This window comes from Pseudomonas sp. SF2 (genome assembly GCF_036858055.1).
GTDB lineage: Bacteria > Pseudomonadota > Gammaproteobacteria > Pseudomonadales > Pseudomonadaceae > Aquipseudomonas.
The window spans coordinates 12,651-69,212 of the sequence record NZ_JAMBDI010000003.1; the positions used below are offsets into that span (position 1 = coordinate 12,651).

52 protein-coding genes and 1 tRNA gene (1 of these 53 cut by a window edge) are annotated in these 56,562 nt (G+C 64.3%); 28 read left to right on the forward strand and 25 right to left on the reverse strand.

Going from position 1 to position 56,562, the window contains the following annotated elements; all coding sequences use genetic code 11:
• Positions 1-29 precede the first annotated feature (29 nt).
• Positions 30-1,106 (reverse strand): 3-deoxy-7-phosphoheptulonate synthase, encoded by a 1,077-nt coding sequence (locus tag M2S36_RS00990; protein ID WP_063914021.1) that lies wholly within the window; start codon positions 1,104-1,106, stop codon positions 30-32.
• Positions 1,107-1,337: 231 nt separating this feature from the next.
• Here M2S36_RS00990 and M2S36_RS00995 point away from each other — a divergent pair, with 231 nt between their 5' ends.
• The 3 genes from M2S36_RS00995 to cysB all read left to right on the forward strand — a co-directional run bounded on the left by M2S36_RS00995 (position 1,338) and on the right by cysB (position 4,010).
• Positions 1,338-2,285 (forward strand): putative 2-dehydropantoate 2-reductase, encoded by a 948-nt coding sequence (locus M2S36_RS00995; protein WP_207835265.1) that lies wholly within the window; start codon positions 1,338-1,340, stop codon positions 2,283-2,285.
• Positions 2,286-2,409: 124 nt separating this feature from the next.
• Positions 2,410-2,907: a universal stress protein gene (locus M2S36_RS01000; RefSeq protein WP_063914023.1), complete on the forward strand. Its 498-nt coding sequence runs from the start codon at positions 2,410-2,412 to the stop codon at positions 2,905-2,907.
• A 128-nt stretch (positions 2,908-3,035) separates the two neighbouring features.
• Entirely contained in the window at positions 3,036-4,010 is a 975-nt protein-coding gene (gene cysB / locus M2S36_RS01005) for an HTH-type transcriptional regulator CysB (protein WP_010953293.1), read from the forward strand.
• 71 nt (positions 4,011-4,081) lie between these two features.
• Here the strand turns inward: cysB and M2S36_RS01010 are convergent, their stop codons facing one another.
• From M2S36_RS01010 to rloA, 5 genes are all read right to left on the reverse strand, one after another.
• A complete protein-coding gene (locus M2S36_RS01010; RefSeq protein WP_233687859.1) occupies positions 4,082-4,816 on the reverse strand; it encodes a phosphoadenylyl-sulfate reductase in 735 nt (244 codons plus the stop codon).
• A 197-nt stretch (positions 4,817-5,013) separates the two neighbouring features.
• Complete coding sequence (pabB, locus tag M2S36_RS01015; RefSeq protein ID WP_207835269.1) at positions 5,014-6,357, reverse strand: aminodeoxychorismate synthase component I; 1,344 nt, start codon at positions 6,355-6,357, stop codon at positions 5,014-5,016.
• A gap of 199 nt (positions 6,358-6,556) precedes the next feature.
• Positions 6,557-7,537, reverse strand: a complete 981-nt coding sequence (locus tag M2S36_RS01020) for an alpha-L-glutamate ligase-like protein (RefSeq protein ID WP_063914025.1) — start codon at positions 7,535-7,537, stop codon at positions 6,557-6,559.
• The gene (gene rloB, locus M2S36_RS01025; RefSeq protein ID WP_207835271.1) at positions 7,537-9,072 is read right to left on the reverse strand and encodes an osmotic stress tolerance membrane protein RloB; all 1,536 of its coding nucleotides are present in this window, start codon (positions 9,070-9,072) and stop codon (positions 7,537-7,539) included. The genes M2S36_RS01020 and rloB overlap by 1 nt, the downstream gene beginning before the upstream one ends.
• Before the next feature lie 5 nt (positions 9,073-9,077).
• Positions 9,078-9,614, reverse strand: coding sequence for a retropepsin-like aspartic peptidase RloA (rloA, locus tag M2S36_RS01030; protein WP_207835273.1), 537 nt, complete (start codon positions 9,612-9,614; stop codon positions 9,078-9,080).
• Positions 9,615-9,943: 329 nt separating this feature from the next.
• On the opposite strand from rloA, the gene M2S36_RS01035 reads away from it, so the two are divergent.
• From M2S36_RS01035 to prpD, 6 genes are all read left to right on the forward strand, one after another.
• Positions 9,944-10,660 carry a GntR family transcriptional regulator gene (locus M2S36_RS01035; RefSeq protein WP_025338439.1) on the forward strand — a complete coding sequence of 239 codons (717 nt, stop codon included), beginning with the start codon at positions 9,944-9,946 and terminating at the stop codon, positions 10,658-10,660.
• Entirely contained in the window at positions 10,657-11,547 is an 891-nt protein-coding gene (gene prpB / locus M2S36_RS01040) for a methylisocitrate lyase (RefSeq protein ID WP_003259689.1), read from the forward strand. Before M2S36_RS01035 ends, prpB begins: the two co-directional genes overlap by 4 nt.
• A 179-nt stretch (positions 11,548-11,726) precedes the next feature.
• A complete protein-coding gene (gene prpC / locus M2S36_RS01045; RefSeq protein WP_333956556.1) occupies positions 11,727-12,854 on the forward strand; it encodes a bifunctional 2-methylcitrate synthase/citrate synthase in 1,128 nt (375 codons plus the stop codon).
• A 169-nt stretch (positions 12,855-13,023) separates the two neighbouring features.
• A complete protein-coding gene (gene acnD, locus M2S36_RS01050) occupies positions 13,024-15,612 on the forward strand; it encodes a Fe/S-dependent 2-methylisocitrate dehydratase AcnD (protein WP_207835280.1) in 2,589 nt (862 codons plus the stop codon).
• 134 nt (positions 15,613-15,746) lie between these two features.
• Entirely contained in the window at positions 15,747-16,937 is a 1,191-nt protein-coding gene (gene prpF / locus M2S36_RS01055; RefSeq protein ID WP_063914029.1) for a 2-methylaconitate cis-trans isomerase PrpF, read from the forward strand.
• Positions 16,938-17,001: 64 nt separating this feature from the next.
• Positions 17,002-18,486, forward strand: coding sequence for a 2-methylcitrate dehydratase (gene prpD / locus M2S36_RS01060; RefSeq protein WP_207835298.1), 1,485 nt, complete (start codon positions 17,002-17,004; stop codon positions 18,484-18,486).
• A 112-nt stretch (positions 18,487-18,598) separates the two neighbouring features.
• Here the strand turns inward: prpD and acnB are convergent, their stop codons facing one another.
• Positions 18,599-21,208: a bifunctional aconitate hydratase 2/2-methylisocitrate dehydratase gene (gene acnB, locus M2S36_RS01065; RefSeq protein WP_207835421.1), complete on the reverse strand. Its 2,610-nt coding sequence runs from the start codon at positions 21,206-21,208 to the stop codon at positions 18,599-18,601.
• A gap of 404 nt (positions 21,209-21,612) precedes the next feature.
• On the opposite strand from acnB, the gene M2S36_RS01070 reads away from it, so the two are divergent.
• On the forward strand, positions 21,613-22,092 hold the full coding sequence (locus tag M2S36_RS01070) for a DUF1289 domain-containing protein (RefSeq protein ID WP_333956557.1): 480 nt from the start codon (positions 21,613-21,615) through the stop codon (positions 22,090-22,092).
• A gap of 47 nt (positions 22,093-22,139) precedes the next feature.
• Here M2S36_RS01070 and queD read toward each other — a convergent pair whose 3' ends face one another.
• Together queD and M2S36_RS01080 are read right to left on the reverse strand one after the other, a co-directional pair.
• A complete protein-coding gene (gene queD, locus M2S36_RS01075; protein WP_003256551.1) occupies positions 22,140-22,496 on the reverse strand; it encodes a 6-carboxytetrahydropterin synthase QueD in 357 nt (118 codons plus the stop codon).
• 53 nt (positions 22,497-22,549) lie between these two features.
• A complete protein-coding gene (locus M2S36_RS01080) occupies positions 22,550-23,629 on the reverse strand; it encodes a patatin-like phospholipase family protein (protein ID WP_207835300.1) in 1,080 nt (359 codons plus the stop codon).
• Between the two features lie 266 nt (positions 23,630-23,895).
• Here M2S36_RS01080 and M2S36_RS01085 point away from each other — a divergent pair, with 266 nt between their 5' ends.
• The 5 genes from M2S36_RS01085 (at position 23,896) to M2S36_RS01105 (ending at position 28,002) form a co-directional block, all read left to right on the forward strand.
• Positions 23,896-24,207 carry a PepSY domain-containing protein gene (locus M2S36_RS01085; protein ID WP_207835302.1) on the forward strand — a complete coding sequence of 104 codons (312 nt, stop codon included), beginning with the start codon at positions 23,896-23,898 and terminating at the stop codon, positions 24,205-24,207.
• A complete protein-coding gene (locus M2S36_RS01090) occupies positions 24,207-24,521 on the forward strand; it encodes a PepSY domain-containing protein (RefSeq protein ID WP_207835304.1) in 315 nt (104 codons plus the stop codon). The genes M2S36_RS01085 and M2S36_RS01090 overlap by 1 nt, the downstream gene beginning before the upstream one ends.
• Positions 24,522-25,190, forward strand: a complete 669-nt coding sequence (locus M2S36_RS01095; protein WP_207835306.1) for a response regulator transcription factor — start codon at positions 24,522-24,524, stop codon at positions 25,188-25,190.
• Entirely contained in the window at positions 25,187-26,506 is a 1,320-nt protein-coding gene (locus M2S36_RS01100; protein WP_333956559.1) for an ATP-binding protein, read from the forward strand. The genes M2S36_RS01095 and M2S36_RS01100 overlap by 4 nt, the downstream gene beginning before the upstream one ends.
• A gap of 341 nt (positions 26,507-26,847) precedes the next feature.
• Positions 26,848-28,002: an HPP family protein gene (locus M2S36_RS01105; RefSeq protein WP_233687862.1), complete on the forward strand. Its 1,155-nt coding sequence runs from the start codon at positions 26,848-26,850 to the stop codon at positions 28,000-28,002.
• Here M2S36_RS01105 and M2S36_RS01110 read toward each other — a convergent pair.
• Positions 27,976-28,842 (reverse strand): LysR family transcriptional regulator, encoded by an 867-nt coding sequence (locus tag M2S36_RS01110; protein ID WP_207835312.1) that lies wholly within the window; start codon positions 28,840-28,842, stop codon positions 27,976-27,978. The genes M2S36_RS01105 and M2S36_RS01110 overlap by 27 nt on opposite strands.
• Before the next feature lie 172 nt (positions 28,843-29,014).
• On the opposite strand from M2S36_RS01110, the gene M2S36_RS01115 reads away from it, so the two are divergent.
• Complete coding sequence (locus tag M2S36_RS01115) at positions 29,015-30,904, forward strand: propionyl-CoA synthetase (protein ID WP_333956560.1); 1,890 nt, start codon at positions 29,015-29,017, stop codon at positions 30,902-30,904.
• Positions 30,905-31,030: 126 nt separating this feature from the next.
• Here the strand turns inward: M2S36_RS01115 and zapE are convergent, their stop codons facing one another.
• The gene (zapE, locus tag M2S36_RS01120; RefSeq protein WP_333956561.1) at positions 31,031-32,101 is read right to left on the reverse strand and encodes a cell division protein ZapE; all 1,071 of its coding nucleotides are present in this window, start codon (positions 32,099-32,101) and stop codon (positions 31,031-31,033) included.
• A 158-nt stretch (positions 32,102-32,259) separates the two neighbouring features.
• On the opposite strand from zapE, the gene M2S36_RS01125 reads away from it, so the two are divergent.
• Complete coding sequence (locus M2S36_RS01125; protein ID WP_207835325.1) at positions 32,260-32,685, forward strand: DUF1810 domain-containing protein; 426 nt, start codon at positions 32,260-32,262, stop codon at positions 32,683-32,685.
• A 1-nt stretch (position 32,686) separates the two neighbouring features.
• On the opposite strand, the gene M2S36_RS01130 is transcribed toward M2S36_RS01125, so the two are convergent.
• Positions 32,687-32,929, reverse strand: a complete 243-nt coding sequence (locus M2S36_RS01130; protein WP_207835327.1) for a DUF465 domain-containing protein — start codon at positions 32,927-32,929, stop codon at positions 32,687-32,689.
• Positions 32,930-33,189: 260 nt separating this feature from the next.
• Here M2S36_RS01130 and M2S36_RS01135 point away from each other — a divergent pair.
• The 8 genes from M2S36_RS01135 to M2S36_RS01170 all read left to right on the forward strand — a co-directional run bounded on the left by M2S36_RS01135 (position 33,190) and on the right by M2S36_RS01170 (position 39,800).
• Positions 33,190-33,264, forward strand: a tRNA-Gln gene (locus M2S36_RS01135).
• A gap of 195 nt (positions 33,265-33,459) precedes the next feature.
• Entirely contained in the window at positions 33,460-33,987 is a 528-nt protein-coding gene (locus M2S36_RS01140; RefSeq protein ID WP_233687891.1) for a Csu type fimbrial protein, read from the forward strand.
• A gap of 30 nt (positions 33,988-34,017) precedes the next feature.
• Positions 34,018-34,554 carry a Csu type fimbrial protein gene (locus tag M2S36_RS01145; protein ID WP_063914045.1) on the forward strand — a complete coding sequence of 179 codons (537 nt, stop codon included), beginning with the start codon at positions 34,018-34,020 and terminating at the stop codon, positions 34,552-34,554.
• A gap of 18 nt (positions 34,555-34,572) precedes the next feature.
• On the forward strand, positions 34,573-35,103 hold the full coding sequence (locus M2S36_RS01150; RefSeq protein WP_207835375.1) for a Csu type fimbrial protein: 531 nt from the start codon (positions 34,573-34,575) through the stop codon (positions 35,101-35,103).
• Between the two features lie 3 nt (positions 35,104-35,106).
• Positions 35,107-35,610, forward strand: a complete 504-nt coding sequence (locus M2S36_RS01155) for a Csu type fimbrial protein (protein ID WP_333956562.1) — start codon at positions 35,107-35,109, stop codon at positions 35,608-35,610.
• Positions 35,611-35,649: 39 nt separating this feature from the next.
• Positions 35,650-36,426, forward strand: coding sequence for a fimbrial biogenesis chaperone (locus tag M2S36_RS01160; RefSeq protein ID WP_207835379.1), 777 nt, complete (start codon positions 35,650-35,652; stop codon positions 36,424-36,426).
• An 81-nt stretch (positions 36,427-36,507) separates the two neighbouring features.
• Positions 36,508-38,832 (forward strand): fimbria/pilus outer membrane usher protein, encoded by a 2,325-nt coding sequence (locus M2S36_RS01165; protein WP_241106795.1) that lies wholly within the window; start codon positions 36,508-36,510, stop codon positions 38,830-38,832.
• Positions 38,829-39,800: a Csu type fimbrial protein gene (locus M2S36_RS01170; protein ID WP_333956563.1), complete on the forward strand. Its 972-nt coding sequence runs from the start codon at positions 38,829-38,831 to the stop codon at positions 39,798-39,800. Before M2S36_RS01165 ends, M2S36_RS01170 begins: the two co-directional genes overlap by 4 nt.
• A gap of 193 nt (positions 39,801-39,993) precedes the next feature.
• Here the strand turns inward: M2S36_RS01170 and M2S36_RS01175 are convergent, their stop codons facing one another.
• The 5 genes from M2S36_RS01175 to M2S36_RS01195 form a co-directional block, all read right to left on the reverse strand.
• Positions 39,994-41,142 carry a M14 family metallopeptidase gene (locus M2S36_RS01175; RefSeq protein WP_063914050.1) on the reverse strand — a complete coding sequence of 383 codons (1,149 nt, stop codon included), beginning with the start codon at positions 41,140-41,142 and terminating at the stop codon, positions 39,994-39,996.
• A gap of 108 nt (positions 41,143-41,250) precedes the next feature.
• Complete coding sequence (locus tag M2S36_RS01180; RefSeq protein ID WP_207835381.1) at positions 41,251-42,024, reverse strand: AraC family transcriptional regulator; 774 nt, start codon at positions 42,022-42,024, stop codon at positions 41,251-41,253.
• A gap of 36 nt (positions 42,025-42,060) precedes the next feature.
• Positions 42,061-43,293, reverse strand: a complete 1,233-nt coding sequence (locus tag M2S36_RS01185; protein WP_333956564.1) for an MFS transporter — start codon at positions 43,291-43,293, stop codon at positions 42,061-42,063.
• 268 nt (positions 43,294-43,561) lie between these two features.
• The gene (locus tag M2S36_RS01190; protein WP_243434273.1) at positions 43,562-43,771 is read right to left on the reverse strand and encodes a hypothetical protein; all 210 of its coding nucleotides are present in this window, start codon (positions 43,769-43,771) and stop codon (positions 43,562-43,564) included.
• A gap of 13 nt (positions 43,772-43,784) precedes the next feature.
• Positions 43,785-44,567, reverse strand: coding sequence for an MlaA family lipoprotein (locus M2S36_RS01195; RefSeq protein ID WP_207835388.1), 783 nt, complete (start codon positions 44,565-44,567; stop codon positions 43,785-43,787).
• 168 nt (positions 44,568-44,735) lie between these two features.
• On the opposite strand from M2S36_RS01195, the gene M2S36_RS01200 reads away from it, so the two are divergent.
• Positions 44,736-45,446 (forward strand): response regulator, encoded by a 711-nt coding sequence (locus tag M2S36_RS01200; RefSeq protein WP_333956565.1) that lies wholly within the window; start codon positions 44,736-44,738, stop codon positions 45,444-45,446.
• A complete protein-coding gene (locus tag M2S36_RS01205) occupies positions 45,443-46,798 on the forward strand; it encodes an ATP-binding protein (RefSeq protein WP_333956566.1) in 1,356 nt (451 codons plus the stop codon). Before M2S36_RS01200 ends, M2S36_RS01205 begins: the two co-directional genes overlap by 4 nt.
• Here M2S36_RS01205 and M2S36_RS01210 read toward each other — a convergent pair whose 3' ends face one another.
• The 6 genes from M2S36_RS01210 to M2S36_RS01235 all read right to left on the reverse strand — a co-directional run bounded on the left by M2S36_RS01210 (position 46,799) and on the right by M2S36_RS01235 (position 52,902).
• On the reverse strand, positions 46,799-47,263 hold the full coding sequence (locus M2S36_RS01210) for a nuclear transport factor 2 family protein (RefSeq protein ID WP_063914057.1): 465 nt from the start codon (positions 47,261-47,263) through the stop codon (positions 46,799-46,801).
• 184 nt (positions 47,264-47,447) lie between these two features.
• The gene (locus tag M2S36_RS01215) at positions 47,448-48,620 is read right to left on the reverse strand and encodes an MFS transporter (protein WP_233687905.1); all 1,173 of its coding nucleotides are present in this window, start codon (positions 48,618-48,620) and stop codon (positions 47,448-47,450) included.
• Positions 48,617-49,609: a TIGR03571 family LLM class oxidoreductase gene (locus tag M2S36_RS01220; protein ID WP_207837434.1), complete on the reverse strand. Its 993-nt coding sequence runs from the start codon at positions 49,607-49,609 to the stop codon at positions 48,617-48,619. Before M2S36_RS01220 ends, M2S36_RS01215 begins: the two co-directional genes overlap by 4 nt.
• A 4-nt stretch (positions 49,610-49,613) precedes the next feature.
• Positions 49,614-50,417 carry a 2,5-didehydrogluconate reductase DkgB gene (gene dkgB / locus M2S36_RS01225; RefSeq protein ID WP_333956567.1) on the reverse strand — a complete coding sequence of 268 codons (804 nt, stop codon included), beginning with the start codon at positions 50,415-50,417 and terminating at the stop codon, positions 49,614-49,616.
• Between the two features lie 354 nt (positions 50,418-50,771).
• A complete protein-coding gene (locus tag M2S36_RS01230; protein WP_063914061.1) occupies positions 50,772-51,266 on the reverse strand; it encodes a DUF934 domain-containing protein in 495 nt (164 codons plus the stop codon).
• Positions 51,250-52,902, reverse strand: coding sequence for a nitrite/sulfite reductase (locus M2S36_RS01235; RefSeq protein WP_207837432.1), 1,653 nt, complete (start codon positions 52,900-52,902; stop codon positions 51,250-51,252). The genes M2S36_RS01230 and M2S36_RS01235 overlap by 17 nt, the downstream gene beginning before the upstream one ends.
• Positions 52,903-53,115: 213 nt before the next feature.
• Here M2S36_RS01235 and M2S36_RS01240 point away from each other — a divergent pair, with 213 nt between their 5' ends.
• Entirely contained in the window at positions 53,116-54,192 is a 1,077-nt protein-coding gene (locus M2S36_RS01240) for an ABC transporter substrate-binding protein (protein WP_207837429.1), read from the forward strand.
• A 290-nt stretch (positions 54,193-54,482) separates the two neighbouring features.
• On the opposite strand, the gene M2S36_RS01245 is transcribed toward M2S36_RS01240, so the two are convergent.
• Together M2S36_RS01245 and metH are read right to left on the reverse strand one after the other, a co-directional pair.
• Positions 54,483-54,698, reverse strand: a complete 216-nt coding sequence (locus M2S36_RS01245; protein ID WP_003256398.1) for a DUF2970 domain-containing protein — start codon at positions 54,696-54,698, stop codon at positions 54,483-54,485.
• Positions 54,699-54,869: 171 nt separating this feature from the next.
• Positions 54,870-56,562 carry the final stretch of a methionine synthase gene (gene metH, locus M2S36_RS01250; protein WP_207837427.1) on the reverse strand. 2,015 nt of this gene lie beyond the right edge of the window, so the window shows 1,693 of its 3,708 coding nt (coding positions 2,016-3,708); the start codon falls outside the window, past its right edge; the stop codon is at positions 54,870-54,872.

Here is a 56,562-nt window from a genome sequence, read left to right on the forward strand (position 1 = left end):
GGGGCGCGAAGCGGCCCCGCTTTCTTGTATCAGCCGCGCTTGCGCTGCGGCAGCACATCCTTCAGCTTGGCGCGCATGCTGCGCAGGGTCTTCTCGGTAGCCGACCAGTCGATGCAGGCATCGGTGATCGACACGCCATACTGCAGCTCGTCCAGATTCTTCGGAATCGACTGGCAGCCCCAGTTCAGGTGGCTTTCGACCATCAGGCCGATGATCGACTGGTTGCCTTCGAGGATCTGGTTGGCGACGTTCTCCATTACCAGCGGTTGCAGGGCCGGGTCCTTGTTGGAGTTGGCGTGGCTGCAGTCGACCATGATGTTGGCCTTGATCCTGGCCTTGGCCAGGTCCTGTTCACAGAGGGCGACGCTGACCGAGTCGTAGTTCGGCTTGCCGTTGCCGCCGCGCAGTACCACGTGGCCGTACGGGTTGCCCTTGGTGGTGACGATCGACACGCCGCCTTCCTGGTTGATGCCGAGGAAGCGGTGCGGCTTGGACACCGACTGCAGGGCGTTGATGGCAACGGTCAGGCCGCCGTCGGTGCCGTTCTTGAAGCCGACTGCCGAGGACAGGCCCGAAGCCATCTCGCGGTGGGTCTGCGATTCGGTGGTGCGGGCGCCGATGGCCGACCAGCTGATCAGGTCTTGCAGGTACTGCGGGGAAATCGGGTCGAGCGCTTCGGTGGCGGTCGGCAGGCCCATTTCGGCCAGGTCCAGCAGCAACTTGCGGCCGATGTGCAGGCCATCCTGGATCTTGAACGAGTCATCCAGGTACGGGTCGTTGATCAGGCCCTTCCAGCCGACGGTGGTGCGCGGTTTTTCGAAATACACGCGCATGACCAGGTACAGCGTGTCGGACACTTCCTCGGCCAGCACTTTCAGGCGCTCGGCGTACTCGTGGGCGGCCTTGATGTCGTGGATCGAGCAAGGGCCGACCACGACGAACAGGCGATGGTCCTTGCCGTCGAGAATATTGCGCACCACTTCACGGCCGGCAGTCACGGTCTGCAGGGCCTTGGCGCTGAGGGGGATTTCCTTCTTGAGCTGATCGGGGGTGATCAGGGTCTCGTTGGAGGCAACGTTCAAGTCATCGATCGGTAAATCAGCCATCGTGTTACTCGTCAGGTCACGGGTGCCGGCCGCCAACTATCCCCGTGCGGCCCAGCAGCAAGAATAATCGCAGCGGGGAGCCGAACCTTAGCGCGTTACAGGTGGCGCGACAATGGGCCAGGCCCAGTCCGTGTGGGGTTTTTCCGAGATGGCAGGTGTTTGCCGCGCATGGGCTGCCCAGCGCTGCACAACCTGTGTAAAAAGAGGGCTGACTTTTACCTGGAGATCGGCATGCATCCGCACACACCACGTATCGGCATCATTGGCAGTGGCGCCATCGGCGGCTTCTATGGGTTGATGCTGGCCCGGGCCGGCTTCGATGTGCATTTCCTGTTGCGCAGCGAGTACGAGGTTGTCCGCGAGCAAGGGTTGGCGCTGGACAGTGCCGTTCACGGCACCTTGCAAATGAAGGTGCAGGCCTATGCCAGTGCCGCCGACATGCCGCCCTGCGACTGGCTGCTGGTAGGGGCCAAGGCTACCAGCAATGACCAGTTGGCGCCGCTGATCGTGCAGGTGGCCGCGCCGGGCGCCAAGGTGGTACTGCTGCAGAACGGCCTGGGCGTGGAGGAGCAGTTGCGCCCCGCCTTGCGCAGTGACATGCACCTGCTTGGCGGCCTGTGTTTCATCTGCGTCAACCGCCAGGCGCCCGGCGTGATCCGCCACCAGGCCCTGGGTGCGGTCAACCTCGGTTACCACAGCGGGCCGGCCAGCGATGGCGGTGTCGCGCTGGTCAATGAAGGCGCGGGGTTGTTCCAGGCCGCGGGCATCGACTCCCAGGCCATGCCCGACCTGGCCCAGGCACGCTGGCAGAAGCTTGTGTGGAACGTGCCCTACAACGGCCTGTCGGTGCTGCTCGGCGCCAGTACCACGCCGCTGATGGCCGACAGCCATAGTCGCGCCCTTGTCCAGGCCTTGATGGCCGAGGTGGTGCAGGGCGCGGCGGCGTGTGGCCATGTGTTGGCCGAGGGGTATGCCGAGCACCTGTTCCAGGTGACCGAGCGCATGCCCGACTACTGGCCCAGCATGTACCACGACCATGTCCACAAGCGCCCGCTGGAGCTGCAGGCCATCTATGCCGAGCCGTTGGCGCAGGCGCGTGCGGCAGGCTGCCACTTGCCGCGAATGGAAATGCTGTACCAGGCGCTGGCCTTTATCGACCGCGGCAAGCAGCCCCGCTAAGGGGGGCGTTGGCCTCGCCGGGGCTCTGCAGCCCGCGGCAGCAGCACGCCGGACGGCAAAGCGCGTGTCCGGCGCGCTGCTAAGCTGAAGCTTGCTCTGCCGCAGTGGCAGTCGAGGAGGTCGAATGATCCACTCCATGCTGTACGCCACCGACCTCGGTGTCTACGCCCCTTTTGTCATGCAACACGCGCTGGCGCTGGCGCGCACATTCGGCGCCGAGTTGTATGTGATCCACGCGGTAGAACCCATGGGTCAGTTCGCTGAATCCCTCCTGCAAAGCTACCTTGATGAACAGACGCTCGACCAGCTGCACAGCCAAGGGGTGAACACGGTGATGGCCAATATCGAGCAGCGCGTGCTGGAAAACTTTCGAGACGAGCTGGGCGAGGAGGCCGACCTGGCGGTGATCAGGGCCGTGCGGGTGCGTCAGGGCGACCCGGCGCAGGTGATCCTCGAGCAGGCGCAGCGGCTGAGTGTCGACTTGCTGATTTTCGGTAGCCACAGTGCCGGCGCCGGCGTGGATGTGCCATTGGGGCGCACGGCGGTGCGGCTGCTGCAGCTGTCGCCGGTGCCGGTGTACATGGTGCCGCTGGCGCAGCATTTGGGGCGTAGGAAAGCATGAAGATAGCCGTAGGCTATTTCCGGGGGTATGTAACAAAATAGTTCTAGATTTATTTCCAGAACCACTAATATAGTTATATATCGTCGCTGCCTGCTGCCGCGGACTCATCGCTGAACCGAGGGGAACCTATGAAGCTTCAACAACTGCGCTACATCTGGGAAGTGGCGCACCATGACCTCAACGTCTCCGCGACGGCGCAGAGCCTGTATACCTCCCAGCCAGGTATCAGCAAGCAGATCCGCCTGCTCGAGGATGAACTGGGTGTTGAAGTCTTTGCCCGCAGCGGCAAGCACCTGACCCGCGTCACCCCGGCAGGTGAGCGCATCATCAATACCGCCGGCGAAATCCTGCGCAAGGTCGAAAGCATCAAGCAGATTGCCCAGGAGTTCTCCAACGAGAAGAAGGGCACGCTGTCCATCGCCACCACTCACACCCAGGCGCGTTATGCCTTGCCGCCGGTGATCAGCAGCTTCATCAAGCAGTACCCGGAAGTGTCCTTGCACATGCACCAGGGTTCGCCCATGCAGATTGCCGAGATGGCCGCGGATGGTACCGTCGACTTCGCCATCGCCACCGAGGCGCTGGAACTGTTCGGCGACCTGATCATGATGCCGTGCTACAAGTGGAACCGCTGCGTGGTGGTGCCGCAAGGTCACCCGCTGGCCAAGCTGCCGAAGCTGACCCTGGAAGCCGTCGCCGAATACCCGATTGTCACCTATGTATTCGGGTTCACCGGGCGCTCCAAGCTGGACGAGGCCTTCAACCACCGTGGTCTCACGCCGAAGGTGGTGTTCACTGCGGCAGACGCCGACGTGATCAAGACTTATGTGCGCCTGGGGTTGGGCGTGGGTATCGTCGCTGGCATGGCCGTGGACGCCAAGCTGGACAGCGACCTGGTGGCCCTGGATGCCAGCGAGCTGTTCGAAGCCAGTATCACCAAGATCGGCTTCCGCCGTGGCACCTTCCTGCGTGGCTTCATGTGCGACTTCATCGAGAAGTTCGCCCCGCACCTGACCCGTGAAGTGATGGCCAAGGCCATTCAGTGCCATAACAAGCAAGAGCTGGAAGAGCTGTTCGAAGGCGTCGAACTGCCGGTGCACTGATCAAGAAATATTGGGGGCCTCACGGCCCCTGTGGGAGCGGGTGAACCCGCTCCTACAACGGCCCCAGTCGTTTATGCCTTGCTGATCAGGTTGCCAGCGTGCAACCCGCATTCCTTCTGCGTCGACTCTTCCCACCACCAGCGCCCTTCACGCTCATGCTGGTTTGGCAGCACCGGGCGGGTGCAGGGCTCGCAGCCAATGCTGATGAAGCCGCGCTCATGCAGGCTGTTGTACGGCAGCTCCAGCATGCGGATATAACCCCACACTTCCTCGCTGGTCATCTGCGCCAGCGGGTTGAACTTGTACAGGGTGCGCTCGGGGGTGGAGAAGGCGCTGTCGATTTCCAGGGCCGCCACCTGGCTGCGGGTACCCGGGCTCTGGTCGCGGCGCTGGCCGGTGGCCCAGGCGCTTACGGTGGCCAGCTTGCGGCGCAGCGGCTCGATCTTGCGGATGCCGCAGCATTCGCCGTGGCCGTCCTTGTAGAAGCTGAACAAGCCCTTTTCCTTGACGAACGGGTCGAGCTTGGCGCGGTCGGGGCTGAGGATTTCGATCGGCAGGTTGTACTGCTCGCGCACCTGGTCGATGAACCGGTAGGTCTCCGGGTGCAGGCGGCCGGTGTCGAGGCTGAACACCTTGACCTGCCTGTTCAGCTTCCAGGCCATGTCCACCAGCACCACGTCCTCGGCGCCGCTGAAGGAGATCCACAGGTCATCACCAAAGTGCTCGAAGGCAAGCTTGAGGATGTCCTGCGGGGACTTGTTGGCATAGGTCGCGGCCAGGGCGGCGACGTCGAAGGGTTGGCTCATCAGGCGGTTTCCATCGTGGCTGTGGCGCTGTGCGCTCGTAGTAAGGTGATGGTAACAAAAAATGGCGGGGTAGACGGACTTGGAGTCGGTGGTGGCTGCTTCGCGGGCTCGCCCGCTCCCACAGGATACGTGCAAGCATGACAGATGTGCGCTGTACCCTGTGGGAGCGGGTGTGCCCGCGAAGAATTCACCACCGATCACAAGCCTTGCAGGGTCTCCATCAACACCCGCACCTTGGCAATCGACTCTTCATACTCGGCCTGCCATTCGGAGTCGGCCACCACCGCGCCGCCGCCCCAGCAGCTGACCTGTCCGCCCTTGACCAGCAGGCTGCGAATGGCAATCGAGCTGTCCATCTCGCCGCGCACGTCCACGTAAAGCAGTGAGCCGCAATACAGCGCCCGGCGCGCCGGCTCCAGTTCGTCGATGATCTGCATGGCGCGGATTTTCGGGGCGCCGGTGATCGAGCCACCGGGGAAACTGTCGCCGATCAGGTCCAGGGCGTCCTTGTCGCTGGCCAGTTGGCCGGTAATGCTGCTGACCAGGTGGTGCACGTTGGGGTAGCTCTCCAGGCTGAACAGCTCCGGCACCTTCACCGAACCGATCTCGCAGGTGCGTCCCAGGTCGTTGCGCAGCAGGTCGACGATCATCAGGTTTTCCGAGCGATCCTTGGGGCTATGCAGCAGCTCCTCGGCATTGCGCGCGTCCTCGGCCGGGTTGCTGGCGCGTGGGCGGGTGCCCTTGATCGGCCGGGTTTCCACCTGGCGCTGACTGACGCGGATGAAGCGCTCGGGCGAAAAACTCAGCAGGGCGCTGCCGTCGGCCAGTTGCTGGTAGCCGGAGAAGGGTGTGGGGCAGGCTTTGCGCAGGGCCTGGTAAGCGTGCCACGGGTCGCCCTGGCAGGGCGCGCGGAAGCGCTGGGTAAGGTTGATCTGATAGCAGTCGCCGGCCTGGATATAACGCTGCACCTGGTCAAAGGCAGCCTTGTACTGCTCGGGCTGCAGGTCGCCGGCCATCGGCGCAAGTAGCTGGAAGCTGCCGCTTTCAGCGTTGTCGACAGCTTCGAACAGGGCAATCAGGCGTTCGCATTCGCTGCCCGACAGGCTCGGGTGGAATACCAGCTGGCTGGTCGCGCACTGGTGGTCGGTGACCAGCGCCCAGGCATACAGGCCCAGTTGCGCGTCTGGCAGGCCGAGGTCGTCCACGGCCAGGCTGGGCAGGTGTTCCAGGCGGCGGCCGAAGTCATAGCTCAGGTAGCCGATCAGGCCGCCGGCGAATGGCAGCTCACTGCCTGCGGGCAGCTGTGCGTGGCCCAGTTGCGCCAGGCCGTCGCGCAGGCGCTGGAGGAAGGCGCGGCCATCTTCGTCGGGCTGCGCCTGCAAGTGTTGCAGCGGCCAGGCGCTGAGCAGGTCGAAGCGGCCGCGCTCGGCGCCGGGGCGGGCGCTGTCCAGCAGGATCGCACCGGGGGCCTGGCGCAGGCGGGCGAAATAGGCGGCAGGGTCGGGCTGGTAGGGCAGGGGGTGGAGCGTACAGGTCGGCATCAGTGTGGACGGCGATGTAAAAGCGAGGAGGGCGATTGTAGACCTGTGCAGGAAATGCGCCTAGCTTTGTGGCGACATTCAAACACTGTGTTTCGCCCTTGCGGCCCTATCGCGACACAAGGCCGCTCCTACAGGAGATTGCGTGATCCTGTAGGAGCGGCCTTGTGTCGCGATGGGCTGCGCAGCAGCCCCGGCGATTTCAGCGCGGGTGCACGTGCCCGAACAAGCCTTGTGATACCCGCACGCGCTGTTCGGCATCTTCGCTGATGCCATCCTTGGCCAGTGCTTCGATGTGCGCCTCGATGGCATGGGTACGCTGGGTCAGGCCGCAGTCGTTGGCGATCTGGATGTTCAGGCCCGGGCGGGCGTTGAGCTCGAGAATCAGCGGCCCCTTGTCCTGGTCCAGCACCATGTCGACACCGATGTAGCCCAGGCCGCACAGCTCGTAGCAGCCGGCGGCCAGCTTCATGAAGCCGTCCCAGTTCGGCAGTTGCACGCCATCCACCGCGTTGGTGGTGTCCGGGTGCTTGCTGATGATGTTGTTCAGCCAGGTGCCGCGCAGGGTCACGCCGGTGGCCAGGTCGACACCGACGCCGATGGCGCCCTGGTGCAGGTTGGCCTTGCCGCCGGACTGGCGGGTCGGCAGGCGCAGCATGGCCATCACCGGGTAGCCCATCAACACGATGATACGGATGTCCGGCACGCCTTCGTAGCTGATGCTCTTGAAGATCTGGTCGGGGGTTACCCGGTACTCGATCAGCGCGCGGTCGCGGTGGCCGCCCAGCGAGTACAGGCCGGTGAGGATGCTCGAGATCTGGTGCTCGATTTCCTCGTGGCTGATGATCTTGCCCGACACCGTGCGGTAGCGGTCCTCGAAGCGGTCGGCGATCACCAGAATGCCGTCACCGCCGGCGCCCTGCGCCGGCTTGATGACGAAATCGCTGCGCCCACCGATGATCTGGTGGAGTTTCTCGATCTCTTTTTCGGTCTCGATGATGCCGTACATTTCCGGCACATGGATACCGGCCGCCAGGGCACGCTCCTTGGTGATGATCTTGTCGTCGACGATCGGGTACAGGTGGCGCTTGTTGTACTTCAACACGTAGTCCGCGTTGCGCCGGTTGATACCCATGATGCCCCGGGCCTCCAGGGCTTTCCATGTCTTGATCAGACCAAACATCAGGCGTCAGCCTTCTTCAGGAATGCCTTGAAGCGCACGAGCTCGGTCAGGCGGTAGCCGCGGTAGCGACCCATCGCCAGCATGAAGCCCACCAGGATCAACAGCACGGCAGGGAAGGTGAACACGAAGTACACCAGCTCCGGCACCATCATCAACAGGTGCGCCAGGGAAGCGGCGAACAGGGTGCCGATGGCCACTTTCATGGCATGGCCGCCGCCACGCTCTTCCCAGGTAATGGACAGGCGCTCGATGGTCATGGTCAGGATCACCATCGGGAACAGTGCTACCGACAGCCCGCGCTCCAGGCCCAGCTTGTGGCTGAACAGGCTGATGGCTGCGATCAGCACCACGACGAAGGTCAGTACCACCGACAGGCGTGGCAGCATTTGCAGCTTCAGGTGTTCCAGGTACGAGCGCAGCGACAGGCCCAGCGCGGTAATTACCGTGAACAGCATGATACCGAAGCCCAACTGCGTCTCGCGGAAGGCCAGGGCGATCAGCACCGGGGTGAAGGTACCCAGGGTCTGCAGGCCGATCAGGTTGCGCAGTACCAGGATCACCAGCACGCCGATCGGGATCATCACCATGATCATGAAGGTTTGCTGGGTTTGCAGCGGCAGGCCGTACAGCGAATATTCGAGGAAGTCGGCGTCGGTATTCTCGTCGGTCAGCTTGGCCAGGCGGATGGCGTTCATCTCGCTGTTGTTCATGCTGAAGGTAACGTTGGCCTTTTTGCCGCCATCGACGGTGATCAGGTTGTCGTCACCGGTCCACCACAGCAGGCGATCGCTGGGCAGGCCCTGCTCGCCGGTGTCCGGGTTGAAGTACAGCCAGTCGGTACCGTTGAAGCTGCGCAGCCACAGTTCCGGGGTTTGCGGGGTGTCGGCCACCAGGCGGATGGTGTGCACCTTCTCCATCGGTACGTGGGCGATCGACAGCAGCAGGTCGATGACCTGGGCCTTCTTCATGGTCGTGGTGTCGCCGGCCAGCAGCAGCTTGACGTTGTCGTCGTTGAGGTTGTTGACCCGCTTGATGGTCTCGCTGACGAAGGTCTCGACGTCGGCCGAGTGCTGGCGGATCGGCGCCATCAGGGCCTCGGCGGCGATCTTCTCGGGGCCTTCCACTGCCAGGCTGTCACGGAAGGTCGGGCCTTTGACCGTGGTCTTCTCGTTGCTGTAGCGCTTGGTCAGCACCAGGCGGTAGTAGAGGGTCTGGTTGCCGCTGGCGCGGCGGGCCGACCAGGTGACCTTGCGGTTGCCGTCGGCACGGTTGACGCTCACCCCGTAGTTGTTGGAGATGAAGCTCTCGTTGAGGCTGACGTAGTCGCGGTTCAGCGGTGGCACGAACATCTGCACCTTGACCGGGTCCTTGGTGCTGGCCACGAACTCGACCTTGGCGTCGATGTTCCACAGGTCGTCGGTTTCATCCTCGGTTACCGGGATGCCGAGTACGAAGATCTGATAAGCCGTGACCGCCACGCCCAACAGCACCAGCACGGTGATCAGGACTTTCAGATGGAGGGTAAGAGAGCGCATCGGGATTACTCTGCTTTGGGAGCTTCGGTGGCACAGGCAGGTTTGCCGGCCGCGTATTTAAGGCTTGGGTCGACCAGCGCGTCGAAGTGCTTGAGCGCCTCGGAGCCGATCAGCAGCGGGAACTGGAAGGCGCTGCGGTCGGTGAGGTTGACTTCGATGGTGCGCACGGCCTGGCCCATGCAGATTTCAAGTTCGATGACCGGGCGTGCGGTGTAGGCCTTGCCCGATTCAGCATCATAGTCGCCGGCCCGGCGCTTGATCTTGCTTACACGTGCCAGCGGGCGTTCGATGGGGTGCGAATGGGCGGCGTCGATGGCCAGGTAGAAGCGCACCCAGCTTTCGCCATTGCGCTTGAAACGCTTGATGTCGCGGGCGCTGAGCGACGCGGTCTTGGCGCCGGTGTCGAGCTTGGCGGCCACTTCCAGGTCCAGGTCGCCCAGGCGTGCATATTCGTTGAGACCGTACACGGTCTTGCCTGCAGCCTGGCCAAGGGCCGGCAGCAGGGTGAGGCAGAGCAGCAATAATGCGGGTGTAAGTCTCATATTCCTGGCGCGGTGCAGTGCAAGGTTCGGGGCTGTTTTCAAAGCCATGTTCAGAGCCGTGTTCAGGGCAAGGCGACTGGCAGCGACTGCGCAAGCTTCCTCGTTCATCTGTCAACAGCATGAATGTATGACAGACAGGCTATCCATACTCCATCGGAGGCGCGGCATTCTATCACGCCGGCGCCTTGACGCCAGCGGTGCGCGATCAGACAGCACCGGGGCGGCGTTAGTTCGTTCTTAGACGATTGTCGACAATGTTCATTTTGTCTTTGACTGCTTCGGTCGAATTAGCTAATTTCTGGCAAAGAGATTTGCAAGGTGTCGACAATATGCAGGACCTCTCCACCCCCAGCCCGGTGCTGGCTGACGAAACGGAAACCTTGTCCGAAAACGTCTTCCGGCGCATCCAGGCGGCCATCGTCAAGGGCGATATCGCCCCCGGCAGCAAGATTTCCGAGCCGGAGCTGGCGCGTACCTACGGCATCAGCCGCGGGCCGCTGCGCGAGGCCATCCACCGCCTCGAAGGCCAGCGCCTGCTGGTGCGCGTGCCGCATGTGGGCGCGCGGGTGGTGTCGCTCAACCACGCCGAACTGATCGAGCTGTACGAAATTCGCGAATCGCTGGAAGGCATGGCCTGCCGCCTGGCCGCCGAACGCATGAGCCAGGCCGACATCGACGAACTGCGCCGTGTGCTCGACACCCACGAGCGCGATGCCGCGTTCCAGGCCGGCCTGGGCTATTACCAGCAGGAAGGCGACTACGACTTCCATTACCGGATCATCCAGGGCAGCGGTAACCAGACCCTGGTCAAGATGCTCTGCGGCGAGCTGTACCAGCTGGTGCGCATGTACCGCATCCAGTTTTCCGCCACGCCCAATCGGCCACGCCAGGCCTTTGCCGAACACCACCGCATTCTCGATGCCATCGCCGACCGTGACGGCGAGCTGGCCGAACTCCTGATGCGCCGCCACATCGGCGCGTCCAAGCGCAATATCGAGCGTCACTACCTGGACGCCCACAACAACAGCCCACGAGGTGAGAAATGACTGTGAAGAGCACCCCCGGTCAGCGTTTCCGCGACGCCGTTGCCGCTGAACATCCGCTGCAGGTGGTTGGCGCCATCAACGCCAACCATGCCCTGCTGGCCAAGCGCGCCGGCTTCAAGGCCATCTACCTGTCCGGTGGCGGCGTCGCCGCCGGTTCGCTGGGCCTGCCGGACCTGGGCATCAGTGGCCTGGACGACGTACTCACCGACGTGCGCCGCATCACCGACGTGTGCGACCTGCCGCTGCTGGTGGATGTCGACACCGGTTTCGGTGCCTCGGCCTTCAACGTCGCCCGTACCGTGCGCTCGATGAGCAAGTTCGGCGCTGCCGCCATCCATATCGAGGATCAGGTTGGCGCCAAGCGCTGCGGCCACCGCCCGAACAAGGAAATCGTCAGCCAGCAGGAAATGGTCGACCGCATCAAGGCCGCAGTCGATGCCCGTACCGATGACAGTTTCGTGATCATGGCGCGTACCGACGCCCTGGCCGTCGAGGGCTTGAACGCCGCCCTGGACCGCGCCGCCGCCTGCGTCGAGGCTGGCGCCGACATGATCTTCCCGGAAGCCATCACCGAACTGCAGATGTACAAGACCTTTGCCGACCGGGTGAAGGCACCGATCCTGGCCAACATCACCGAGTTTGGCGCGACGCCGTTGTATACCACCGAAGAGCTGGCCTCGGTCGACGTGTCGCTGGTGCTGTACCCGCTGTCGGCGTTCCGCGCCATGAACAAGGCGGCCGAGAACGTGTACACCGCGCTGCGCCGTGACGGTACGCAGAAGAACGTGATCGACACCATGCAGACCCGCATGGAACTCTACGATGCCATTGGTTATCACGCCTTCGAGCAGAGCCTCGATGCGTTGTTTGCCCAGAAGAAGGGCTGAAGGTCGAAGATTTGCATTGGAGCGGCTGGCCTCTTCGCGGGTGAACCCGCTCCCACAAGTACGGCGTGATGCTCGATGCCTGTGGAACCCTGTGGGAGCGGGTTTACCCGCGAAGGGGCCGGCACAGGTTTCAACGATTAGCCAGACTTCCATAACAAGTTCAAGAAAGGAGAAACACCATGGCCGAAGCAAAAGTACTCAGTGGCGCAGGCCTGCGCGGCCAGGTGGCCGGCCAGACCGCGCTGTCGACCGTGGGCCAGGCCGGTGCCGGGCTGACCTACCGTGGTTACGACGTGCGTGACCTGGCCGCCGGTGCCGAGTTCGAGGAGGTCGCCTACCTGCTGCTGTACGGTGAGCTGCCGAGCAAGGCCGAGCTGGCCGACTACAAGCGCAAGCTCAAGGGCCTGCGTGACCTGCCTCAAGCCCTGAAGGAAGTGCTCGAGCGCATCCCGCGTGACGCCCACCCGATGGACGTGATGCGCACGGGTTGCTCGGTGCTGGGCACCCTGGATCCCGAACTGACCTTCGAGGCCCAGCGCGACAAGACCGACCGCCTGCTGGCGCTGTTCCCGGCGGTGATGTGCTATTGGTACCGCTTCACCCACGACGGCGTGCGCATCGACTGCACCAGTGACGAAGACACCCTCGGTGGCCACTTCCTGCACTTGCTGCACGGCAAGAAGCCGAGCGAGTTGCACGTCAAGGTGATGAACGTGTCGCTGATTCTCTACGCCGAGCACGAGTTCAACGCCTCGACCTTCACCGCCCGCGTCTGCGCCTCGACCCTGTCCGACCTGTACTCCTGCGTCACCGCGGCCATCGGTTCGCTGCGCGGCCCGCTGCACGGTGGTGCCAACGAGGCAGCGATGGAGCTGATCGAGCGCTTCCAGAGCCCGCAGGAAGCCACTGCCGAGCTGCTGCGCATGCTCGAGCGCAAGGACAAGATCATGGGCTTTGGCCATGCCATCTATAAAGAGTCCGACCCGCGCAACGAGGTGATCAAGGGCTGGTCGAAGCAACTGGCTGACGAAGTGGGCGACAAGGTGCTGTACCCGGTTTCCGAAGCCATCGACAAGACCATGTGGGAGCAGAAGCGCCTGTTCCCCAACGCCGACTTCTACCATGCCTCGGCGTACCACTTCATGGGCATCCCGACCAAGCTGTTCACCCCGATCTTCGTCTGCTCGCGCCTGACTGGCTGGGCGGCGCACGTCTTCGAGCAGCGTGCCAACAACCGCATCATCCGCCCGAGCGCCGAGTATGTCGGCGTCGAGCAGCGCCAGTTCGTACCGATCGAACAGCGCTGAGTCATAGATCGCTGGGGCTGCTGTGCAGCCCTTTCGCGACACAAGGCCGCTCCCACAGGGACGGCGCAGTACCTGTGGGAGCGGCCTTGTGTCGCGAAAGGGGCGCGTAGCGCCCCCGAGGCCTGAGCCGCACCTGCCCCCGAATACCGTGACCGAGCCTGATAACGATATGAACACTGCATTCCGCAAGCACCTGCCAGGCACCGACCTGGACTACTTCGATGCCCGCGCGGCGGTCGAGGCCATCAAGCCCGGCGCCTACGACGGCCTGCCTTACACTTCCCGCGTACTCGCCGAAAACCTGGTGCGCCGCTGCGACCCGGCTACCCTCGACGCCTCGCTGGGCCAGCTGATCGAGCGCAAGCGCGACCTCGACTTCCCGTGGTTCCCGGCGCGTGTGGTGTGCCATGACATTCTCGGCCAGACTGCGCTGGTCGACCTCGCCGGCCTGCGTGACGCCATTGCCGACAAAGGCGGCGACCCGGCCCAGGTCAACCCGGTGGTACCGGTACAGCTGATCGTCGACCACTCGCTGGCCGTCGAGTGCGGTGGTTTCGACCCGCAGGCCTTCGAAAAGAACCGCGCCATCGAAGACCGCCGCAACGAAGACCGCTTCCATTTCATCAACTGGACCAAGAAGGCGTTCAAGAACGTCGACGTGATCCAGCCGGGCAACGGCATCATGCACCAGATCAACCTGGAGAAGATGTCGCCGGTGATCCACAACGACCGTGGCGTGGCCTACCCGGACACCTGCGTCGGCACCGACAGCCACACCCCGCATGTCGACGCCCTGGGCGTGATCGCTATTGGCGTGGGCGGCCTGGAGGCCGAGAACGTGATGCTCGGCCGTGCCTCATGGATGCGCCTGCCGGAAATCGTCGGCGTCGAGCTGACCGGCAAGCTGGCGCCGAACATCACCGCCACCGACCTAGTGCTGGCCCTGACCGAATTCCTGCGCAAGCAGAAAGTCGTCGGCGCCTACCTGGAGTTCCACGGCGAGGGTGCCCGTGCCCTGACCCTGGGCGACCGTGCCACCATCTCCAACATGGCCCCGGAATATGGCGCTACCGCGGCGATGTTCGCCATCGACCAGCAGACCATCGACTACCTGCGCCTGACCGGTCGCGAAGAACAGCAGGTCAAGCTGGTGGAAACCTATGCCAAGGCCACCGGCCTGTGGGCCGACAGCCTGGGCGGCGCCGTCTACGAGCGCACCCTGAGCTTCGATCTGTCGAGCGTGGTGCGCAACATGGCCGGCCCGTCCAACCCGCATGCCCGCGTCGCCACCAGCGACCTGGCGGCCAAAGGCATCGCCGGTAGCTGGGAAGAAGTGCCGGGGCAAATGCCTGACGGCGCGGTGATCATTGCCGCCATCACCAGCTGCACCAACACCAGCAACCCGCGCAACGTGATTGCCGCAGGCCTGCTGGCGCGCAATGCCAACAAGCTGGGCCTGGTCCGCAAGCCGTGGGTCAAGTCGTCGCTGGCACCTGGCTCCAAGGCCGTGCAGCTGTACCTGGAAGAGGCTGGGCTGGAGAAGGAACTGGAACAGCTCGGCTTTGGCATCGTCGCCTTCGCCTGCACCACCTGCAACGGCATGTCCGGCGCCCTGGACCCGGTGATCCAGCAAGAGATCATCGACCGTGACCTTTACGCCACTGCCGTGCTGTCGGGCAACCGCAACTTCGACGGGCGTATCCACCCGTATGCCAAGCAGGCCTTCCTCGCCTCGCCGCCGCTGGTGGTAGCCTACGCCATTGCCGGTACCATCCGCTTCGACATCGAGAAGGATGTGCTGGGCGTGGTCGATGGCAAGGAAATCCGCCTCAAGGACATCTGGCCCAGCGACGAAGAGATCGACGCCGTGGTGCGTGCCGCGGTCAAGCCGGAGCAGTTCCGCAAGGTGTACATCCCGATGTTCGCCATCGAGGAAGACCGTGGGCCGAAAGTGGCGCCGCTGTACGACTGGCGCCCGATGAGCACCTACATCCGCCGTCCGCCTTACTGGGAAGGGGCCTTGGCCGGCGAACGTACCCTGCGCGGCATGCGCCCGCTGGCGGTGCTGCCGGACAACATCACCACCGACCATCTGTCGCCGTCCAACGCCATCATGCTCGACAGTGCTGCCGGTGAGTACCTGGCGAAGATGGGCCTGCCGGAAGAGGACTTCAACTCCTACGCTACCCACCGTGGCGACCACCTGACCGCCCAGCGCGCCACCTTCGCCAACCCCAAGCTGTTCAACGAAATGGTGCGCAAGGAAGACGGTAGCGTGAAGCAGGGCTCGCTGGCGCGTATCGAGCCGGAAGGCAAGGTCACCCGCATGTGGGAGGCCATCGAGACCTACATGGATCGCAAGCAGCCACTGATCATCGTCGCCGGTGCCGACTACGGCCAGGGTTCGTCCCGTGACTGGGCGGCCAAGGGTGTGCGCCTGGCCGGTGTCGAGGCGATCGTCGCCGAAGGCTTCGAGCGTATTCACCGTACCAACCTGGTGGGCATGGGCGTACTGCCACTGGAGTTCAAGCCGGGCACCGACCGCAAGACGCTCGGCCTGGACGGCAGCGAGACCTATGACGTGCTGGGCGCGCGTACGCCGCGGGCCACGCTGACCCTGGTGGTTACCCGTGCCAACGGCGAGCGCCTGGAGGTACCGGTGACCTGCCGCCTGGACACCGCCGAGGAAGTGTCGATCTACGAGGCCGGCGGGGTGCTGCAGCGCTTTGCCCAGGACTTCCTCGAAGCGACCGCCTAATCAAGAGCAGCGCGGTCCTCTGTGGGAGCGGGTTTACCCGAGAATGCGTCAGCAGATACAACATTGTTTTCTGATCGGACGCTTTCGCCGGTGAACCCGCTCCCGCAGGGGGCTGCGCAAGACAGGAATTGAACATGGCTCATGTACCGCAAGTAAAAATCCCCGCCACCTACATCCGTGGCGGCACCAGCAAAGGCGTGTTCTTCCGCCTGCAAGACCTGCCCGAGCAGGCGCAAATCCCCGGCCCGGCCCGCGATGCACTGCTGCTGCGGGTGATCGGTAGCCCCGACCCGTACGGCAAGCAGATCGACGGCATGGGCGGCGCCACTTCGAGCACCAGCAAGACCGTGATCCTGTCGCAAAGCATCAAGCCTGAACACGATGTCGACTACCTGTTCGGCCAGGTCAGCATCGACAAGGCCTTCGTCGACTGGAGCGGCAACTGCGGCAACCTTTCCGCCGCGGTCGGTTCATTCGCCATCAGCAGCGGCCTGGTCGACCCCGCACGCATTCCGCGCAACGGCATCGCCACCGTGCGCATCTGGCAGGCCAACATTGGCAAGACCATCATCGCCCATGTGCCGATCACCGAAGGTGAAGTGCAGGAAACCGGCGACTTCGAGCTGGACGGGGTAACCTTCCCGGCCGCCGAGGTGCAACTGGAGTTCCTCGACCCGGCGGCCGACGAAGATGGCGACGGCGGGGCTATGTTCCCCACCGGCAACCTGGTCGATGACCTCGAAGTGCCGGGTGTCGGTACCTTCAAGGCGACCCTGATCAATGCCGGTATCCCGACCATTTTCGTCAATGCGGCGGATATCGGCTACACCGGTACCGAACTGCAGGACGCCATCAACGGCGACCCGCAGGCGCTGCTGCGCTTCGAGACGATTCGCGCCTATGGCGCCGTGCGCATGGGGCTGATCGACAACGTCGACCAGGCTGCCGGGCGTCAGCACACGCCGAAAGTGGCTTTCGTCGCGCCACCGAACACCTACACTGCGTCCAGTGGCAAAGCGGTGCAGGCGGGTGATATCGACCTGCTGGTACGGGCCTTGTCGATGGGCAAGCTGCACCATGCAATGATGGGTACGGCCGCGGTGGCCATCGGTACCGCGGCAGCCATTCCCGGCACGCTGGTCAACCTCGCAGCTGGCGGAGGCGAGCGCAGCGCCGTGCGTTTCGGCCACCCCTCGGGCACCCTGCGGGTGGGGGCCGAGGCACGCCAGGTGAATGGTGAGTGGACAGTGACCAAGGCAATCATGAGCCGCAGTGCTCGCGTGCTGATGGAAGGCTGGGTTCGCGTGCCTGGCGATAGCTTCTAACGCACCATTGGCGCTCGGCTTCGAGAGAGGGCTGCTGTGCAGCCCCAATTCACAGGAGCTGCATATGAGCGCCAACGTAGACTTCAACGCCCGCCCGGACTATGACCGGGTGCTGCAAACCCTCGCCGATTACGCCCTCACGTACCGGGTCGAATCCGCCGAAGCCCTGGACACCGCGCGCAACTGCCTGATGGATACCCTCGGCTGCGGCCTGCTGGCCTTGCGCTTTCCCGAATGCACCAAACTCCTCGGCCCTCAGGTAGAAGGCACCGTGGTGCCCAACGGCGCGCGAGTCCCCGGCACCGCCTACCGCCTCGACCCGGTCAAGGCCGCCTGGGACATCGGCTGCACCGTGCGCTGGCTGGACTACAACGACACTTGGCTGGCGGCCGAATGGGCCCACCCTTCGGACAACCTCGGCGGTATCCTGGCCGTTGCCGATCACCTGTCGCAGAAACGCGTGGCTGGTGGTGAGGCGCCGTTGCTCATGCGTGACGTGCTCGAAGCCATGGTCATGGCCCATGAGATCCAGGGTGTGCTGGCACTGGAAAACGCCTTCAACCGTGTTGGCCTCGATCACGTGATACTGGTCAAGGTAGCCTCCACGGCCGTGTGTGCCAGGCTGATGGGGGCCAACCGCGAGCAGATGCTGTCAGCCTTGTCCCACGCCTTCGTCGATGGCCAGGCGCTGCGCACCTACCGCCACGCGCCCAACGCCGGTTCGCGCAAGTCGTGGGCCGCTGGCGATGCTTCCAGCCGTGGTGTGCGCCTGGCCGATATCGCCCTGCGTGGCGAGATGGGCGTGCCGGGCGTGCTCACGGCGCCGCAGTGGGGCTTCTACGACGTGCTGTTCAGCCACACCAACAAGGACCTGGCACTCAAGCCTTCCGAGCAGCAAGCGTTGCAGGTGCCGCAAGCCTTGGGTAGCTACGTGATGGAAAACGTGCTGTTCAAGGTGAGTTTCCCGGCCGAGTTCCACGCTCAGACCGCCTGCGAGGCGGCGGTAACCCTGCATCCACTGGTGCGTAACCGCCTGCACGAAATCGACCGTATCGTCATCACCACCCAGGAGTCGGCGATCCGCATCATTTCCAAGAGCGGCCCGCTGGCCAATGCCGCCGACCGCGACCACTGCCTGCAGTACATGGTGGCGGTGCCGCTGATTTTCGGTCACCTGGTGGCCGAGCACTATGAAGACGCCTTCCATGCCAACCACCCAAGCATCGACCGCCTGCGCGAGAAGATGGAGGTGGTGGAGGACCCGCGCTTCAGCCGTGAGTACCTGGAGCCGGACAAGCGCTCGATCGCCAATGCGCTGCAGGTGTTCTTCAAGGACGGCAGCAATACTGAGCAGGTGGTGGTGGAATACCCGATCGGGCATCGCCGGCGGCGAGGGGAGGGCATACCGTTGCTGGAGGCCAAGTTCAGGGACAACCTGGCGACGCGCTTTGCAAGGCAGCGGTGTGGGGAGATTCTTGAGGTGTGCAAGGACCAGCAGAAGCTGGAACAGATGGCGGTGCACAGGTTTGTGGATTTGTTTGTGATCTGAGGTTGCCTGTGCTGGCCTCTTCGCGGCTTTAGCCGCGAAAAGGCGGTACAGGTTGAAACAAGAAAGCCCCGGCATTTCTGCTGGGGCTTTCTTTTACATCTTACAACTCAGCTTACGCCTGAACCACCGGGATCTTGGCGTTTTCTGCCGCTTCGCGGAACTCGGCGATCTGGTCGAAGCTCAGGTAGCGGTAAACGTCGGCAGCCATGCTGTCGATGTCTTTCGCGTACTGCATGTACTCTTCGACGGTCGGCAGCTTGCCGATGATCGAAGCGACAGCAGCCAGCTCGGCCGATGCCAGGTACACGTTGGTGGCGTCGCCCAGACGGTTCGGGAAGTTGCGGGTCGAGGTGGAGACCACGGTCGAACCGGTCTGCACGCGTGCCTGGTTACCCATGCACAGCGAGCAGCCTGGCATTTCCATGCGCGCGCCGGCCTTGCCGTAGATGCCGTAGTAGCCTTCTTCGGTCAGCTGGTGAGCGTCCATCTTGGTTGGCGGAGCCAGCCACAGACGGGTCGGGATACCGCCCTTGACCTTGTCCAGCAGCTTGCCGGCAGCACGGAAGTGGCCGATGTTGGTCATGCACGAACCGATGAACACTTCGTCGATCTTCTCGCCCTGTACCGAGGACAGCAGGCGGGCATCGTCCGGGTCGTTCGGCGCGCAGAGCACAGGCTCTTTCACGTCGGCCAGGTCGATTTCGATGATTTCGGCGTATTCGGCATCGGCGTCGGCCGACAGCAGCTCAGGCTTGGCCAGCCAGGCTTCCATGGCCTGGGCACGGCGCTCCAGGGTGCGGGCATCGCCGTAGCCTTCGCCGATCATCCAGCGCAGCAGGGTGATGTTGGACTGCAGGTACTCGGCGATGGCCTTCTCTGGCAGCTTGATGGTGCAACCGGCAGCGGAACGCTCGGCCGAGGCGTCGGACAGCTCGAAGGCTTGCTCGACGGTCAGCTCGTTCAGGCCTTCGATCTCGAGGATGCGGCCGGAGAAGATGTTCTTCTTGCCCTTCTTCTCGACGGTCAGCAGGCCCTTCTGGATGGCGTAGTAAGGGATGGCGTGGACCAGGTCACGCAGGGTGATGCCTGGCTGCAGTTTGCCCTTGAAGCGCACCAGCACGGATTCTGGCATGTCCAGCGGCATGACGCCGGTGGCGGCGGCGAAGGCCACCAGGCCGGAGCCGGCCGGGAACGAGATGCCGATCGGGAAGCGGGTGTGCGAGTCGCCACCGGTACCCACGGTGTCAGGCATCAGCATGCGGTTCAGCCAGCTGTGGATGATACCGTCGCCCGGGCGCAGCGACACGCCGCCACGGGTGCGGATGAAGTCTGGCAGGGTGTGGTGGGTGGTGACGTCGATCGGCTTCGGATAGGCCGCGGTGTGGCAGAACGACTGCATCACCAGGTCGGCGGAGAAGCCCAGGCACGCCAGGTCTTTCAGCTCGTCGCGGGTCATCGGGCCAGTGGTGTCCTGGGAACCGACGGTGGTCATCTTCGGCTCACAGTAGGCACCTGGGCGCACGCCCTGGCCTTCCGGCAGGCCGCAGGCACGGCCGACCATTTTCTGTGCCAGGGTGAAGCCCTTGCCCGAATCGGCAGGCTGCTCTGGCTTCTTGAACAGGTCGGAGCTACCCAGGCCCAGCTCGGCGCGGGCTTTTTCGGTCAGGCCACGGCCGACGATCAGCGGGATACGGCCGCCAGCGCGGACTTCATCCAGCAGCACTTCGGTTTTCAGCTCGAAGTTGGTAACCAGCTCGTCGCTACCGTGACGGCGTACTTCGCCCTTGAACGGGTAAACGTCGATGACGTCGCCCATGGCCAGGTTGGTGCAGTCGAATTCGATCGGCAGGGCGCCGGCGTCTTCCATGGTGTTGTAGAAGATCGGGGCGATCTTGGTGCCGAAGCAGAAGCCACCGGCGCGCTTGTTCGGTACGTACGGGATGTCGTCGCCGAAGAACCACAGCACCGAGTTGGTGGCGGATTTACGCGAGGAACCGGTACCGACCACGTCACCGACGTAGGCAACCGGGAAACCCTTGGCCTTGACCGCTTCGATCTGGGCCAGCGGGCCGACCGAACCAGGCTGCTGCGGCTCGATGCCGTCACGGGCCATTTTCAGCATGGCCAGGGCGTGCAGCGGGATGTCAGGGCGCGACCAGGCGTCCGGGGCAGGGGACAGGTCGTCGGTGTTGGTTTCGCCAGGCACCTTGAACACGGTCAGGGTGTACTTGTCGGCGATGGCCGGACGCGAAGTGAACCACTCGCCGGCAGCCCAGGATTCCAGCACGGCCTTGGCGTGAACATTGCCGGCCTTGGCCTTTTCGGCCACGTCGTGGAAGGCATCGAACATCAGCAGGGTGTGCTTGAGCTGTTCGGCCGCGACGGCGCCCAGTTCGGCGTCATCCAGCAGTGCGACCAGCGTTTCGATGTTGTAGCCGCCCTGCATGGTACCCAGCAGTTCGGTGGCGTGCTTGCGGTCGATCAGAGGCGACTTGGCTTCGCCCTTGGCAACGGCGGAGAGGAAAGCGGCCTTGACGTAGGCAGCTTCGTCGACCCCTGGTGGTACGCGGTGGGTGATCAGGTCTACGAGGAAGGCTTCTTCGCCGGCCGGCGGGTTTTTCAGCAGCTCGACCAGGCCTGCAGTTTGTTCGGCGTTCAGCGGCTGGGGCACGATACCCAGGGCGGCACGCTCTTCGATGTGTTTGCGGTAGGCTTCAAGCACAGTTATTACCCTCATCAGTGGTCCCTAAAGGGAGTCCGGGACGCTCATCCAGCATTCGATGCACCCATGCGCTGCCACGGCTTTGTGGGCCGCCCAGCCAGAGTCGCAAAGAATCCTTACAGAAGCTGCTTTCAAAGTTTTACGCCTGCAGAACGGGAGCTGATGAGGGCTGGCACGGGCATGCGAGGGATGCATGGCCCGGGCCAACGCCGTTCTACCGGATGAACTGTGCTCGTGACGCTTTGAAAACAGCTTCCAACGGACATTGTTGCCTTGAAAAGGCGGGATGATTCTACGGTAAAAAAAGCCTGAAGGTAAGGCGGTGAAGATGACTTTAACGAGTGACCCTGGTTAGACAAAGGGCTAACATGGGCCCGTGTTCCACCGCCAAGCTGTTGTTTTTCATGTCCAACAAGTCCATCAAGACCCCTTGCGTCGGCCTGTGCTCCACGGTGTACGGAGACACGGTGTGCCGTGGCTGCAAGCGGTTCCACCACGAAGTGATCCACTGGAACGGCTACGACGATGCGCAGAAGCGCGCCGTGTGGCTGCGCCTGGAGCAACTGCTGGTGCAGGTGATGATGGCCAAGCTGGAAGTGTTCGACAAAGGCCTGCTGCGCCAGCAACTGGAGCAGCGCTCCATCCGCTTTGTCGAGCAGCAGTCGGAATATTGCTGGGCGTACCAGCTGATTGCCCGCGGGGCGCGGATGATCCGTGACCTGGAGGCCTACGGCATGGTGCTGCTGCCGGAATTTCGCGATTGGGAGCTGCCGCAGCTGCGCGATGCCATCGACCGCGAGTTCTTCCTGCTTTCAGAAGCGCATTACCAGCGCTATATCGCCCCCGGCTTACTGCGCGATGCCTTGGAGGCGGGGCAAGGCTGAAGCCTTGTAATGACTCTGCCGACCTCTTCGCGGGTAAATGACTTGAATCAGTCGCCGGTATATTCGCAACCGCTGGTGCAGGTTTCGTGAATGCGCACCTTCGACAGCTCCGGCAGCAGCGGCTTGACCTGGTCCCAGATCCACTTGGCGATCACTTCGCTGGTGGGGTTTTCCAGGCCCGGGATGTCGTTCAGGTAGTTGTGGTCCAGCTGCTCGTAGATCGGCTTGAAGATCGCCTTGATCTCGGCGAAGTCGCGGATCCAGCCGGTGTGCGGGTCGAGCGGGCCGGTCAGGTGCAGGCCGACCTTGAACGAGTGGCCGTGCAGGCGGCCGCATTTGTGCCCGGCTGGGACGTGAGGCAGGCGGTGGGCCGATTCGAATGTGAATTCCTTGAAGATTTCCACGCTGTCATAACTCTATGTGAATCAAGAATGCGCGCAGTCTACCAGCATGGCCGCTACAAGGCTTGCAGGCGTTCATGCAACCGCCCGGTGGCAATCAGCTCCAGCAGCTCGTCGCCCAGCCGCTGGCTCTCGGCAATGGCCTTGTACCAGTAGCGCCTGCGGCCAGGCGCATCGCCCATGAAGCGCTTGAAGTCGTTGCGGTCGGGCAGCTTGCCGTAGGGCAGGGCCGCCAGGTACTGCGGCGAGGGGGTCATCAGCAGCACGTTCTGCAGGCGGGTAGCATCGCCCTTGCGCCATGGCAGGGCCTTGTCGAACCAGCCTGGTACGACCTTGTCGGTGAAGTGCGGGTACAGCACCAGGTCGTCGCCGCGGTAGGGCAGGTCGAGGTGGTAGTCGAGCAGGCCGCCGTCGCGGTAGGTGCCTGCACCTGCGCCGGGGATGTCTTTCACACCTTCCATGACCATAGGGATGGAACCGGAGGCGAGCAGGGCGTGGCGCAGGTTGGCCAGGTCCAGCGGCAGGCAGCGCGAGGGGAAGTCGGTCAGCGTGTCGAGCGGCGGCGCGGCGCGGCCGTCGTGCAGGATGATGCGCTCGAAGTGCCGGGCCAGGCGCGAACGGCCGAGCAGGTTGCTGGCGATCACCGAACCCAGGCCGAGGCCCAGGCGGCCGCGATGGTCGTGAGCAAGCTGGCCATGGCTCTTCACCACCAGGATGTTCAGGCGATAGTGTGGGTTGGCCAGCAACTGGCCGTCACGACCTTGCAGCAGGTCATCGAGCATGTGTTGGCAACTGCGGCTGATTTCGGCAGGGGTGACGCCCTTGGCGAAATCCTGCTCGGTGTACAGCTCGCCCAGGCGACGGATGCCTGCAACCGGGTCTTCCAGGCAGGCACTGGCGAAGCGCCAGGCGCCGATCGAGGCACCGATCAGCGCACGCTGGCGTGGTGCCGACGGCAGCCATTCACCGAACAGCGCCAGGTCCAGGCCCTGGATGCCCAGCGGTTTCGGCCCGCCTGCCGCACCCGGCAGTACACCGACATCGGCCGCCTGCAGGCCGCGCTCGCGGATCTGCCGCATGGCTCGCTGGCCAGCCTTGAAGGTGAGGGCGGGGTATTTGATGTGAATGGCGCTCATGGCGGGACTCTTGGACGACAGACGGGTCATTATAGGGCTTCAGGCGAATACCCTGTGGGAGCGGCTTTAGCCGCGAAGAAGCCAACGCCGTGGCGCCGGTGTTCGCGGGTGAAACCGCTCCCACAGGGGCGCGCAGGATTGGGTGATGGCGAGACAGTAGCCTGACCTGCGCTATCATGCCGCCAGTTGTTTTCAGGTTGAATTAAGGACCGGTGGTTAATCTTAACCCCGTAGACAACTTGTACAGTTCTCAGGAGAGAAGAACGATGAAACCCTTGACTGCCCTGTTCACCGTCGCCGCCGCCCTTGCCCTGGGTGCCCATTCCGCCATCGCCAAGGATGTGCAGCCCGACGAAGTGGTCAAACTGGTCAACGCCAAGACCGTCAAGTCGCTGGACGAACTCAAGGCCGCCGCCGTGGCCAAGCACCCCGGCGCCACCGTCACCGACTCCGAGCTTGAAGACGAGTACGGCCGCTACATCTACAAGGTCGAGCTGCGCGACACGCAGAACGTCGAATGGGACGTGGCGCTGGACGCCAGGACCGGTGAAGTGCTGAAGGACGAGCGGGATAACTGATGATCCACCTACCGCGGCCGGCGCGCTACCTCGCGCTGGCGCTGCTGGCGGTCTGTTCCCTGGCCGTTGCCCGCGACCTTGACCAGGACGAAGCCCTGGAACTTCGCCAGAAGGGCATCATCCTGCCGCTCGAACATCTGCTGGAAACCGCCCTGGGGCGTCACCCCGGGGCGCGTCTGCTGGAGGCCGAGCTGGAAGAAGACGACGGTCGCTACGAATACGAAGTCGAGGTGCTGACGGCTGAAGGTGTGGTGCGCGAGATCAAGCTCGACGCCAGCAGCGGTGCCCTGCTCAAAGACGAGGAAGACGACTGAATGCGCCTGTTGCTTGTCGAGGACAATGTGCCGCTGGCCGATGAACTGACCGCCGGCCTGCAGCGCCAGGGCTACGCCGTGGACTGGCTGGCCGACGGCCGTGACGCGGTGTACCAGGGCCAGAGCGAACCTTACGACCTGATCATCCTGGACCTTGGCCTGCCGGGCTTGCCGGGCCTGGAGGTGCTGGCCCAGTGGCGCGCTGCAGGCCTGGTCACGCCGGTGTTGATCCTCACCGCCCGTGGCTCGTGGGCCGAGCGGATCGAAGGGCTGAAGGCCGGGGCCGATGACTATCTGAGCAAACCTTTCCACCCCGAAGAACTGCAGCTGCGCATCCAGGCGTTGTTGCGGCGTGCCCGTGGCCTGGCCAACCAGCCGACGCTGGAAGCGGCCGGCCTGCAACTGGACGAAAGCCGGCAATGCGTGAACCGTGACGGCGTGGATATCCAGCTGACCGCTGCCGAGTTTCGCCTGCTGCGTTACTTCATGTTGCATCCGCAACAGATCCTGTCCAAGAGCCACCTGGCCGAGCACCTCTACGACGGTGAAACCGAGCGCGACTCCAACGTGCTGGAGGTGCACGTCAACCACTTGCGGCGCAAGCTGGGCCGCAGCGTCATCGAGACCCGCCGCGGGCAAGGCTACATCTACGCCGGGAGCGTCGCGTGAAGTCGATCCAGGCGCGCCTGAGCCTGGGCCTGGTGGCGGTGCTGGTGGTGGTTGGCCTGGTGCTGGCACAGCTGACCTTGTGGTTGTTCGAGGTCGGCCTGCAGCGCTACCTGGAAAACGGCCTGCGCAAGGAAAGTGAAAACCTGCTGGTGGCCCTGGTGCGCGGGCCTTCCGGCCTGCAGCTGGATGAGCGGCGGATCTCGGCCGCCTACCAGCGGCCGTTTTCCGGCTACTACTTCCGCATCGATTTCGATAAAGGCACCTGGCGTTCCCGCTCGCTGTGGGATCTGGACATGCCCAAGCCCGCCGTGCCGGGCCTTTCCGACAGCCACGAACTCGGCCCGGAAGGCCAGCAACTGCTGGCCCTGCGTGCCGACTACCGGCGCCTGGGCCAGGACATCTCGATCAGCGTGGCACAGGATTATTCGCCAGTACGCGAAGGTTTTCGGCGCCTGCAACAGATCGGCCTGGGCATGGGCCTGGTGGCGCTGATCCTGGTGCTGGTGTTGCAGCGCATCACCGTGACCCGCTCGCTGCGGCCACTGGAGCGGGCACGCCAGCAGATCGCCCAGTTGCAGCAGGGCCAGCGCTCGCAGCTGGACGCTGAAGTGCCCAGCGAACTGGCGCCGCTGGTGGGGCAGATCAACCATTTGCTGAGCCATACCGAAGACAGCCTGCGCCGCTCGCGCAATGCCCTGGGCAACCTGGGCCACGCGCTGAAGACGCCGCTGGCGGTGTTGCTGAGCCTGGCCTCCAGCGAGCGCCTGAAGGACCTGCCAGAGGTTCGCGCGCAGCTGCGCGAGCAGATGGAACAGATTCAGCAGCGCCTGGCGCGTGAGCTGAACCGTGCGCGGCTGGCGGGGGATGCGCTGCCAGGCGCGCAGTTCGATTGCGATGTCGAGCTGCCGGGGTTGCTGGGGACGCTGGGCATGATCCATGGCGAGGGCCTGCTGTTGGCCAGGGATGTGCCGCCCGGGCTGCTGCTGCCGTGGGACCGCGAGGATTTCCTGGAACTGCTCGGCAACCTGCTGGACAACGCCTGCAAGTGGGCCGACAGCGAGGTGCGACTGGGTATTGCGCCGAGTGCCGAGGGCTACCAGGTGTGGGTCGATGACGATGGCCCCGGTATCCCCGAGAGCCAGCGGCAACAGGTGCTGGAGCGCGGTTCGCGGCTGGACGAGCAGGTTGACGGGCACGGCCTTGGCCTGGGCATCGTGCGCGACATCGTCGAGGCCTGGGGCGGGCGCCTGGCGCTGCAGGATAGCCCCTTGGGCGGGTTGCGGGTAAGCATCGACTTGCCGCGCAAGGCTCGATAACGTCGGGGCCCTGTGGGAGCGGGTTTACCCGCGAACACCGGCGAAGCCGGTGCCATGCACCGTGTTGCATTTTTCGCGGGTGAACCCGCTCCCACAAGTTGCGCGGCGCGCCTGAGAAATGTGCTGGCCATATCACCACTGCAAAAAAATTGCAGTACAGGCGCATTTTTTTGAATTGGCCCAATCTCACCCCGCCCGGCAAACTCCCCCCACGAAACCCTGCGGTTTCCATCTCTCCACGGACGGAGCCCCTTGTGCTATTGCAACCGCAATACGAGGCCCAGGCCAACTCGGATGGGCTTTCTTTTTAACCAGAAAAACCACAGATTCCGATTACCTACATGTCTGCCTCGCGTTCCGAAAGTCGTCTGCAGCGGCTGTTGCCAGCGCCCCTGAATATTCCCCCCAAAGAATGGTTGCGTGCCGGTATCGGCGCGCTGCTCGGCCTGTTCCTCGCCGGCTGGCTGACCAGCATGGCCTATGGCCCCGGCATCGCCTTGCACCTGCTCGGCCCGCTGGCGGCTTCGGCCGTGCTGGTGTTCGCCGTGCACTCCGGCCCGTTGGCCCAGCCCTGGCCGGTGCTGGGCAGCTACGCCCTGGCTGGCGCGGTCGGCCTGGCCATGCGCCAGGGCTTCGGCCCGGAGTTGTGGGTGGCCGCCGCCGCCCTGGGTATCTCGATCCTGGTGATGTGCCTGCTGCGCTGCCTGCACCCACCGGGTGGCGGGGTGGCGGTGAGTGCGGTGCTGGCCGACGCGGGGCTGACCGCCATGGGCGACCACCTGCTGGAGCCGGTGCTGCTCAACGCGCTGATCCTGGTAACGGTGGCGATCCTCTACAACCGCCTCACCGGCGTGCGCTACCCGAAAAGCGTGGTGCCGCGCAGGGACCTGCACCACACCCATGACCCGCTGCCCAGCGAGCGGGTTGGCATCCGCGGGGAAGACCTGGACCAGGCCCTGGAAGAACTGGGCGAGTTCGTCGACGTCACCCGTGACGAACTGGAACGCATCATCCTGGCCACCGAGCAACACGCCCTGCAGCGCAGCCTCGGCGGCATCACGGCCGCGTCGGTGATGTCCCGCGACGTGCAGTTCGCTACGCCCGATACCACCCTGGAGCAGGCCTGGAAGATGCTGGCCAGCCACCACCTGAAAACCCTGCCGGTGCTGCAACAGGGCAAGCTGGTGGGCATCGTCAGCCTCAGCGACCTGGTCGGCCCGGCCATGCAGCGTGGCCGCTTCGGTTGGCGCGGGTTGTTCGGCCGCAAGGTGGTGCGCATGGAGCAAGTGATGAGCCGCCGGGTAATCAGCGTCAGCAGCCAGCATCCGCTGGAGCGCTTGCTGCCATTGCTGTGCGAGCAGGGCCTGCATTGCCTGCCGGTGCTCGATGCCGACCAGTTGGTGGGGGTGATCACTCAGACCGACCTGATCGCCGGCCTCAAGCGCCAGCTGCTCAGCAAAGCCGAGGTTTCAGATAACCGGGTCCCAGCGTTGTGACCAGTCGCTGGCGCCGGCGGCCACCAGCCGGCGCAGGATGGCGAAGGCCTGTTGCAGGGCTTCGCTGTCGCGTTTGCGCGGGTACACCAGGAAGGTCGGGTAGGTGAACTCTGGTGCCTGCGGTACCCGCTCGAACACCCCGCAGTCCAGATAGGCCTGCACCACCCGCGTGCGGAAGTAGCCACTGCCGCCCTGGTCGAGTATGAACTGCAAGGCCAAAGGGCCCAGGTTGAAGCTCAGCGCCGGGCGCGCACAGTCGGGCAGGGCGGCATCGTGCTGGCGACGGAAGGCCTCGCCCCAGTCGATATAGATGTACGGGTCTGGCTGGTCGACCCGGCGCACACGTATCAGCTTCTCCTCCATCAACTGCTCCACCTGCAGGCCCGGACCGTAGGTCGGCTGGTAGACCAGCGCGGCGTCCAGCAGGCCCATCTCGACCTTGCGCAGCAGCGATTCGCCGTCGCTCACCTCGCTGCGGATGGCATGGCTGGGCAGCTCGCGGTGCAGGGCACTGACCCAGTCGAGCATCATCGGGTTGCCCAGGCTCACCTCACCGCCCACGTGCAGCACTTGCTGGCAGCCTTCGGGCAGCGGCAGGTCGCGGCGCGCCGCTTCCCAGGTTTGTACCATCTGGTTGGCGTAACTGACGAATGCCTCGCCATCACTGGTCAGGCTGGCGCCGTTACGGCTACGCACGAACAGCTGACAGCCCAGTTGCTGCTCCAGGCGCTGCACCCGTGCGGTGATCGCCGTCTGGGACACGAACAGGCGTTCGGCGGCGGCGACCAGGCTGCCGCAACGCACGATTTCCAGGAAGGTACGGGCCTGATCGATGTCCATGAGCTGCTCGGTGGCTGAAGGGGTGGCCTATTCTAGAAGCTTTGCACCGTTGTGGGGCGTTCTCTGCAAATTTGCAGGTCGGTTGTGACTTTAGTCCCATGGCGGCGCGGGTGTAGCGGTCCATACTCAAGTTTCGCCCTTCAATAACAACAAGTACCGGGTTTCTTTCGATATGAGCTACCAGCACAGCTACGCCCATTCCATTTCCGACCCTGCCGCGTTCTGGGCGGAACAGGCCGCGCACCTGGCCTGGCACCGCAAGCCTGCCCTCACGCTGCAAGACAATGCCGACGGTACCCACCGCTGGTTTGCCGATGGCCGCCTTAACAGCTGCTACCTGGCCCTGGATCACCAGATCGAGCAGGGCCGTGGCGAGCAGTTGGCGCTGATCTACGATTCGCCGGTGACCGGCGTACAGCAGGCCTACACCTACCATCAGCTGCGTGACGAAGTGGCGCGTCTGGCCGGTTTGTTGCGCCAGCTGGGGGTGAACAAGGGCGATGGCGTGATCATCTACATGCCCATGGTGCCGCAGGCGGCCATGGCCATGCTGGCCTGCGCGCGGATTGGCGCAGTGCACTCGGTGGTGTTCGGTGGCTTTGCCGCCAACGAGCTGGCCTTGCGCATCGACGATGCCCGGCCGACGCTGCTGCTGACGGCGTCCTGCGGGCTGGAGTTCGACCGGGTAATCGAATACAAGCCGCTGGTCGACCGAGCCCTGCAACTGGCCCGCCACCAGCCGCGCAACGTGCTGGTGCTGCAGCGGCCGCAGGCGCGTGCCCAGTTGCAGCCAGGCCGTGACCTGGACTGGCAGGCGGCATTGGCCAAGGCCGAGCCGGTGCCACCGGTGGAACTGGATGCGGGCGACCCGCTGTACATCATGTATACCTCTGGCACCACCGGCAAACCCAAGGGCATCGTGCGGGAAAACGGCGGCAATGCCGTGGCACTGTGCTACGCCATGCGCCATATCTACGGCATGCAGGCTGGTGATGTGTGGTGGGGCATATCCGACGTGGGCTGGGTGGTTGGCCATTCACTGATCGTCTATGGGCCGCTGATGAGCGGCTGCACCACGGTCTTCTACGAAGGCAAGCCGATCCGTACCCCGGATGCCTCGGCCTACTGGCGGGTGGTGGAGCAATACAAGGTCAACGCGTTGTTCTGCGCGCCCACCGCCATGCGCGCCATCCGCAAGGAAGACCCGGAGGGTGAGCTGATCCGCAAGCACGACCTGAGCTCGCTGCGCCAGTTGTTCCTGGCGGGCGAAAAACTGGATTCCAGCACCCACGAATGGCTGGAACGGGTCAGTGGCAAGCCGGTGCACGACCATTGGTGGCAGACCGAGACCGGCTGGCCGGTCACCGCGCCCTGTGTGGGGCTGGAAGGCAGCGCGGCGAAGCCGGGGTCGAGCAACCGGGCGGTGCCGGGCTATAACGTGTGCGTGCTGGATGACGAGGGCCACTTGCTGGGGCCTAACCACCAGGGCTCGATCGTCATCGCCCTGCCATTGCCGCCCGGGTGCAGCCAGACGCTGTGGGGCGACCACGAGCGTTACCTGCAGGCTTACCTGCGTACCTACCCGGGGTATTACCACACCGGCGATGGCGGCTATCTGGACGAAGACGGCTTCGTCTACATCATGGGGCGCACGGATGACGTGATCAACGTGTCCGGGCACCGGCTGTCCACCGGCGAGATGGAGGACCTGGTGGCGCGCCATCCGGCGGTGGCCGAGTGCGCGGTGATTGGCGTGCATGACGAGATCAAGGGGCAGGTGCCGTTGGCCCTGGTGGTGCTCAAGGATGGCGAGGGCATTGCCGAAGCGCAGCTGCTGGTGGACCTGGTGGGCAGCGTGCGCGAGGAGATTGGCGCATTGGCGTGCTTCAACCGGGTGCGGCTGGTGAAGCGCTTGCCCAAGACCCGCTCCGGGAAGATTCTGCGGGCGGTGCTGCGCAAGATTGCCGACGGGCAGGACTATGTACCGCCTTCGACCCTGGATGACCCGGCGGTGCTGGGGGAGATCGAGGCGGTGCTGGCGGATTTGCCCAGGGCGGGTTGATGTTTTGACTTGCCGGCCTCTTCGCGGGTAAACCCGCTCCCACAGGTATTGCACAGTTCTCAAGGCCTGTGACATCCCTGTGGGAGCGGGTTTACCCGCGAAGAGGCCGGCCCAGGCAATACAGTTCTAGGGCCCTACCTGATGCAGCTGCCCCAACCGGCTACGGGTACGCATCAGGTCGGCAAGCGGCCCGCCCAGGCTCTCTTCCAGTGGGCGTCTGCCGATCACCATCACCTGCCGATCCTGGTCATACAGCACATCCACCAGGTTGACGAAGCGCTGCTGCGCCGCCAGCGAACATTCCGACAGGTCATCCAGCCCATCGATGATCCACTCATCGTACTGCCCGGCCAGCACCAGGTAGTCGATCACTGCCGTGGCCTTTTCGCAAAGGTCGTCAAAGCCCAGCACGACCCGCCGACCATCGACGGCCAGTGCGCGCAGCGGGCGCTTGTTCACTTCCAGCATCACCGGTTGCGGTTCGGGCACATTCAGCGCCTGGCGCTGCGCTGCATTGCCCGGCCAGACATAGTGACCCCGGGTAAAGCGCTGATGCTCGCGGTTGGCCGGCAGGCTGCGGAAATCGGTATCGCCACCCACTTCAAGCACTTCCATCGCGCTGTTGATCAGACGAATCACCGGCAGGAACCGCTCGTGGTACAGCGGGTTGGGCAGCAGCCCTTCGGGAGCATAGTTGGACGTTACCAGCAGGAACACGCCGCGGCTGAACAACGCATTGAACAGCCGGGTGAGCAGCATGGCATCGCCAATGTCGTGCACATGGAATTCGTCGAAGCACAGCACCCGACAATCGCCCACCAGCTCGTCGAGGGCCGCGCCCAATGCGTCGTCCAGCGCCCGGTGGCGGTGCACTGCCTGATGCAGGCGGGCAAAGAAGTCATGGAAGTGCAGGCGCCGCTTGGCCTGCACCGGTACGGCCTGGAAAAAACCATCGAGCAGCCAGCTCTTGCCACGGCCCACCGAGCCGTACAGGTACAGGCTACGCGGCTGGCCTTGTTCGAGCTGCGTCAGTTGTTCGGCCATGCAGTGGATCACCCGGCGTTGGCCGTCGCTAAGCTGGTAACCGCGGCTGTGCGCCTTGTCCTCGAACCAGCCGAGCAGTTCGCTCTGGTTGGCGGCGGCGCCGCGCAGGCGTTGGCCAAGCTGGCGTAGCGGGGTAGGGATCCAGGCAGGCAAAAGCAAAGCTCCTTGGGCGATGGCGGGGTAGCGTGCAGCTTGCCCGAGGGCGGCCATTTTGACTAATACAGAAAGTGCGCGGCAATGATCGCCTGACGAGATAGGTAGGCCATGCAGGCGTACAGTAAAGGCAGGAACCGATGCGAGGAGGGCGAGCCATGCACACCGATCTTGATCTGGAGCGTTTCGTCGAGGCGCAGAACCCTGTGTATGGCCAGGTGATGGAGGAGTTGCAGGCCGGGCGCAAGCGCAGCCACTGGATGTGGTACGTGTTCCCGCAACTCGATGGCCTGGGCCACAGCGCCATGGCCGAACGTTATGCGCTGGCCGGCATCGACGAGGCCCGGGCCTACCTGGCTCATCCGCTGCTTGGCCCGCGCCTGGAAGCCTGCGTGACCGCACTGCTGCAGCACGGCGACAAGAGTGCCCGCGAAATCCTCGGTAGCCCCGACCATCTCAAGTTGCGCTCGTGCCTGACCCTGTTCGCCCGGGCAGCGCCTGACAATCCGTTGTTCCAGTTTGCGCTGGTGCAATTCTACGACGGTGAGCCGGACGCCCTGACCTTGGCCATGTTGTCGGGTTAGCTCAGGGCTTGTGCTGAAGCTGGCGTTCGATCATGTACTTCACGGCCAGCCGGCGCTCCTTCAGGCGGCGCAGGTCTTCATCCTCGAAGTTGCCCGCCGAGATCGACTCGGCGGCCAGCACCTGGTTGTCGATGTCCATGTACTCGTCCAGCAGCCGGTCCAGCTCCCTGTCCTCCTGACGGCGCTGCTGGACGATTTCGCGCGGGTAGTGCAAGTCCTGGTAAAGATCGTGGGAAACAGGCATGGGGTCCTCCTTGGTCGATGCAGTTGGCTCATCTGATTGGAAGGGAGGAATGCGAATGTGTTGAAGCGAAGCGGGGAGAAAACGACGGATGGTCGCTGCGCCAACCGCGAAAATGACTAACTCGCTGTTTTTTGGTAATTTTTTTTCATCAGGGGGTTCACAGACCGAAAGTTTGTTGTTAAAGTGCCGCGCATTCCAAGACAACAACCCAGTTGTCACTCAGTTGGAATTGTCAGAGCAGCAAACGCTGCATCCGATACAGGGGCGTCGCCAAGCGGTAAGGCAGCAGGTTTTGATCCTGCCATGCGTTGGTTCGAATCCAGCCGCCCCTGCCATTTTCCTGCTTCAAACGTATCTCGGTCCGGTGCTTGGAAAGACAAGCGCTGGGCTTTGTCGTTTCTGTCTTTTGCATCCATATGCAGTCCTTCCCCCCGCTTTATCACTAATACAAAAAAAGTGGCTTGATGCCAGCACCGTGATGCCACCTCACTGCTACGCTCAGTTCAGCAGACTTCGACAAGGATAATAAGGTGACGGAGCGTTCCCTGGCCGCCCTGTTGGGCCTTATGTTGAGCAGTGGTGCCATGGCGACGGACTTCCTGGTGGAGGTACGGGTGCTGGTGCAGCGCGGCTGCATGCTGGTCAACCAGCCCCGCGATGCCGGTGCACAGGCGCTGGGGCGGATCGACATGGGCGCTGCTGCGCGGCTGGATGGCCCTGGCGCGCCGCTCAGCGGCGTTCTGTTGAGCCAGCGCCCGCCACGCCTGGAGTGCAATCCCGACACCCCGTACCAGGTCCGCGTCGACGGTGGTCAGCATGGCGGCGTCGGCGAGCTGCGTTTCCTGGCCAGCGACGATGACAAGGCCAGGCCCATCCCTTATCGCCTTTACCGCGACGCCGCCTGGCGCGAACCGTTGGCGGTGAATGTGGCGCATTCGGCGCGGGTGCCGGACAGCGGCTCGGTCGAGCTGCCGCTGTATGCACGGATCGACAAGCTGGCCTGGGTACCGCACGCAGGTAGGTATGCCGACCTGCTCAAAGTCACCGTCACCTGGTAGGGATGCCAACATGCACAAGGACGCGACCCCATGAACCGCACCTCGATCCTGCTGCTTACCTTGGGCCCGCTGCTGGTGCCCGGCGGTGCCGCGCATGGCACCAGCACCGGTTTCATCCAGGCGCGGCTGGTAATCAGCGCGGCTTGCCAGGTCAGCAGCAACGAGACGCAACCGACAGTGGTGGGCAACCCGGGGGTGCTGGACTTCGGCGAGCGCGGTCCGCACTGGGACCAACCGCTGCGTAGCCAGGTCGATGATGTGAGCGGCGAGGGCAGCCTGCAGATCAGCTGCACGCCCGAAGTGCGGGCGTTCAACGTGCGTATCAACGGTGGCCTGAATGGCAGTGACGGCATACGGCGCCTGAGTAACGGCCGCGAGCTGATCCCCTATCAGCTGGCGATCGACCCGGGCGGCAACAGCCGCTACGGCATCGGCCAGGCGCGTGCCTTCACCATCAGCAGTACCCGGCAGATACCGATCCCCATCTACGGTGTGGTAGTGGCGCAACCGCGCGCGCTGCCGGCCGGGCTGTACCGTGACACCCTCAGGGTGACCCTGGACTGGTAACGACGCAAGGAGACTTCGATGCGAATGAACCTCTCACGCTGCATCCTCGCCGGTCTGGGCCTGGCGCTGGCTTCCCAGGCCCAGGCCGCCACGACCGGGACCATCGACTCGACGCTGACCTTGACCGCGGCGTGCCAGGTCAATGGCAGCTCAGGCACCTCGGGGGTGAGCTTTGGTACCCTGGACTTCGGCACCAAGGATGCCCTGTTCACCACTGCCGACGCCCAGGTAATCGGCGGCGGCGGAGGGGCGATGAGCATTCTCTGTTCGGCCGGCACGGTACCGGTGATCCGTGTCAGGGGCGGCCTCCACGATGGCCAGTCGGCCGGGGGCAACCGTGCGCTGGCGGATGGCGCCGGCAACTTCGTGCCGTATGACTTCTACACCGATGCCGGGCACACGCAGGTGCTGGCCATCGACGGCACCATCACCTTGCCGACCAGCAGCGGCGCGGCCCAGACCGTCAACCTGTATGGCCAGGCGCGTGGCAAGGCCGGCCTGCCGGCGGGGGCGTATACCGACACAGTGTCCGTCGAGCTGTCGTTCTGAGTCATGCGCAGCTGGCTGGCGGGCGGCCTGAGCGGCCTCGGCGTGCTGCTGGCCGCACCTCTGGATGCGGCGACCACCAGCAGTTTCATGGTGACGGCGCAGATCGTTGCCGGGTGCCTGGTGGTCGGCGGCGTCAGCAACTACGGGACGCTGAACTATGGCACGCAGTCAGCGCTGGCCACCGGTGTCCTCGGCACCTCGCTGGGCGGTACCACGGTGACCTTTCAGTGCACCCCGGGGGTGGCCTTGAGCATGAGTGTGGATGGCGGACAGAACAGTTCCAGCGGCACACGCAACCTCAAGCGCACGGGCGGCACGCAGGTGCTGGCATACCAGTTGTACCGGGACGCGGCTTACAGCCAGAGCCTGGGGATCGGCCAGAGCGTGGCCGTGAGCTACACCGACCCGACGGCGATCAAGCTGCCGGTGTACGGCCGGCTCCAGCTGAGCGGTACGCTGCCGGCAGGGACCTATACCGATGTAGTGCAGATGACGGTGACCTGGTGAATACATCGGCACCAACGACCAGTATCCAAGGAGAGCTTCATGGGGGCAGGCGCGAAGTGGGCGCGTGGATTGATCGGTGCGTTGTGGCTGGCGAGCCTGCCGGCCGGGGCCGCCACCTCGGTGCTGATCTGGCCGATCGACCCGGTGCTGGAGGCTGACCAGAAGGCCGGCGCACTATGGCTGGAAAACCGCGGCACTGCACCGGCCAACCTGCAGGTGCGGGTGTTCGCCTGGCGCCAGGGTGACTATCAGGAACAGTACCAGGCGCAGCGCGAGATCATCGGCAGCCCGCCGGTGGCCAACATCGCCCCCGGGCAGAAGCAACTGATCCGCCTGACCCGCACCGGCCCCTCGCCAGTCGGCCAGGAGCAGGCCTACCGCATCATCATCGACGAAATCCCGCCCGCCATCCCCGTCGACAAGGCCGAGCCCGGTACCACTGCGGCGATCCGCCTGCAGATGCGCTACTCGGTGCCCCTGTTCGTCTACGGCGAAGGCCTGTGGGGCAAGGCCGACCCTGCGGGCAAGCGCAATGCCGAGGGTGTCGGCAAGCCGCAACTCAGCTGGCGCGCGGTAACCGTGCAGGGCAAGCCCTATGTGGAACTGCGCAACACCGGCCCGGTGCATGCACGCCTGACCGATGTAGTGGTGCAACAGGGCAGCCAGAGCACGCCACTGGCCGAGGGCCTGCTGGGCTATGTGCTGCCGGGGGCCAGCATGCGCTGGCCGGCACCGTTGGCACTGAATGCCGGCAGTGTGCTGAAGGGTAGGTTGAACGGCCAGAGCAGTGCGGACGCCATCCGCCAAAGCCAATGAGCTCGCGCCTGAATGCCGAGCAGGGCCCAGGGAGGACCTGGCAATGGTTGGAAACCGTGTGTGAGGTGGCTGACGGCGGCGATGCACCGCTGGTGCCTGGGGCTGGCCCTGGTCGGCTCTGGCCTGGTGCTGGCCGACGACCTGCCGCCACCGCCTACGGAGCTGTCCGCCATCGCCGACGCCACGCTGTACCTCGAGCTGCTGGTGAACCAGATGCCCAAGGCTGAACTGGTGCCGGTGCAGCAGCGCGCCGGGCAGTTGTACCTGGACAGCGAGGTGTTGCGTGGGGCCGGTGTCTCGCTGCCGGGCAACCCCCAGGGCGAGGTGGCGCTGGAGGCCATCGCGGGGCTGCACGCCGACTACGACAGCCAGAACCAGCGCCTGCTGCTGCAAGTGCCGCCGGCCTGGCTGCCCGACCAGCAACTGGGCGACCGCAACCTGTACACGGCCAGCGATGCGCGCAGCAGTTTCGGCGCGTTGTTCAACTACGACCTGTACCTCAACGACACCGATGACGGCGGCAGCTACCTGGCAGCCTGGAACGAACTGCGCCTGTTCGACAGCTGGGGTACGTTCTCCAGCACCGGGCAGTGGCGCCAGTCGTTCAATGGTGCGCCGGCCGACGACACGCGCCAGGGCTTCTTGCGTTACGACACCACCTGGCGCTTCACCGACGAGCAGCGCCTGCTGACCTACGAAGCCGGTGACCTGGTGACCGGCGCCTTGCCCTGGACCAGCTCGGTGCGGGTCGGTGGCCTGCAGCTATCGCGCGATTTCGCTGTGCGCCCCGACCTGGTCACCTACCCGTTGCCGGCGTTCTCCGGTGAAGCCGCGGTCCCGACCTCGCTGGACCTGTTCATCAATGGCTACAAGTCCAGCACCACCGAGTTGCAGCCGGGCCCCTACACACTGACCAACGTGCCGTTCATCAACGGCGCCGGGGAAGCGGTGGTGGTCACCACCGATGCCCTTGGTCGGCAGGTGTCGACCACTTTGCCGTTCTACGTCACCAGCAGCCTGCTGCAGCAGGGCCTGGCGGATTATTCGGTGGCAGCCGGTAGCCTGCGCCGCGACTACGGAGTGCGCGATTTTGCCTATGGCCCAGGGGTTGCCTCGGCCAGCCTGCGCTACGGGGTCAGCGACATCCTCACCCTGGAGACCCATGCCGAAACTGCCGAATCGCTGATGCTGGGCGGCCTGGGCGGCAACCTGCGCCTGGGCAACTTCGGCGTGCTCAACGCTGCCTTGGCGCAGAGCCGGTTCGACGGCGACAAGGGCCACCAGGTCGCCCTCGGCTACCAATACAACAGCCAGCGCATCGGCTTCAGCTACCAGCGCCTGCAACGCCATGGCGACTACGCCGACCTGACCCGGGTCGACAGCCAGGACATACAGCTGAGCCAGCGCAGCGAACAGGTCACGTTGAGCCTGAACCTGAACGAATACGGCAACATCGGTGCCGGCTACTTCGATGTGCGCGCCGGCGACGGCACGCGTACCCGGCTGATCAACCTGAGCTACAGCAGGCCGCTGTGGGGGAACAGCAGCGTGTACCTGTCGGCCAACCGTGAAGTGGGGGACAGCCAGTGGGCGGTGCAGGCACAACTGGTGATCCCGTTCGACCTGCACGGCACCTTGGCCCTGGGCATGGAGCGCAGCCAGGAAGGCGAGACCTTGCAGCGGGTCAACTACAGCCGCGCGACGCCGGTGGGTGGTGGTTTCGGGTACAACCTGGGTTATGCCGCCGGTAGCGAGCGCGATGCTTACCGCCAGGCCGATGTCACCTGGCGCCTGCAGTCGGTGCAGTTGCAGGCCGGTGTGTATGGCAGCAGTGGCGAAATGACCCGCTGGGCCGACGCCAGTGGTTCGCTGGTGTGGATGGATGCCGGGCTGTTCGCTGCCAACCGTATCGACGATGCCTTCGTGGTGGTCAGCACCGGTGGCTACGCCGATGTGCCGGTGCGCTATGAAAACCAGGAAGTAGGCCGCACCGATGCCGACGGCCACCTGCTGGTGCCGTACGGCAGCGGTTACTACCGCGGCAAGTACGAGATCGACCCCATGGACCTGCCGCCGGACATCCTCGCGCCGGAAGTGGAACAGCGGGTGGCGGTGCGCCGAGGCAGCGGCTACTTGCTGGAGTTCCCGCTCAGGCGCGTGCTGGCGGCCAGTGTCGAACTGGTGGACGCTGACCGGCAGGCGCTCAAGCTGGGCAGCCGTGTCACCCATGCTGAAAGTGGCGGCCAGGCTGTAGTCGGTTGGGATGGCCTGGTGTACCTGGAGAACCTGGCGGCGCATAACCGCCTGCAGGTGGAGCTGGAAGGGGGCGGGCATTGCCAGGTGGCGTTCGACCTGCCTGAAGCGCAAGGCTCGATCCCCTTGATCGGCCCGTTGGTGTGCAAATGACGGCCTGCTGGCGTGGGTTGTGGGCGGGGTTACTGTTACTGCCGGCAGGTTCGGCGTGGGCGCTGTGCTCGTCGGTCGCGACGTCGCCGGCAGCGTTCGGCAGCCTCAGCTCGCGGCAGGTACTCAACACGGTACAAAGCACCTCGACGCTGAACTCGGGGTTACAGTGCAGCGGTTCGCTGCTTACCCTGCTCAGCAGCGATGATCACTTCTACGCCACCATCCTGCCCGCGTCGGGCGGCCTGGTCGGTCCGACGGGCGACGTCATCCCCTACACGCTGTATGCCGACAACAGTACCAACTATCCGCTGACCCGTGGCCAGCCCTACGACTTCGCCCGCAACAGTATCATCGACGTGCTGGGGTTGCTCGGCAGCTCCACGCCCAAGACTGTGCCGATCTACATGCGTACCCAGACTGGCAGCAACGTCGCCGCAGGCCTGTACCAGGAGACCCTGACCGTGGCCTGGAGCTGGAATTACTGTGCGGGAATTGGCCTCGGCGGGCTTTGCGCGGGGCGTGACATCAACTCGGGTAGCCAGAATTTGTACGTGAGCCTGACGGTGACCAACGACTGCCAGATCACCACACCCACTATCAGCTTCTCCAGTGCGCCGGTGGTGGCAGGCTTCGGCACGGTGAGCCAGAGCCTGAGTGTATCGTGCACCAAGGGCAGCAATTACACCGTGGGCCTGGATGACGGCCAGAACGCAGCCAATGGGCGACGGCGGATGAAGTCGGCGGCCAACAACTACCTGGCCTATGACATTTTCAAGGGCGCCGGTGCGGTGCGCTGGGGTTCGGTAGGGGCTGCGCGACGGGCCAGTGCCGATGCCGATGTAAACCCCGGCACGGGTACCGGCACCGGTAGCCAGGTGTTCAACTACAACGCCAAGGTCTACACCGACCAGGCTACACCGCCGGCGGCGACCTATACCGACAGTGTGATTCTGGATGTGCAGTTCTGAGTGCAGGGACCTTGTGGGAGCGGCGGTCCGCGTAACCTGTGGGAGCGGCTTTAGCCGCGAAGAATCCAACGCGGTGCATGGCACCGGCTGCGCCGGTGTTCGCGGCTAAAGCCGCTCCCACAGGGGCCCTGCTAATGCCATGAGTCATGTGCAGTCCTGTGAGAGTCGGCTTGCCGGCGATGGGCCGTTTCAGTCAACGCAAATCGCCAACCATCTTCGCCAATGTCTCCAGCACCGCCCCGGCCAACGCCTTCGAGCGCGCCCCCGACCAGCCGGTGACGGCATCCGGCGCGTCGTCATGGTCCTTGAACGGCATTTCCAGGGTCAGTGACAGGCAGTCATGCGCCATCCCCACCGCATTGCAGGCCAGCGTCGTGTTGGCCTGCCCCGGTTCGTCGCGGGTGTAGCCATGCACCGTCTGGAAGTCGCGGGTCAGGCTGCACAGGGTGCTGCGGAACTGCTCTTCCAGCTTGGCCAGCCGTGGCGTGTAGCCCGGGTTGCCCTCGCAGGCCGCGGTGAATACATGGGGAATCTCCTCATCGCCATGCACGTCGATGAACGCATCCACGCCGTATTGCTTCATCTGCGCCTGGGCGAAGAACACCTCTGGGGTGAGTTCGACACTGGCGTCCTGCCAGGCACGGTTGAGGTCCTTGCCCTTGAAGTTGGTGCGCAGGTGGCCGAGGAAGGCACCGTCGGGGTTCATGTTGGGGATCAGGTACAGGTCGGCCTTGGCCAGCAATTGCTGGATCACCGCGTCGTTGGCCTGCAGGCGGTCGATCACGCCTTCCATGAACCACTCGGCCATGTGTTCGCCCGGGTGTTGCTGGGCAATCAGCCACAGCTTGCGCTTGCCAGCGGCACCGTCACCGGCGCGCAGCAGGGGAATGTCGCGGCCCTGTACGCTGCGGCCATTGGCGAGCAATTCGACCCCTGGCAGTTGCCGGGCACGTTCGATCAGCTGGTTGTGGCGCGCGCGCGGGTAGGGCTCGAAGTAGGCGAACCAGATGTGTGGCTGTTCGGCCTTTACCTCGAACGACAGCGCCGTGCCGTCGAACTGGCTGGGGACGCGGAACCAGGTGTGCTGATCGTAGGAGGCCACGGCGTTGTAGCCGCTCCAGGCATTCTTGTAGGAGGAGCCGGAGGCGTTGTCGAGGCTGAAGCGATGGACCTGGCCCGGCGTCAGCCCGCTGACCTTGAAGTGGAACCACTGGTAGTGGCCGCTGTGGGTGTCCGGGCGGATGGCCAGGTGTACCTGGGCCGGGTTGCTGGCATCCAGCACCTGGATGTTGCCGGAGTCGAAATCGCAGTCGATCTGCAGGGGGGACAGCGTCACGGTCATGTGCCGGGCTCCTTCTGGGGGCTTTGTTGTGAGGCTACTGTACACGGCTTGACAGGGTTGATGCGCGAGATCAGGCGACGCGGGGCGATCTCATATGTTTCCTACAGGCTATTTGAAGAACTGACTCGGCGTGATACCGAACTGGCGCTTGAACATGCTGGCGAAGGCACTGGGGCTGTCATACCCCAGCGTCCCCGCCACATCGATGATCCGCTCGCCCAGGGCGATCCGCTCCAGTGCCTGCATCAGCCGCGCCTGCTGGCGCCACTGGCCGAAGGTCATGCCGGTTTCCTTGCGGAACAGGCGCTGGATGGTCTTTTCGTCCACCCCCAGCTGCTGGCCCCAGTCGGCCAAGGTGGCGTTATCGTCAGGTCGCTCATGCAGCGCCGAGCAGATCGCCTGCAGGCGCTTGTCGCCGGGCTGCGACAGCTTCAGCGGCAAGGTCGGCAGCACGCAGATCTCGTCGAGGATCAGGCGCATCACCCGGGCTTCACGCGAGTCTTCGGCAAACGGCGCGGTAAAGCCTACGGAGGCCTTGATCAGTTCGCTGAGCAACGGCGAGATGCTGATGGCCTTGCTCTGCACGGGCAACAGCACTGCCGCGTCGGTGCGCACGAACACGCTGCGCATCTTCACATCGCCCACGCAGCGGATCGCGTGCACCTGGCCGCAGGGCATCCAGACGCCGCGGCTGGGGGGCACGGTCCAGCGTTCGTTCCCGGACTCGACGATCATCAGGCCTTTGGTGGCATAGATCAGTTGGTGCTTGGCATGGCTGTGGGGCTCGATGAACCAGTCGGTCGGGTAGTCCGTCGCACGGCTGCCCACTTCCCAGGTCCACTCATCGACCTCCACCAGCAATTCCCGCTGCGGCTTTAGCATTTCGACCTCTTGTACAGGCAGCCCGGCACGCCCATTTTAACAGCAGCGGCTGGGGCGGGCTTGCGAGCGGGTCGCCGGCAGCAGCGCGGTGGCCAGCCCCAGCAGCGGCAGGAACGAGATGACCTGGTACACCCACTCGATGCCATGCCGATCGGCCAGTTCACCGAGCCCGGCGGCGCCGATGCCGCTGATACCGAACATCAACCCGAACATCACCCCCGACACCATGCCGACCCGGCCCGGCACGGCCTCCTGGGCATACACCACCAGGGCGGCGAAGGCCGAGGACATCACCAGGCCGATGGCCACCGCCAGTACCACGGTCCAGGCCAGGTTGGCGTAGGGCAGGGCGAGGGCGAAGGGCGCCACGCCGAGGAACGAGACCCAGATCACCGCCTTGCGCCCGATACGGTCACCCACCGGGCCACCGGCGAAGGTGCCCACTGCCACGGCCGCGAGGAACACGAACAGGAACAGCTGGCTGTGCTGCACGCTCAGGCCGAAATGCTCGATCAGGTAGAAGGTGAAGTAGTTGGTGAACGAGGCGATGTAGACGAACTTGGCGAACATCAATACGGCGATAACCGCCACGGCACGCCACATGGCGCCGCGCGACAAGCCGGCTGCCTGCTGGCCGGCGAAGGTCTTGAGCCGGGTCTGGCCGTGGCGCACGGTCCAGCCGGTTACTCTCAACAGCACGAATACCGCCAGCGCGGCGGCCAGCATGAACCAGGCAATGGCCGGCTGCCCGTGCGGAATGACGATGGCAGCGGTCAGCAGCGGGCCGAGGGCCGAGCCGGTGTTGCCGCCGACCTGGAAGGTCGATTGCGCGGTGCCGAAGCGCCCACCGGAGGCCATCCTGGCCACTCGCGAGGCTTCGGGGTGGAAGGTCGCCGAGCCCACACCGACCACCGCCGCGGCCACCAGCAGCATTTCATAGCTGCCGGCGAAGGCGAGCAGGGCGATGCCCACCAGCGTCACCAGCATGCCAGCCGGCAGCAGGTAGGGTTGCGGGTGCTTGTCGGTGTACAGACCGATCCAGGGTTGCAGCAGGGAGGCGGTCACCTGGTAGATCAGGGCGATCCAGCCGATCTGGGCAAAGCTCAGCGCGAAATCGCTCTTGAGCATCGGGTAGATCGACGGCAGCACGGCCTGGATCAGGTCGTTGAGCAGGTGGGCGAATGCGGCGGCGCCGACGATGCGGACCAGAAAGCCCTGGGGTTGGTCGGCAGGTGTGGCGGCGGCCATGGAGGCGGTGGAGGTCGTCATGGGCAAGGTTCTTCCGTGGAAAGGGAGCAAGGCATTGCCGCCGCAGGTTAGCCAGTACCCGGGTTGCCTGTCTCACGCCGAACAGGCAGCTACTGTCGCGTTTCGGACATTCCGGGCCTGACGCCCTGGATTCGCAAGCGGTCCGCGTACCCTGTGGGAGCGGGTTTACCCGCGAAGAATCCAACGCGGTGCATGGCACCGGCTGCGCCGGTGTTCGCGGCTAAAGCCGCTCCTACAGGGTCCCTGCTAATACCTGGCCGCCCCGGATTCATCGTTCGTGCCGCGCCACCCAGCGCAGCAAGGCGGCAATCGGTACGCTGCGATGAACCTCGTGCCGGTAGGGTTTGCCTTCGGCGGTAAAGCGTTCGCGATAGCGGCTCAGCACCAGGCTCCGGCCATCAGCCGAAACCCGGGCCTCCAGTTCATGCAGCAACAGCGGTTGCCGGGCAGCGCCTTCCAGGCGCCTGAACAGCAGCATGGCGGCTTGGGCATCATTCTTCACGGGCATCTCCTGCACAATCCACTGGCCACGCTCCCGGCTCGCCGGCCTTGCCTTCTGCCACCCGGTTGCTGCGCCGCTGCGCGGTGTAGTCACGCAGTGCGAGGTAGTAATCAGGCCAGGTGCGCAGCAGGTCGGTCAGTGGCAGTGCTTCGGCCCGTGCATCGACGATGCCTCCAGCCGTGGCTACCTTGCCCAGGGTTTCGACGGTATTGCTGTTGCCGCCAAACGGGTCCAGCGCCAGGCCCAGTACCGTGCCGGTGGCATCGCGCAGGTTGTGGGTGCCCAGCAGCGGCAGCTCGACGATGGGGCCATCGGCGATGTTCCACACTCCGAAGGTCTGGCCAAAGTCCGAGCGGTGCTGGCTGAGGCCCATTTTGCCAGACACGTCGACCAGCCCCGCCACACCCAGGGTGGTGTTGAAGATGAAGCGGCTGAGGCTGGTCATCGCCCGCTCGCCATTGCCCTGCAGCAGGTCGTTGACGAACACCTTGGGCTCACCGAAGTTGCTGGCAAAGTTGTGCAGGCCCTGTTGGGCAAAACCGGGCAGCGCGGTGTAGCCGCGGGCGACGGGGGCCAGCAGATAGTCATCGACCGTGCGGTTGAAGGCGAATACGGCGCGGTTGGCGGGCTCGGCCGGATCACTGACCTGATAGGCGACATTGCCGCAGGCAGGCGTGGCCGCTGCACGTTGGCTGCAGCTTCCCGCCACGAGCAGCGACAAGGCCAGCGCGGCAGAGCGCGCTGAACGGGAGGCGGATGATGAACGGGACATAGATACATTCCTGGCAAGAACTGGCGGCGATGCTGCGCAGTTTTCTTTGCCCGGGAATGTCCGGATTGTCTCGGCGTCGACACTTTGTTTCAGGGTTGAAATATATGACGTCTGCGTAGGGATGGCCTTAAAGTACGGCTTGGTAACCTTGTTTTGCGGTGCTTTTTTGTGAGCCTTTTGCTGATAGTCGACGATGATGTCGAGGTGCTCGACCTGTTGCAGAAGTTTCTCTGCCAGCATGGTTACGAGGTTGATGTGGCCAGGGATGGCAAGGCGCTCTGGCAGGCCCTTGAGCGGCGGGTGCCAGACCTGGTCATTCTGGATGTGATGCTGCCTGGCGACAGTGGCCTGGTGTTGTGCCAGCGCTTGCTGGCCGAGCACAAGGTGGCAGTGATCATGCTCACCGCCATGGGCGAGCTGAGTGACCGGGTGGTTGGCCTGGAGCTGGGGGCGGACGACTACCTGACCAAACCGTTCGCCGCCCGTGAACTGCTGGCCCGGGTGAGGGCAGTACTGCGCCGTGCCGGCGAAGCGGCCGGTGGCGCGGCGGGCCATGCCTGCGCGATTCTGGAGTTTGCCGGCTGGCGACTGGATGTGGTGCGGCGCGAACTGCGTTCGCCGGACAACGTCATGATCCCCTTGTCCAACGGTGAGTTCGAGCTGCTGCTGGTGTTCGCCGAGCATCCGCGGCGGGTGCTCAGCCGCCAGCAATTGCTGGACATGGCCCGCGGCGATGCCTACGACGCCTATGATCGCAGCATCGACGTCCAGGTGAGCCGGCTGCGCCGCAAGCTTGAAACCGACCACGGCAACGAGCCCTTGATCCGTACCCTGCGCAACGCTGGTTACCTGTTCACGCCCACGGTCGCGAAGCGATGAAGGTCCTCGCCAGGGTTCGCCAGGCCCTGCCACGGCCCAAGATCACCATTGCCCGCTGGATCGCGCTGACCACCCTGACAGCGATGCTGTTCCTGCTGCTGCTCAAGGTGCTGTTCAGCCTGTTGCTGAGCGTCTGGGCGCAGCCACCGCTGCTGGAGAGCGGGGTGATCGAGAAGGTTGCAGCGGTCACCCGCATTCTCGATGCCGCGCCCATGGAGCAGCGTGCCAACATTGCCAGCGCGGCGGGTGACGGCTCGTACTCTGTACGATGGCTGCGCCGCCATGACGAAGCGGGCGTGCCAGTGTTGGTCGATGCCGAGTTCAGCCAGGGTACGCCTATACTGCGCGCGCTGCTCAAGCGCCCGGATGCCAGGGTCGAGGCCTTCGAACCGTCCGACATGCCGGAATACGCACCTGAGCGTGGCTATGCGCTGATGATCGAGCTGACCGACAAGTCCTGGGTGCTGTACCGTGCCACCGACCGCAGCTGGGGCCTGGATGAACTGCCGCGCAACCTGATCATCCTGGGCTTGATGCTGGTTTCCAGCCTTGCCGTCGCGCTGCTGGCCACGCGCTACCTGGCCAAGCCGCTGGAGCGCTTTGCCGAAGGTGCGCGGCGTTTTGGCAAGGACTTCAATGCTCCGCCCATTCCGGTGGTCGGCCCGCATGACCTGCGCCAGGCCATCCTCGCGTTCAATGCCACCCAGGCGCAGCTCAAGCATTTTCTCAATGACCGTACCCAGATGCTTGCGGCCATTTCCCATGACTTGCGTGCACCGCTTACGCGCATGCGCTTGCGCGCCGAGTTCATCGACGATGCCCAGCTACAGGCCAAGTTGTTCAAGGACGTCGACGAGATGCAGGCAATGGTCGATGCGGCATTGGGGTTCTTCCGTGATGATGCACGGCTGGAACAGATGACCGTATTCGACCTGGGCGAATTGCTGCTGACCGTAGTGGACGATTTCAAGGATGCGGGGGTCGAGGTCGGCCTCAGCGGGCCGCGCCGCTGTGTGTACACCGGGCGACCGGTGGGCATCAAGCGAGTGCTGGTCAACTTGATCGACAATGCCGCGAAGTATGGCCGTGAGCCCATGGTGGTGTTGGCGGTAAACGCCAGGCAGATCGAGATTACCGTGCAGGATCGCGGGCCGGGCATCGCGCCGGAGCTACATGAGCAGGTATTCGCGCCGTTCTACCGTATCGAAGGTTCACGCAACCGCAATACCGGTGGTGTTGGGCTGGGCCTGCCCGCAGCACGGGCCATCGTGCTGGAGCAGGGAGGCAGCGTGACCCTGGGCAACCGCCCCGGTGGCGGTCTGGAAGTCAGGATCATGCTGCCGCTGGGCTGATCAGAGCCCCATTTCGCTGAGCCCGGGGTGATCATCCGGGCGCCGGCCCAACGGCCAGTGGAACTTGCGCTCGGCTTCACTGATTGGGTGTTCGTTGATGCTCGAATGACGGTTCTGCATCAGCCCGTCGTCGGCAAATTCCCAGTTCTCGTTGCCATGGGCGCGGTACCACTGGCCGCTGTCGTCGTGGTACTCGTAGACATAGCGCACGGCGATGCGGTTGCCGGTGAAGGCCCACAGCTCCTTGATCAGGCGGTACTCCAGTTCATGGTTCCATTTGCGCGCCAGGAACGCCTCGACCTCGGCACGGCCGCGGGGGAACTCGGCGCGGTTACGCCAGACGGTGTCGATGGTATAGGCAAGCGCGACCTTGGCCGGGTCGCGGCCGTTCCAGCCATCTTCGGCCAGGCGGACTTTTTCGATGGCGCTTTCACGGGTGAAGGGCGGCAGGGGTGGGCGGGACATCGGGGTTCTCCTCAGGTCGGTTGGCTTGAAGGAGAGTAGTAGCCGATGGCCGAACAGAGAATGGGTGTGCCTGGCACTTCATAATTGCAGTGCATGGAACAATTCAGATCGGTCGAGAAAGCTTGCGCAATCCCTGTGGGGGATCGCCCAGTCCTTTGGGCTGCGCTCCCACAGGGGGACTCTATCAGGCTGCGTCGGCTGCGGCTTTCCCGGCGACCTTGCTACGGCCACCCAGCCACACCAGCAGCAGCCCGGCAGCCGCCAGCACGCCACCGGCCATCGGCACGGCCGCAAAGCCCAGATCCAGGCTGATCACCGCACCACCCAGCGCCGCGCCCAAGGCGTTGCCCAGGTTGAACGCGCCGACGTTGATCGACGAGGCCAGCCCCGGTGCTTCGATGGCGGCGATCATCACCCGCATCTGCAGCGGCGGTACCACGGCGAAGGTGAACATGCCCCACACCAGCAAGGCGATGGCGGCGCCGATGTGGCTGCCCAGTACCAGCGGCATCAGCAGCATGATCACTGCCAGTGCCGCGAGGACGATCCGCGCCGCACCCTCCAGCGACCAGTCGGCCAGGCGGCCACCCAGGCTGTTGCCCAGGGTGAAGCCGATACCGATCAGCACCAGGCCCAGGGTGACGAAGCTGTCCGAGGCGCCGGTCAGTTCGGCCAGTACCGGTGCCACGTAGGTGTACAAGGTGAACATGGCGCCGGCACCGAGCACGGTGGTGGCCATTGCCAGCAGCACGCTGGGGCGGGCAATGACCGCCAGCTCCTTGCGTACATGCGGCACGCTGCCGCGTTCACCCTTGGGCAGGGCGTACCACAGCGCGGCCATGGCCAGCAGGCCCAGCACGGCGGTACCGGCAAAGGCCATGCGCCAGCCGACCTGCTGGCCGATCCAGGTGGCGGCCGGCACGCCGCCGATATTGGCGATGGTCAGGCCCATGAACATGGTGGCCACGGCACTGGCCTGTTTCTCCTTGGGCACCACACTGGCGGCCACCACCGCGCCAAGGCCGAAGAATGCGCCGTGGTTGAGGCTGGTGACCAATCGCGAGGCGAGCAGGGTGTAGTAGTCCGGTGACAGCGACGACAGCAGGTTGCCGAGGGTGAAGATGGCCATCAGTGCCATCAGTGCGGCGCGCTTGCCGAAACGGCTGAACAGCAGGGTCATGATCGGCGCGCCGACCATCACACCAATGGCGTAGGCGGTAATCAGCATGCCGGCGCTGGGGATGCTGACGTCGACACCTTGGGCGATCACCGGCAGCAGGCCCATCGGCGTGAACTCGGTGGTGCCGATGCCGAAGGCACCGATGGCCAGGGCAAACAGGACGCGCCCGGCGTTCATTGCGCGTGCTCCGGCGCGGCCAACTCGGTCAATGGGCATGGGGTGGCCTCCGTCAGTTTGACTGGTGTCTCATGGAACTGTGGCAGTACGTATTCGGCGATTTCGTGCAGGGTTTCGTCCAGCGGTCGCACGTTACGCCGCAGGTGCAGGCCGATATGGTCGACGCCCGCCGCGCGCAGGGCGCCGAGCTCGGCCGCCAGTGCCTTGCGGCCACCGCGAAAACCGAAGCGCCAGCGTTGCAGCGGTTCGTCGGGGTTGTCCGCCAGGTCCAGGTGGATGAAGCTGCTGTAGGGCTTGTCGCCCGCCACCGCGCGCCAGGCGGCGACCCGCCGGCGGTGGTCATCCGGCGTGCCGGGGTAGGCCAGGCAGCCGTCCAGGTTGCTGCCGATCCATGCCGGGCTTTGCTGGGCCAGGCCGGCTACCAGCAGCGGCAGCGGCGAGGCGGTGCCGGGTAATACGGCCAGTCCTTCGGGCAGGTGGCCGTTGGCACCATCACGCAGCAGCGCGACCTGTTGGCGGAATGCGTTGCCGCGCCCCTCGAAATCCCGACCGAACAGCGGGTATTCCACCGGCCGGTCACCACTGGCCACGCCCAGCAGCAGGCGATTGCCGCTGAGGCGCTGCACACTATTGGCCGACTTCAGGGTCAGCAGCGGTTCGCGAATCGGCAGCACCACGGCAGCCGTGCCGAGCAGGATGTCGCGGGTTACCCCGGCCAGGTAGCCGAGGTAGGCAAACACCTCGAACACCTGGGCGGCGTCGCCGAACGACGGGTCATACAGCGGCACATCGCGGATCCACAGGGCGCGGTAGCCCAGGCGGTCGGCCAGTTGTGCCAGTTCTGCGTGGCGGGCCAGGTCCGGCTCGCCGAACTGGCGGCCGTCGCGGCGCCGTGCCTGTTCACCGGCGGGCGTCCAGTCGTGGTCCAGCGGCGCTTCCAGGCCGACACTGAAGCCGCCAGCGGTCAGGCGTTCGAGGGGTGTGGTCATGGCATCAATCCCAGATTGGCGCCAGGCCGTCAGGGCTGACTTCGCGGCCATTGCGCTCGAGCTTGGCGATGCGCGCCATGTCGTCGGCGTCCAGCTTCAGGTCACGGGCGAGCAGGTTGCTGGCCAGGTTTTCGCGTTTGGTCGACGACGGGATCACCGCGTAGCCCAGCTGCAGGGCCCAGGCCAGGGCAACCTGGGCGACGGTGGCCTTGTGCTTGGCGGCGATGTCGGCCAGTACCGGGTCTTTCAGGACCTTGCCGTAAGCCAGGGTCATGTACGAGGTGACGGTGACGCCTTGCTCCTTGAGGAACGCGGTCAGCTTGCTGTTCTGCAGGTACGGGCTGAGTTCGATCTGGTTGGTGGCGATTTCGCCTTTGCCGACCACTTCGATGGCCTGGCGGGTCAGTTCGATGTTGAAGTTGGATACACCGATCTGGCGAGTCAGGCCGAGCTTCTTGGCTTCGGCCAGGGCGGCCATGTATTCGGGCAGTTCAACGCCGTTGCCTGGGGCTGGCCAGTGGATCAGCAGCAGGTCGACGTAGTCGGTGCGCAGTTTCTGCAGGCTCTCGCGCAGGCTGGGGATCAGCTTGTCCGCGGCGTAGTTTTCAATCCAGATCTTGGTGGTGATGAACAGTTCGTCGCGCTTGACGCCGCTTTCGGCGATAGCCTGGCCAACGTCGGCTTCGTTCTTGTAGATCTGCGCGGTGTCGATGACCCGGTAGCCCAGTTCCAGGGCCGACTTGACGGAATCGATGACGGCCTGGCCGGTGAGGCGGAAGGTGCCGAGGCCGAAGGGTGGAATGCTCATGGATCTGCTCCTGATGCGTAAGGGGTGAACCGAACCGAGCCTGATCGCTCGGGTTCGATCGCTTTTCGTGTGGGGAGCAGTGTGCGGCTTTGAGGGGGATTGATTAAGGTGGGGCGGGGCCAAGGTCATTTGACCGGGAGGCAAGAATAGGCCTTTGTGTCGTGACTGTTGCTGCAGGAATGCAGGGTAAGCCTGACCCGGCCTCTTCGCGGGTGAACCCGCTCCTACAGGTACTGCACCGTTCCTGAGTGCGGCGCAGACCCTGTGGGAGCGGGTTCACCCGCGAAGAGGCCGGTACAGGAAAACGAAACAGCCCGCCATGAAGGCGGGCCGTCTGGCATTGCAAGGCGACAATCAGCGGCGGCGGAACAGCGGCAGCGGCTCGTCGGTGGCGGCCTGGTAGGTCACCGAGAAGTCCTTCAGGCTTTGCAGCGCGTCTTCCGGGTCCTTGTCGGCACGGATGGCGAACGCGTCAAAACCGCAACGGGCCATGAAGAACAGCTGGTCGCGCAGCACGTCGCCAATGGCGCGCAGCTCGCCCTTGAACTTGTAGCGGTCACGCAGCAGGCGCGCATTGGAGTAGTTGCGCCCGTCGGTGAACGCCGGGAAGTTCAGCGCGATGACCTGGAAGTGATGTACGTCCTCGCCGATTTCTTCCGCCTGCTCGTCGCTGTCCAGCCACACGCCCAGGCCGCCGTCGCGGGCCTTGAGTACGTGGGCATGGTCGCGCCACATCTGCAGCGGGACGATGTAGTCGTCGCAGTTGGTCAGCTCGTCAAAGGACGTTTCCTTGGGCAGCAGGTGCCAGGTTTCGTCGACGATCTGGTTGTTCTTAATGATTCGCTGCATAGACGCGTTCCTTGAAGGGGTCGATGCCGATACGCTGGTAGGTGTCGATGAAACGCTCTTCCTCGGTACGTTGCTCGACGTACACGGCGATCAGCTTCTCGATCACATCGGCCATGTCTTCCTGGGCGAAGGACGGGCCGAGGATCTTGCCCAGGCTCGCGCCACGCGCGGCATTGCCGCCCAGCGACACCTGGTAGAACTCCTCGCCCTTCTTGTCCACGCCGAGGATGCCGATGTGGCCCACGTGGTGGTGGCCGCAGGCGTTCATGCAGCCGGAGATGTTCAGGTCGATTTCGCCGATGTCGAACAGGTAGTCCAGGTCGTCGAAGCGGCGCTGGATGGATTCGGCGATCGGGATCGACTTGGCGTTGGCCAGCGAGCAGTAGTCACCACCCGGGCAGCAGATGATGTCGGTCAGCAGGCCGATGTTCGGGGTGGCGAAGCCGCTTTCGCGCAGTTCCAGCCACAGGGCGTGCAGCTGGCGCTGCTCGACGTCGGCAAGGATGATGTTCTGCTCGTGCGAAGTGCGCAGGAAGCCGAAGCTGTAGCGCTCGGCCAGGTCGGCCACGGCGTCCAGCTGCTTGTCGGTCAGGTCGCCCGGGGCAACGCCGGTGGGCTTCAGCGACAGGGTCACGGCCACGTAACCAGGGCGCTTGTGAGCGCGGGTGTTGCGCGAGCGCCAGCGGGCGAAGCCTGGGTACTCGGCGTCCTGGGCGGTGTAATCGACGTTGTCCAGGGCCAGGTAGGCCGGGTCGACGAAGTGGCGCGACACACGCTGCACTTCGGCTTCGGTCAGGGTGGTGCTGCCGCCACGCAGGTGGACCATTTCGGCCTCGACCTTCTCGGCGAACACTTCCGGGGTAAGGGCCTTGACCAGGATCTTGATCCGCGCCTTGTACTTGTTGTCACGGCGACCGTAACGGTTGTACACGCGCAGGATGGCGTCGAGGTAGCTGATCAGGTCTTGCCATGGCAGGAATTCGTTGATGAACGAGCCCACCACCGGGGTACGGCCCAGGCCGCCACCGACCAGCACGCGGAAGCCCAGTTCACCAGCGGCATTGCGCACCGGCTCCAGGCCGATGTCGTGCACTTCGATGGCGGCGCGGTCTTCCTGCGAGCCGTTGATGGCAATCTTGAACTTGCGCGGCAGGTAGGCGAATTCCGGGTGGAAGGTGGTCCACTGGCGGACGATTTCGCACCACGGGCGCGGGTCGACGATTTCGTCTGCGGCCACGCCGGCGAACTGGTCGGTGGTGGTGTTGCGCAGGCAGTTGCCGCTGGTCTGGATCGCGTGCATCTGCACGGTGGCCAGTTCGGCGAGGATGTCCGGGATGTCTTCCAGCGCCGGCCAGTTGAATTGCACGTTCTGGCGGGTGGAGATATGGGCGTAGCCCTTGTCGTAGTCGCGGGCGATCTTGGCCAGCGTACGGACCTGGGTGGCGTTCAGCTGGCCGTACGGCACGGCGACACGCAGCATCGGCGCGAAACGCTGGATGTAAAGGCCGTTCTGCAGGCGCAGAGGGCGGAATTCTTCTTCGCTCAGCTCACCGGCCAGATAGCGGCGGGTCTGATCACGGAACTGCTTGACGCGGTCCTCGATGATCCGCTGATCGTACTCGTCGTATACGTACATAAAAGTCCTGTCTCAGGCATGCAGCTATTCGCGCGCACGGCCGCGCACTCCGCTTCGGAGCCGAGGAACGATAGCAGGTTGTGTTTATGCGCTAAAGTGATGTTTTTGCATATGAAAAGAACCAAATGGACTATGTGAGACTGACTGCCATTTGTGCGCTTGGAGTGGCCTGGCGTTTATAATCCGCTGTTTGCTTCGCAGGGATTTCAGCCCATGCTCAAGGCGTTGTGCCATAGCTTGTGTCTTGCCTTGCCGCTGGCGGCAAGCGCGCAGCCGGCTTCGGTGGTTTTCCTCAACCCGGGGCTGTCCTCCGAGACGTTCTGGACCAGTTATACCCGCTTCATGCAGGCCGCCGCGGACGAGCTGGGCATGACCCTGCGCGTGGAATACAGCGAGCGCCGCGCCGACCTGGCGCTGACCCAGGCCAAGGCGATCCTGAGCGGGCCGCAGCGGCCGGATTACCTGGTGCTGGTCAACGAGCAGTACGTGGCGCCGGAGATCATCCGCCTGTCGCGTGGCAGCGGGGTCAAGCTGTTCCTGGTCAACAACGGCCTGACTGCCAGCCAGGCCCGTAGCATCGAGGCCCAGCCCGACAAGTATGCCGAGCTGCTGGGCACCTTGACGGCCAACGACGAGCAGGCGGGCTTCCAGATGTTGCACCAGATGGTCGCGCAGTTGCCCCGCGACAGTGGGCCGGTGGACCTGGTGGCCTTTGCCGGGGTCAAGACCACACCGGCCTCGCAGCTGCGCGAGGAAGGCATGCGCCGCGCCCTGGCCGATTTCCCCCAGGTGCGTTTGCGTCAGGTGGTGTATGGCGGCTGGAGCCGTCAGCGCGCCTACGAGCAGGCGCAGCAGCTGCTGGAGCGCTACCCGGCTACCCGCCTGGTGTGGTCGGCCAATGACGAGATGGCCTTTGGTGCCATGCAGGCGTTCGAGGAGGCGGGGCGCAAGCCGGGGCGCGATGTGCTGTTCAGCGCCATCAACAGCTCGCCCGCTGCCCTGCGGGCACGTATCGACGGGCGTCTGAGCGTGCTGATGGGCGGGCATTTCACCCTCGGCGGTTGGGCCATGGTGATGCTTCACGATGACGCCCAGGGGCTGGCGGTGAACCGCGACGGTCTGCGCGAGCATCGCACGCCGGTGTTGCAGCCGATCGACCAGGCCAAGGCGAAGCATTGGCTGAAACTGCTGGAACGGGCCGACTACGGCGTCGATTTCCAGCAGTACAGCGCCGAAGGGCGGCCGCCCGGCTATCAGTACCCCTTTCTGACGTCACCGATCAATTATTGAAAGACCCTGCTTGAGGGAAGGGCATTGCTCGTCTTAACTGCTGGTGGTGAAGTGCATTCCCATAACCACTACAAGAGGCAATGCAATGGGAAACTCAACCAAGGTCCGCAAAGCTGACAGCAGCGTCGATGCCTGGGCGATCCTCTGCCTGATCGTTCTGGTGGTGGTCACTGCCGTGTATTGGGTCAGCCACCAGTAGACTTGTATTCAAGACCGTGATGCAGCCAGAGCGCCTGCGGGAGGGAGTCCCGCGGGCGTTTTTGCTTTGCCTGTGCCGGCCTCTTCGCGGGCTAGCGAGCCAGGTGCAGGGCCAACTGCACCAGGCCGATCAATACGGCTATGAACACCAGGGTGAACAGCGTCCCCAGCGCAATGAAATGGCTGGCCTTGCCGTGGGTGAAGTCGCGGGCGCGGTTCTTGCCGCTTTGCACGCCGAAGGCGGCAGCGAGGATGCTGTGCAGCATCTGCCAGAAGGTCGGGGGTTTGCCCTGGCTGGAATCGTCCATGGTGGCTCCTGAGGAAATCAGAGGCAATCAGGGACAGTGTAGGCAATGAGATCGAGGTTGGCTTTGCCGGCCTCTTCGCGGGCTCGCCCGCTCCCACAGGTATGTCACCGGACCTGAGGCCTGTGTCGTACCTGTGGGAGCGGGCAAGCCCGCGAAGAAGCCAACGCGGTCTTAGCTATCGTACCCGAGGTTAGGCGCCAACCAGCGCTCGCTCACGCTCACATCCTGGCCTTTGCGCGCGCTGTAACGCTCGATCTGGTCCTTGTCGACCTTGCCCACGGCAAAGTACTGCGCCTGCGGGTGGGCAAAGTACCAGCCGCTGACCGCCGCCGCCGGGAACATCGCGAAGTGATCGGTGAGGAACACGCCGCTCGGCCCGGTCTCGCCGATGGCAGTGCCATCAAGCAGGCGGAACAGGGTTTCCTTCTCGGTGTGGTCCGGGCAGGCCGGGTAGCCGGGAGCCGGGCGAATGCCGCGGTACTGCTCCTTGATCAGCGCTTCGTTGTCCAGGTGTTCGTCGCGGGCATAACCCCAGTGCTCTTTACGCACCTGCTCGTGCAACCATTCGGCACAGGCCTCGGCCAGGCGGTCGGCCAGGGCCTTGACCATGATCGAGCTGTAGTCATCGCCCTTGTCCTGATAGGCCTTGGCCACTTCCTCGGCACCGATGCCGGCGGTGGTGATGAAACCACCGACATAATCGGTGACACCACTGGCCTTCGGCGCGACGAAGTCGGCCAGCGACCAGTTGGGCTTGCCGTCCGGCTTGATGGTCTGCTGGCGCAGGTGGTGCAGGGTGGCCAGTGCCTGGCCGTTGTCGCCATAGACTTCGATGTCGTCATCGGCCACCTGGTTGGCCGGCCAGAAGCCGAACACCGCTCGGGCACTGATCAGTTTTTCGTCGATCAGCTTGTCGAGCATCTCGCGGGCATCCTTGTACAGCGCCGTTGCAGCCTCGCCGACCACTTCGTCGGTGAGGATGCGCGGGAACTTGCCAGCCAGGTCCCAGGAGATGAAGAACGGGGTCCAGTCGATGTACTCGGCCAAGGTGCGCAGGTCGATGTCTTCCAGCACCTTGACGCCGGTGAAGGAGGGTACCGCTGGCTGGTAGCCAGCCCAGTCGTACTGCGGCTTGGCGGCGATGGCCTGGGCGTAGCTCAGGCGCTCGGTGCGGGCACTGCGGTTGGCGGTGCGCTCGCGTACTTCTTCGTATTCCTGGCGGGTCTTTTCGACGAAGCCGGCTTTCAGCTCCTTGGACAGCAACTGGGTGGCAACGCCCACCGCACGCGAGGCGTCGGTGACGTAGACCACGGCGTCGTTGCTGTACTTGGGCTCGATCTTGACCGCGGTGTGCGCCTTGGAGGTGGTGGCGCCGCCGATCATCAGCGGCAACTGGAAGCCCTGGCGCTGCATTTCGCGGGCAACGTGGACCATTTCGTCCAGTGACGGCGTGATCAGGCCGGACAGGCCGATGATGTCGCACTTCTCGTCGCGGGCGGTTTGCAGGATCTTCTCGGCCGGCACCATCACGCCAAGGTCGACGATGTCGTAGCCGTTGCAGCCCAGCACCACGCCGACGATGTTCTTGCCGATGTCGTGCACGTCGCCTTTTACCGTGGCCATCAGGATCTTGCCCTTGGCTTCCGGCTTGTCGCCTTTCTCGGCTTCGATGAACGGGATCAGGTGTGCTACCGCCTGTTTCATCACGCGGGCCGACTTCACCACCTGGGGCAGGAACATCTTGCCCGCGCCGAACAGGTCGCCGACCACGTTCATGCCATTCATCAGCGGGCCTTCGATCACCTCGATCGGGCGTGCGCACTGCTGGCGGCATTCTTCGGTGTCTTCGACGATGAACGCGGTG

Bases quoted from the DNA above. Each gene is read 5' to 3' on its own strand.
- M2S36_RS00990 (WP_063914021.1), bottom strand. From the start codon at position 1,106: ATGGCTGATTTACCGATCGATGACTTGAACGTTGCCTCCAACGAGACC.
- M2S36_RS00995 (WP_207835265.1), top strand. From the start codon at position 1,338: ATGCATCCGCACACACCACGTATCGGCATCATTGGCAGTGGCGCCATC.
- M2S36_RS01000 (WP_063914023.1), top strand. From the start codon at position 2,410: ATGATCCACTCCATGCTGTACGCCACCGACCTCGGTGTCTACGCCCCT.
- cysB (WP_010953293.1), top strand. From the start codon at position 3,036: ATGAAGCTTCAACAACTGCGCTACATCTGGGAAGTGGCGCACCATGAC.
- M2S36_RS01010 (WP_233687859.1), bottom strand. From the start codon at position 4,816: ATGAGCCAACCCTTCGACGTCGCCGCCCTGGCCGCGACCTATGCCAAC.
- pabB (WP_207835269.1), bottom strand. From the start codon at position 6,357: ATGCCGACCTGTACGCTCCACCCCCTGCCCTACCAGCCCGACCCTGCC.
- M2S36_RS01020 (WP_063914025.1), bottom strand. From the start codon at position 7,537: ATGTTTGGTCTGATCAAGACATGGAAAGCCCTGGAGGCCCGGGGCATC.
- rloB (WP_207835271.1), bottom strand. From the start codon at position 9,072: ATGCGCTCTCTTACCCTCCATCTGAAAGTCCTGATCACCGTGCTGGTG.
- rloA (WP_207835273.1), bottom strand. From the start codon at position 9,614: ATGAGACTTACACCCGCATTATTGCTGCTCTGCCTCACCCTGCTGCCG.
- M2S36_RS01035 (WP_025338439.1), top strand. From the start codon at position 9,944: ATGCAGGACCTCTCCACCCCCAGCCCGGTGCTGGCTGACGAAACGGAA.
- prpB (WP_003259689.1), top strand. From the start codon at position 10,657: ATGACTGTGAAGAGCACCCCCGGTCAGCGTTTCCGCGACGCCGTTGCC.
- prpC (WP_333956556.1), top strand. From the start codon at position 11,727: ATGGCCGAAGCAAAAGTACTCAGTGGCGCAGGCCTGCGCGGCCAGGTG.
- acnD (WP_207835280.1), top strand. From the start codon at position 13,024: ATGAACACTGCATTCCGCAAGCACCTGCCAGGCACCGACCTGGACTAC.
- prpF (WP_063914029.1), top strand. From the start codon at position 15,747: ATGGCTCATGTACCGCAAGTAAAAATCCCCGCCACCTACATCCGTGGC.
- prpD (WP_207835298.1), top strand. From the start codon at position 17,002: ATGAGCGCCAACGTAGACTTCAACGCCCGCCCGGACTATGACCGGGTG.
- M2S36_RS01070 (WP_333956557.1), top strand. From the start codon at position 21,613: ATGTCCAACAAGTCCATCAAGACCCCTTGCGTCGGCCTGTGCTCCACG.
- M2S36_RS01080 (WP_207835300.1), bottom strand. From the start codon at position 23,629: ATGAGCGCCATTCACATCAAATACCCCGCCCTCACCTTCAAGGCTGGC.
- M2S36_RS01085 (WP_207835302.1), top strand. From the start codon at position 23,896: ATGAAACCCTTGACTGCCCTGTTCACCGTCGCCGCCGCCCTTGCCCTG.
- M2S36_RS01090 (WP_207835304.1), top strand. From the start codon at position 24,207: ATGATCCACCTACCGCGGCCGGCGCGCTACCTCGCGCTGGCGCTGCTG.
- M2S36_RS01095 (WP_207835306.1), top strand. From the start codon at position 24,522: ATGCGCCTGTTGCTTGTCGAGGACAATGTGCCGCTGGCCGATGAACTG.
- M2S36_RS01105 (WP_233687862.1), top strand. From the start codon at position 26,848: ATGTCTGCCTCGCGTTCCGAAAGTCGTCTGCAGCGGCTGTTGCCAGCG.
- M2S36_RS01110 (WP_207835312.1), bottom strand. From the start codon at position 28,842: ATGGACATCGATCAGGCCCGTACCTTCCTGGAAATCGTGCGTTGCGGC.
- M2S36_RS01115 (WP_333956560.1), top strand. From the start codon at position 29,015: ATGAGCTACCAGCACAGCTACGCCCATTCCATTTCCGACCCTGCCGCG.
- M2S36_RS01125 (WP_207835325.1), top strand. From the start codon at position 32,260: ATGCACACCGATCTTGATCTGGAGCGTTTCGTCGAGGCGCAGAACCCT.
- M2S36_RS01130 (WP_207835327.1), bottom strand. From the start codon at position 32,929: ATGCCTGTTTCCCACGATCTTTACCAGGACTTGCACTACCCGCGCGAA.
- M2S36_RS01145 (WP_063914045.1), top strand. From the start codon at position 34,018: ATGAACCGCACCTCGATCCTGCTGCTTACCTTGGGCCCGCTGCTGGTG.
- M2S36_RS01150 (WP_207835375.1), top strand. From the start codon at position 34,573: ATGCGAATGAACCTCTCACGCTGCATCCTCGCCGGTCTGGGCCTGGCG.
- M2S36_RS01155 (WP_333956562.1), top strand. From the start codon at position 35,107: ATGCGCAGCTGGCTGGCGGGCGGCCTGAGCGGCCTCGGCGTGCTGCTG.
- M2S36_RS01160 (WP_207835379.1), top strand. From the start codon at position 35,650: ATGGGGGCAGGCGCGAAGTGGGCGCGTGGATTGATCGGTGCGTTGTGG.
- M2S36_RS01165 (WP_241106795.1), top strand. From the start codon at position 36,508: ATGCACCGCTGGTGCCTGGGGCTGGCCCTGGTCGGCTCTGGCCTGGTG.
- M2S36_RS01170 (WP_333956563.1), top strand. From the start codon at position 38,829: ATGACGGCCTGCTGGCGTGGGTTGTGGGCGGGGTTACTGTTACTGCCG.
- M2S36_RS01175 (WP_063914050.1), bottom strand. From the start codon at position 41,142: ATGACCGTGACGCTGTCCCCCCTGCAGATCGACTGCGATTTCGACTCC.
- M2S36_RS01180 (WP_207835381.1), bottom strand. From the start codon at position 42,024: ATGCTAAAGCCGCAGCGGGAATTGCTGGTGGAGGTCGATGAGTGGACC.
- M2S36_RS01185 (WP_333956564.1), bottom strand. From the start codon at position 43,293: ATGACGACCTCCACCGCCTCCATGGCCGCCGCCACACCTGCCGACCAA.
- M2S36_RS01190 (WP_243434273.1), bottom strand. From the start codon at position 43,771: ATGCTGCTGTTCAGGCGCCTGGAAGGCGCTGCCCGGCAACCGCTGTTG.
- M2S36_RS01195 (WP_207835388.1), bottom strand. From the start codon at position 44,567: ATGTCCCGTTCATCATCCGCCTCCCGTTCAGCGCGCTCTGCCGCGCTG.
- M2S36_RS01205 (WP_333956566.1), top strand. From the start codon at position 45,443: ATGAAGGTCCTCGCCAGGGTTCGCCAGGCCCTGCCACGGCCCAAGATC.
- M2S36_RS01210 (WP_063914057.1), bottom strand. From the start codon at position 47,263: ATGTCCCGCCCACCCCTGCCGCCCTTCACCCGTGAAAGCGCCATCGAA.
- M2S36_RS01215 (WP_233687905.1), bottom strand. From the start codon at position 48,620: ATGAACGCCGGGCGCGTCCTGTTTGCCCTGGCCATCGGTGCCTTCGGC.
- M2S36_RS01220 (WP_207837434.1), bottom strand. From the start codon at position 49,609: ATGACCACACCCCTCGAACGCCTGACCGCTGGCGGCTTCAGTGTCGGC.
- dkgB (WP_333956567.1), bottom strand. From the start codon at position 50,417: ATGAGCATTCCACCCTTCGGCCTCGGCACCTTCCGCCTCACCGGCCAG.
- M2S36_RS01230 (WP_063914061.1), bottom strand. From the start codon at position 51,266: ATGCAGCGAATCATTAAGAACAACCAGATCGTCGACGAAACCTGGCAC.
- M2S36_RS01235 (WP_207837432.1), bottom strand. From the start codon at position 52,902: ATGTACGTATACGACGAGTACGATCAGCGGATCATCGAGGACCGCGTC.
- M2S36_RS01240 (WP_207837429.1), top strand. From the start codon at position 53,116: ATGCTCAAGGCGTTGTGCCATAGCTTGTGTCTTGCCTTGCCGCTGGCG.
- M2S36_RS01245 (WP_003256398.1), bottom strand. From the start codon at position 54,698: ATGGACGATTCCAGCCAGGGCAAACCCCCGACCTTCTGGCAGATGCTG.